Below are 55,709 nucleotides of genomic sequence, written 5' to 3'. Positions count from 1 at the left end.
GAGCACGCCCGGATGATGGTCGGCTCGAAGGCGATCGCCACGCTCTCCACCGGCTACCTCAACGCCCTCGAATACGCCAAGCAGCGGGTGCAGGGCTCCGACCTCACCCAGATGACCGACAAGTCGGCCCCCCGCGTGACGATCACCCACCACCCTGACGTGCGCCGGGAGCTGATGCTCCAGAAGTCGTACGCCGAGGGCATGCGGGCCCTGGTCATGCTCACCGCCACCTACCAGGACGACGTGCTGATCGCCGAGCACGAGGGCCGCAGGAACGAGCACGCCGAGGCGATGAACGACCTGCTGCTGCCGCTGGTCAAGGGCGTCGGCTCCGAGCGCTCGTACGAACTGCTGGCCCGCTCGCTGCAGACCCTGGGCGGCTCCGGCTACCTGCAGGACTACCCGATCGAGCAGTACATCAGGGACGCGAAGATCGACTCCCTCTACGAGGGCACCACCGCGATCCAGGGCCTGGACCTGTTCTTCCGCAAGGTCCTGCGCAACCAGGCGGTCGCCCTCGGCTCGCTGTACGGCGACGTGAAGGCCTTCGCCTCCTCCGAGGCGGGCAACGGGCGGCTGAAGGAGGGGCGCAAGCTCCTGGGTGAGGCCGCCGACGAGGTCAAGGCCATGGCCGACACCATGGCGGGCTGGGCGATCGGCTCGCTGGAGACCCCGCAGGAGGTCTACAAGGTCGGCCTGAACACCACCCGGTTCCTGCTCGCCCTGGGCGACGTGGTGATCGGCTGGCTGCTGCTGCGCCAGGCCGAGGTGGCCCTGGCCGCCCTGGGGACGGCCACCGAGGGTGCCGACCACGCCTTCTACACCGGCAAGGTCTCCGCGGCCTCGTTCTTCGCCCAGACCGTCCTGCCCCGCATCGCCGCCGAGCGCCGCACGCTCGACGCCACCGACCAGGACCTGATGGAACTGCCCGAAGAGGCCTTCTGACCTGAGCCTCGCGGCTTCAAGTCGACAGACCACCTGCTCCCGCGGCAGGCACGACGAGGGACCGGCTCCGTGACAACGGGGCCGGTCCCTCGTCCGTTTTCCGGCTTCTCGCATCGCGACAAGACCCGGCGGGCGTCCCGGCCCGGGAGCCCGAACGCCGATCGCCCCGAGTCCGGCCACCGGTGGCGACCGGATCACGGGAGGGGCGAAAAGGATGGATCACCGCGAAATCATTGACATCGACCCTCTGTTATTCTCATACTGAGATTGTCTCAAGCTGAGAAGGACATGTGATGGATGAAGCCGAGTTCCTCGCCGGGTACGACCCTCGGGCATATCCGGCGGTCGCGGTGACGGTCGACGTGGTGGCGCTCACCATTCGCGGGGGCGGGTTGCGCGTTCTGCTGATCAGGCGGGCCGAGCAACCCTATGCGGGGCTGTGGGCGCTGCCCGGGGGGTTCATCCGGCCGGGAGAGGATCTGCCGCAGGCCGCGGCGCGGGAGCTGGCCGAGGAGACGGGGCTGTCCGGGCCGGCCGGGCTGTCCGGGCCGTCGGGCCGGATCCACATCGAGCAGCTCGCCAGTTACGGGGCACCCGAGCGTGATCCTCGGATGAGGATCGTGTCGGTCTCCTATCTGGCGTTCGCCCCCGACCTGCCCGATCCCCAGGCGGGCTCGGACGCGGCCGACGCCTCCTGGCACCCGGTCGACAAGCTGCCGGAGCTCGCGTTCGACCACGACCGCATCCTGGCGCACGGGCTGGAGCGGGCCCGCGGCAAGCTGGAGTACACGCCGCTGGCCACCGCGTTCGCCGGTGAGAGGTTCACGATCTCCGAGTTGCGCGGCGTCTACGAGACGGTCTGGGGCGTGCCGCTGCACGCGGGCAACTTCCACCGCAAGATCCTGTCGGTGCCCGGCTTCGTGGAGAGCACCGGCGAGACCACCGAGAGCGGCGGGGCCAGGGGCGGGCCGCGCGCCAAGCTCTACCGGGCCGGCGACGCCCGGCTCCTGCACCCCGCCCTGCTGCGACCGGCCAGGGAGGAGCAGATCAGATGACCACCACGGCCGAGGCGATCGCGCTGGTGAGCGCCGCCCGCACGCCCGAGGACCTGTTCGGCGGGGACTTCCCGCACCGGACGTACCGGAGGCTGGCGAGGGTGCTCCATCCCGACCTCGCGCCGGGAGCGGAGGCCGCCGAGGCGTTCACCCGGCTGGCGGGGCTGTGGGCGGCCCGCGAGGGGGCCCTGACCGGAACCCCGGAGCGGGCCAAGGAGACGGTGATCACCACCAGGCGGGGCACCTACCGGGTCGGGGGCGTCTTCCGGCGGGGCGCCTCGGCCGTGCTCTACGAGAGCGGCCCCGACACGCTGCTCAAGCTCCCGCGCAGCCACGCGGACAACGACCTCATGCGGCGCGAGGCGGAGTCCCTGGGGACGATCGCGCGTGACGGCGACCCGCTGCTCCTGCCGTACGTCCCCCGGCTGGTGGAGTCGTTCCGGCACCGTTCGGAGGGGGTCGAGCGGCAGGCCAACGTGATCAGCCGGGTGCCGGACGGCTTCCTGAGCCTGGACGAGGTCAGGCGGCGGCGGCCGGTGCTCGACGTGCGGGACGCGGCGTGGATCTGGCGGCGGCTGCTGGTGGCCGTCGGCGCGGCCCACCGGGCGGGCATCGTGCACGGCGCGGTGTTCGGCCAGCACGTCCTCGTCCACCCGCTCGACCACGGCCTGGTGCTCGTCGACTGGAGCCATTCGGTCCCGGCCGGCACCCCGATCACCGCCCTCGTGGCCAGGCACCGCGACGACTACCCGGCCTCGGTCCTGGCCAGGAGGCCCGCGACCCCGGCCACCGACATCCACCTCGCCACCCGCTGCGTGGCCGCCCTGATGGGCGACCCCGTCCCCGCCCCGGTCAGGAACTTCGTCCGGGGCAGCCTGCTCAGCCCGCCGAACGACGCCTGGCGGCTCCTGGGAGAGCTCGACGACCTGCTCGACGACCTGTACGGGCCGAGGAAATACCGGCCGCTCCATCTCTGACCTTCACAAAGACCCATAGAACGTTCCACCCCTGATCCGAGGAGATCATCCGTGGGAAGCGGAAACTGGTCCACCGACGTCTACTCCGCCGCCGCGAGCTACCGCGCGGCCAAGGGTTCGAGCGCCTTCGCCTACAGCGACAGCGGCGCCCGCTCCGCTCACCCCGACCTCGACCCGCGCGGAGTGACACTCCGCGAGAGCCGTGACTCCGCCGAGCACCCCAACTCCCTGGCCGTGGCCGTCCTGTTCGACGTGACCGGCTCGATGGGCGGGGTGCCCCGCACCCTCCAGACCAAGCTGCCCGACCTGCTCGGGCTGCTGCTCCGCAAGGGGTACGCCTCCGACCCGCAGATCCTCTTCGGCGCGATCGGCGACGCCACCTGCGACCGGGCCCCGCTGCAGGTCGGCCAGTTCGAGTCCGACAACCGGATGGACGAGCACCTGGGCAAGATCCTGCTCGAGGGCGGGGGCGGCGGCCAGATGACCGAGTCGTACGAGCTGGCGATGTACTTCATGGCCAGGCACACCGCGATCGACTGTTTCGAGAAGCGGGGCCGGCGGGGCTACCTGTTCATCATCGGCGACGAGCTGCCCTACCCGTACGTCAAGCGGCGCGAGGTCGAGGCGGTCGTCGGCGAGCGGCCCAGGCAGGACATCCCGACCGAGGAGATGGTCGCCGAGCTGACCAGGATCTACGACGTCTACTACATCCTCCCCGCGGGGGCGAGCCACGCCGGGGACGGCCGGGTGCTGGCCGCCTGGCGCGAGCTGCTCGGCCAGAACGTGCTGGAGCTGGACGACCTGGACGCGGTCTGCGAGACCATCGCGCTCACCGTCGGCCTCGGCGAGGACGCCATCGACCTGAAGAAGGGGCTGGACGACCTCGACGAGCTCGGCTCGAACGCCGGGACCGCCGTGGGCAAGGCCCTCGCCAAGCTCGACCGGGGCACCCTCGTGGTGGCCGACGGGCTCGACCTGGGCGGCGACAGCGGTGTGATGCGGCTTTGAGACCTCCCCGCCGTGCGGCGGCCACCGCGAGAGCGGCGGGGAGTGCCACCACGAAAGGAGGAGGTCCCTCCCCGGCGGGAACGACACCCCGCCGGGGAGGGACCTCCGGTGAGAAGGAGAAGAGGAGGAGACGAGGGTGAACAGGTGGACGCATGCGTGAACACGTGATCGTGACCGACCTCGGGTACGGCGACGCGGGCAAAGGCACCGTCGTCGACTGGCTCTGCGCCCGCGAGCCCGTCCAGGCGGTCGTCAGGTTCAACGGGGGCGGGCAGGCGGGTCACAACGTCGTCCTGCCCGACGGGAGGCACCACACGTTCGCGCAGTTCGGGTCGGGCACGTTCAGGGGCGTGCCGACCCACCTGTCCAGGTTCATGGTCGTGGATCCGCTGTCGCTGGCCAGTGAGGCCGGCCACCTGGCGGAACTGGGCGTTCCCGACCCGTTCTGCCTGCTCACCGTGGACAGGGACGCCCTGCTCGCCACGCCGTACCACGTGGCGGCGGGGCGGGCCAGGGAGCTGGCGCGCGGCGCGGACCGGCACGGGTCGTGCGGGATGGGCGTCGGCGAGACCATGGCCTACGCGCTGGAGCACCCCGATCTGGCGCCGGTCGCGGGAGACTGCGCGGAGCCGGTCCGGCTCGCCCGCAAGCTGCGCGCGCTCCGCGAGGCCCTGGGGGTGACCGGGCCGCCCGTGGAGGACTGCGTCGACGCCTACCGGGCGTTCGCCGAGCGGGTGATCCTGGTCGGCTCCTCGTTCACGGCCGCGCTGCTGCGCAGGCGGCCCGTGGTCTTCGAGGGGGCGCAGGGGGTGCTGCTCGACGAGTGGCACGGTTTCCACCCGTACACCACCTGGAGCACGACGACCTTCGCCAACGCGCTGGAACTGCTCGACGGGGTGCCCGCCACGCGGCTGGGCGTGCTGCGGACCTACACCCCGCGGCACGGCCCGGGACCGCTGGTCACCGAGGACGCGGCGCTCTCGCCGCCCGAGGCCCACAACGGGACCGGTCCCTGGCAGGGGCCGTTCCGCACCGGCCACTTCGACGCGGTGGCCCACCGCTACGCGCTGGCGGTCTCCGGCGGGGCCGACGCCCTCGCGCTCACCCATCTGGACGCGCCGGTGTCGCGGATGTGCGTGTCGTACGACATCGGCGAGCTTCCGGTGGGCGCGGCGGGCGACCTCGACGGGCAGGCCGGGCTGACGGCACGGCTGGCGGGGGCCGGGCCGCGCTACGCCGACGGGATCGACGACTGGCCCGCGGCGGTGGCGGAGGCCCTCGGGGTGCCGGTGTGGCTGGGCTCCTCGGGGCCCACCGCCGCGGACAAGGTCCTTCTCAGTGGTGTGAGCGCGCCTGAGAGGGTATGACCAACTCCAGACTCTCTCTTTGCCTGGCGTACAGCCTTACCCGGAGGAACTCATGGGTGTCGGGGTCAGCATCTTCTTTCTCACGCTCGGCGCCATCCTCCGCTTCGCCATCGATCCCGACGTCCTCGGTGAGGCGGTGCACATCGACGTGATCGGCCTGATCTTCATGATCGTCGGTGCCGTCGGGGTCGTGCTGAGCATCGTGATGGCCCCCAAGCGCGGGCACACGTCCGAGGAGCGCCTGATGCACCGCGAGAACCACCCGCCGGACGCCTGACCCCGCCGCCGCCGTCCTAGACCTCGAACTGCGCCGCCGCCCGCGAGGCCACGATCGGCTTGATGTGATCGGCGATCGCCGCCTGGTGCAGCGGGTGGTCACGGTAGACGAGGAAGTCGTCGACACCGTCGAAGTCCGCGACGACGGCGAACTGGTGGTTGCCCGGGTTCACACCCGCGTCGGGGCCGAGGGTGTAGGCGCGGATCTCCGTGATGGCCCCGGGCAGCTTGGCGAGCTCCGTGGCGACCCTGGCCCGCTGCTCCTCCGTGGCCTCTTCCTTCCAGGTGAACAGCACGACGTGCCGGAACATGATCTTCCCTTCGTTCGGGTGCCCCAGGTCTCCTGAGTGCCCGGCAAGCGTACGGCCAGGCCCGTCGCCGCCCTCCCACCACCCCCGGCCGGCGCGGGAGGGCGCCGATCTCGTACGGGAACCCGCTCTCACGCCGGGCGCAGGGCGGACCCGCGGGGCCCCGCGGACTTGATCCTTATCCGGCTGGAGCGTCTCGGCACGGCTTCGAGCACGATCTTGTGGGCCGCCTCGGGGATGAACCGGAGGTCGTGGGTGATCAGGATGGTGGTCCGCCCGGCCATCAGCCGCTTGAGCGGTTCCATGATCCGTGCGGCGGTGGGCGCGTCGAGGCCCGTCATCGGCTCGTCGAGGACGAGCACGGGCGCGTCGCGCAGGATGGCCCTGGCGATGGCGATCCGCTGGCGCTGCCCGCCCGACATCAGCCGGCCGCGCTGCCCGATCGGCGTGTCGTACCCGAGGGGAAGGGCGGTGACGAAGTCGTGGACGTCGGCCATCACCGCGGCCCTGACGACGGCGTCCTCGTCCGCGCCGGGGCTTCCGTAGGCGATGTTCTCGCGCACGGTCCCGGAGAAGAGCAGGTTCTCCTGCTGCAGGATGGTGATGTTGTCACGCAGCGACTCACGTGACAGCTCCCGGACGTCCGTCCCGTCGAGAAGGACGTGTCCGGCCGTGGGGTCGTAGAAGCGCAGCAGGAGCTTCGCGATCGTGGACTTGCCCACGCCGCTGGGGCCGGTGCACACGACCAGCTCCCCCGGCTCGACGGCGAAGGACAGGTCCCGCAGCGTGGGCCTCCTCCTGTTCGGATAGGTGAAGCCGACCCCGCGGAACTCGATGCGGCCCTGCCCGCGCCCCAGGTGGACGGCGTCGTCGCGGTCGGTGACGGTCGGCCGGGTCCCCAGGATCTCGATGACGCGGTCGGAGCCCGCCGCAGCCTCGGAGACGGTGAGGGCGATCTGGCCCAGGTTCTGCACCGCCGGGTAGAGGTAGGCGAGGTAGGCGGCGAAGGCGAGCAGGCCGCCGATGGTGAGGCGTCCCGAGGAGATCTCCCACGCGCCGAACCCGAGGATGGTGATCAGGCAGATGGTCTCGATGACCTGCAGCACGGGCCCGTACAGGGAGGAGAGCCACGCCTGCGCCACGTTCGCCCGCATCCAGGTGCTTCCCTCTTCGTGCAGCCGCTCGGCCTCGACACCCTGGCGGTTGTAGGACTGGACGAGCGACTGGTTGGACAGGCCCTCCTCGATGACGCTGTTCATGATCCCGTTGCTGAGCCGCTCGCGCGCCGACACGGTCCTGAACCTGCCCGCGAAGACCTTGGCGACCAGCAGGAAGGCCGGGACCAGCAGGAACGTCAGCAGCGCCAGGTCCCACCTGATGTAGAAGGCGGCACCGGCGAAGAAGACGATGCTGACGAGCGTGGTGAAGAGCTTGACCAGGCCGGAGCCGATGAGTTCCTCGATGGCCTCGATGTCGTCGGTGAGCCTGGCCATCAGGTCGCCCAGGCGGCGGTTGTCGAAGAAGTCGGGCGTGAGCGTCTGGATGTGCTCGAACACCCTGTCGCGCAACCGCAGCAGGAAACGCTCGCCGCCGAGGGCGGTGACGTAGGAGCCCACGAAGGAGACCAGTCCCGCGATCGCCGCGAGGCCCAGCCAGGCGGCGGCGGGCAGCCAGAAGGCCCCCAGGTTCTGCTTGCTGAGGACCTCGTCCGTGATGTGGCCGAACAGGCCGATCGCGGCGACCTCGCAGACGGCCGCGACGATGGCGAGCACGCCACCGGCCACGAGCAGGTGGCGGATGCCCCGGGTGTACGGCCAGAACTCCCGGAAGGTCCTGCGGATGGTGACCGTCGGCGCCAGCGGGGGACGGCGCACCGCGGCCCTCACCCCGTGGGGCGAGAGCGACTTCGAGAATGAGAGCCGACGGTTGACCCGCCGGCTCTCATTTGTTTCAGCTAGCACCGGATCCGGCCTACCACCACCATCCGCCTCCGCCGCCGCATCCACAGCGGCGCCGACGACGGCAGCATCCCCAGTTCATGAGCCGGCTGGTCGGGAAGAGCTGCTTGAAAGTCATGGCTTCCCCCTTCGTGCTGAGGTTGTCGCGCTTACCAACCACGACACTAGCACCCATACCCTGACAAATCACCAAATGCAGCATGCATTAAAGATGTTTTAACAAGCCATTCGGAGAAGCCGTAAAACGTATGGGGGGTAAAGGCTGGAACAAGTTCCAAGTGTTGCCCCACAGCCTCGCCCCAGCTGGGGATACGCACCTTAAAGCTTGATCAACAGGAGACAAAGAGGGGTTTCCCATTACCGCCCGAGTGACGGCCTCGCACGGCGTCCCGGCGGCCGTACGGACCGCTCGAAGCCCTCGGCCGTTTTCCCGTCGCGGCAATTGGCGCAAAGACCGGGAAATGCCGGGAAGCCACTCCGAGGCATATCGGAACCCCTTTGACTCGTCCACCGGACCGCTCCGCAACCGCCGGCGGGCCCGTCCCCTCCTCTGAGGGGGCGGGCCCGCCGGTGTCGTGGGGTCAGCCCCAGGCGAGCATGCGGAGGGGGTCCTCAAGCATGGCGCCGACGTCGCGGAGGAACAGCGAGCCCAGCTCCCCGTCCACCACCCGGTGGTCGAACGAGAGGGCGAGCGTGCAGACCCTGCGCGGCACGACCTGCCCGTCCACCACCCACGGCATGTCCCTGACCTGGCCGAACGCCAGGATCGCCGACTCGCCCGGGTTGAGGATCGGGGTACCCGCGTCCACCCCGAAGACGCCCACGTTGGTGATCGTGATCGTGCCCCCCGCCATGTCGGCGGGCTGGGTGCGGCCCGCCCTGGCGGTCTCGGCGAGGCCTCCGAGGGCACCGGCCAGGTCGGGCAGCGACAGGCGGTGGGCGTCCTTGACGTTGGGAACGAGCAGGCCGCGGGGGGTGGCCGCGGCGATGCCCAGGTTGACGCGGTGCTTGACCACGATCTCCTGGCGGGCCTCGTCCCAGGCAGAGTTGATCATCGGGTACCGGCGGGCGGCGACGAGCACCGCCTTGGCGACCATGAGCAGCGGGGAGACCTTGACCCCGGCGAAGTCGGGCAGCCCGCGCAGGCGCTGGACCGCCTCCATGGTCGCCGTCACGTCCACCTGGAGGAACTCCGTCACGTGCGGCGCGGTGAACGCGGACGCCACCATGGCCTGCGCGGTCGCCTTGCGGACCCCCTTGACCGGGATCCGCTCCTCGTCCTCGCCCTCCCAGGTCGCGGCCCTGGGGGCGGGCGCCGCCCGGACGTCGTCCTCCCGGGCGGGGGCGGCGAGCGCGGCCTGGACGTCGTCCCTGGTGATCGACCCGTGCGGGCCGGTCCCCAGGAGGGAGCCCAGGTCGACCCCCAGGTCCTTGGCGAGCTTCCGCACCGGGGGCTTCGCCAGAACCGCGACCCGCCCCGGCGACGAGGCCGTGGACGAGACCGGGGAGGCGACCGGGGATCGGGGCGAGGCCGCGTCGGGACCGTTCACGCCGGGCGGCACCGCCTCGGGAGCCCGCGCCGCGGACGCCGTTCCCTCGGGGGCGCTTCCGGAAGGCGCACCGGGCGCGCTTCCCGGCGAGGAGGACGGTTTGCGGGGGCGGCGCCTGGCCGCGCCCGGCTTGACGCCGTAGCCCACCAGCACCGGCTGCCGTACCTCGGCCGGCGGGGTCGGCACCATGTCGTCGGCCAGGGCCTCCGTCCGATCAGCCGTCGGGGCCGCGGCGGGCGGGGGGCCGGAGCCGTCGTCCACCGCGATGATCGGCCTGCCGACGTCCACGACCTCGCCCTCGTCCGCCATCAGGGCGGCCACCACGCCCTCGAACGGGGAGGGGAGCTCGACGACGGCCTTGGCGGTCTCGATCTCCACGATGATCTGGTTGACCTTGACCGGGTCCCCGGTCTTCACGTGCCAGCGGACGATCTCCGCCTCGGTCAGGCCCTCTCCCACGTCGGGGAGCTTGAACTCCTTCATCTCCAGCCCTTCCTCAGAACGCGAACGCGCGGTCGACGGCGTGCAGGACCCGGTCCAGGTCGGGCAGGTAGTGGTCCTCCAGCCGCGAGGGGGGGTAGGGGGTGGAGGGTCCTCCGGCCCTCAGGACCGGGGCCTCCAGGTGATAGAAGCACTCCTCGGTGACGCGGGCGGCGACCTCGGCGCCGAAGCCGTTGAAGACCGGCGCCTCGTGCACCACGACGCAGCGCCCGGTCCGGCGCACCGACTCCACGATCCTCGCGGTGTCGAGCGGGTTGAGCGAGCGCAGGTCCACGACCTCCAGGGAGCGGCCGTCGTCCTCGGCCGCCTTCGCGGCCTCCAGGCAGGTCTTCACCATCGGCCCGTACGCGAGCAGGGTGAGGTCCGTCCCCGGCCGCACCACCCTGGCCTCGTCGAAGGGGGTCCAGCCGGAGGAGTCGACGTCCACCTCGGCCTTCTCCCAGTAGCGCCGCTTGGGCTCGAAGAAGATCACCGGGTCGTCGCAGCGGATCGCCTGCTGGATCATGGTGTAGGCGTCGGCCGGGTTGGAGCAGGCCACGACGCGCAGTCCCGCCGTGTGGGTGAAGTAGGTCTCGGGCGACTCGCTGTGGTGCTCCACCGCGCCGATGCCGCCGCCGCACGGGATCCGGACGACGACCGGCAGTTTCAGCTTGCCCAGCGAGCGCAGCGGCATCTTGGCGAGCTGCGTGATGATCTGGTCGGCCGCGGGGAAGACGAACCCGTCGAACTGGATCTCGCAGACCGGCCGGTAGCCGCGCAGCGCCAGGCCGATGGCCGTCCCGACGATGCCCGACTCGGCCAGGGGGGTGTCGATGACCCGCTGCTCGCCGAAGTCCTTCTGCAGGCCGTCCGTCACCCGGAACACGCCGCCGAGCTTGCCGACGTCCTCACCCATGACGAGGACCTTGGGGTCGTCCTCCATGGCCTTGCGCATGCCCTCGTTGAGCGCCTTGGCCATCGTGAGAATGCTCATGCCTCGAACCCCTCCAGGTAGGTGGCGAACTCGGCACGCTCGGCGTCGATCAGGGAGTGCCGCTCGGCGTAGACGTTGTCGAAGATGGCCAGCGGTTCGGGGTCGGGCAGTTCGAGGCAGCGCTTGCGGACGTCCCGTCCCAGCTCGTCGGCCTCGGCGTCGACCGCGTCGAAGAACTCCTGGTCGGCGATCTGGCTCTTGAACATGTAGGCCCTGACCCGCTCGATGGGGTCCTTGAGCTTCCACGCCTCCAGCTCGGCGGCCACCCGGTAGCGGGTCGGGTCGTCGGAGGTGGTGTGGGCGCCCATCCGGTAGGTGAAGGCCTCGATCAGCATGGGCCCCTGCCCGGACCTGGCGTCGGCCAGCGCCTTGCGGGTGACGGCCAGGCAGGCGAAGACGTCGTTGCCGTCGACCCGGACGCCGGGGAACCCGAACCCGCTGGCCCTGCGGTACAGCGGGATGCGCGACTGCTTCTCCAGCGGCTCGGAGATCGCCCACTGGTTGTTCTGGCAGAAGAACACCACCGGCGCGTTGAACACCGACGCCCAGATGAACGACTCGTTCACGTCGCCCTGGGAGGTGGCGCCGTCGCCGAAGTAGACGATGCTGGCGGCCTCGGCGCCGTCGCGCTGGATGCCCATGGCGTAGCCGACCGCGTGCAGGGTCTGGCTGCCGATCACGATGGTGTAGAGGTGGAAGTTGTGCTCGGCCGGGTCCCAGCCCCCGTGGTTGACGCCGCGGAACAGGCCGAGGAGGTTGACCGGGTCGACCCCTCTGCACCAGGCCACGCCGTGCTCGCGGTAGGTCGGGAACGCCATGTCGGCCTCGGTCAGCGCCCGGCCGGAGCCGATCTGCGCGGCCTCCTGCCCGAGCAGCGAGGCCCACAGGCCCAGCTCGCCCTGGCGTTGCAGGGCCACGGCCTCCAGGTCGACGCGGCGGACCATGACCAGGTCCCGGTAGAGCCCGCGGATCTCCTCGGGCGTCAGGTCTATGTCGTAGTCGGGATGCTCGACCCGTTCTCCCTCGGGGGTCAGCAGCTGGATGAGCTCCGGAGGTGCTTCCGCACCACGAGAGGCGTCGGCTGTCACGTGCCGCTCCTGTGTGCTCGGGGCCGTCTGGATGGGTTCTCCACCTTTGTCCGGCCGATTCGCGACGCGTTCGACCCGTCTGGTGGTGGTTCGTCCGCGCTTGTGGCCATCGTGGCAGAGGTCACAGGCATGTGCGCAAGACCTGCCTCGGCGTCCATATGCTCCCCGTTCCCCGCGCGTTCCCTTTCACCCGCCCGTTTCGGGCGTGTGGCGCGGAGCCGCCGGGTGTTCTCCCTCGCGTACGACGTGGATCCGGCCCCCGCACCTGAGCACGGCCGGGGCCCGTTACTCTTGAGGCGCCGGACCGTCCCCGTCGCAACCAGGAGGAACACCGTGGCGCGCGTCATCGTCGACGTCATGCTGAAGCCCGAGATTCTCGACGCGCAGGGGCAGGCGATCGCCCGCGCACTGCCGCGGCTCGGCTTCTCCGGTGTCTCAGCGGTACGGCAGGGCAAGCGGTTCGAGGTGGAGCTCGAAGGGCCCGCCGACGAGGCGGCACTTGCGGACGTCCGAAAAATGGCCGAGACCCTGCTCGCCAACACGGTGATCGAGGACTACACCGTCACCGTCGAGTCCTAGGGCGTCACCCCCCGCAGACCAACCGCCCAGATCCGCCTATATCCGGCTTTGTGGGCGGAGCAATCCCACGGCTTGACCACCAGTCAATAACATTACGGTTATTTTGCGGTTAGCCCGGATTCTGTAGGGAAGCCTTCACGAGGTGACATCTGACCCCGGGAGGGAACCGGTGGACATGGAGTTCTCGCTGGCTCTGCCACGACAGGCCGTCGGTATTCCGATGGTCCGCAGGGCACTCGGTGACTCCTTGCGCTCGCTCGGAGTCACCGAAGACTGCGTCGCCGACATCCTGCTGGCCGTGACCGAGGCGTGCGCCAACGCCGTGCGGCACGGGGGTCCGGCCACCCGCTACGAGGTCGAGACCGCCATCGACCACGGCCGCTGCGACGTCCGCATCATCGACCGGGGCCAGGGCCTCGTCCGGGTGCCGGAGCACTACCCGCCGACCGACGCCGAGAACGGCAGGGGCCTGCTCATCATGCAGGCCGTGGTCGACGAGATCTCCTTCGCCATCACCCCCGGCCGGGGCACCGTCGTGCACCTGCGCAAGCACCTCGACTGGGACGAGGACGCGATCCACCCCCGCGACCGGGTGCTCGCCGCCGTGTAAGCCCGGTGAATCCGGTGAATCCGGTGAATTTGGCCCTCTGAACCCGGCCCTCGCCCCCTTCGTCGTCCCCTGAGCTGTGCGATCGGACACTCCGCGCCTGACCGCTCGCCGGGAGCGGATAGCCTGGGAGCACCGCCGCAGACCGACGTCCGAGTGTGTGAGACGCCGGCGCGGCGCTCGTTTGTGGAGGGGAACGCTGTCATGAGTGCTGCCCGCGTGGGCGTGGTCACTTTTCCCGGAACTCTTGACGATCAGGACGCGGCTCGCGCCGTGCGCCACGCGGGCGGCGAGGCCGTCCCGCTGTGGCACGCGGACCCCGATCTCAAGGGGGTGGACGCGGTCTTCCTGCCGGGCGGGTTCTCCTACGGAGACTACCTGCGCTGCGGGGCCATCTCCAGGTTCGCGCCGCTGATGGAGGAGCTGATCCCCGCCGCCGGAGCCGGGTTGCCGGTGCTCGGCACCTGCAACGGCTTCCAGATCCTCTGCGAGGCCCACCTGCTGCCCGGGGCGCTGATGCGCAACGCCGGGCTGCACTACATCTGCCGCGACCAGGGCATCCGGGTCGAGAACACCGCCACCCCCTGGACCTCCGACTTCACCGAGGGCCAGGAGATCGTGCTGCCGGTCAAGCACGGCGAGGGCCGCTACGTCGCCGACGAGGCGACCCTGAGCGCGCTGGAGGCGGGCGGCCAGGTCGTCTTCCGGTACGCGGGCGGCAACCCCAACGGCTCCCTGAACGACATCGCGGGCATCCGCAACGAGGCCGGGAACGTCGTCGGCCTCATGCCGCACCCCGAGCACGCCGTCGAGGACCTCACCGGCGCCCCGAGCACGGACGGGCGCGCGTTCTTCTCCTCGATCCTGAAGAAGCTGGTGAACGCATGAGTCTCGACACCGTCAAGCGGGCCGAGGACACCCCCGACGAGCGCCAGCCGTACGCCGAGCTGGGCATGAAGATCGACGAGTACGAGCGGGTCCGCCAGATCCTCGGCCGCCGGCCCACCGGCTCCGAGCTGGCCATCTACAGCGTCATGTGGAGCGAGCACTGCTCCTACAAGTCCTCCAAGGTGCACCTGCGCCAGTTCGGCACCAAGGCCCCCAAGTCCGAGGCGCTGCTCGTCGGCATGGGCGAGAACGCCGGGGTCGTCGACATCGGCGACGGCTGGGCCGCCACCTTCAAGATCGAGTCGCACAACCACCCGTCCTACGTCGAGCCCCACCAGGGCGCGGCGACCGGCGTCGGCGGCATCGTCCGCGACATCATGTCGATGGGCGCCCGGCCGATCGCGGTGATGGACGCCCTCCGCTTCGGCGCGGCCGACGCCCACGACACCCGGCGGGTGCTGCCCGGCGTGGTCGAGGGCATCAGCCACTACGGCAACTGCCTGGGCCTGCCCAACATCGGCGGCGAGGTCGTCTTCGACCCCTGCTACATCGGCAACCCGCTGGTCAACGCCCTGTGCGTGGGCCTGCTGCGCAAGGACCAGATCAAGCTCGCGGTGGCCCCCGGGCCGGGCAACAAGGTCGTCCTGTTCGGCGCGCTGACCGGCCCCGACGGCATCGGCGGCGCGTCCGTGCTCGCCTCGGCCACCTTCGAGGACGAGTCGCAGGCCAAGCGCCCCAGCGTGCAGGTCGGCGACCCCTTCATGGAGAAGCTGCTGATCGAGTGCTGCCTGGAGCTCTACCAGGCTGACGTGGTCGTCGGCATCCAGGACCTCGGCGCCGCCGGCGTCTCCTGCGCGACCACCGAGCTCGCGGCCAAGGGCACCGGCGGCATGGACGTCAGGCTCGACCTCGTCCCGCTGCGCGATCCGTCGCTGCGGCCCGAGGAGATCCTGATGAGCGAGTCGCAGGAGCGCATGATGGCGGTCGTCACCCCCGACGACATCGACGCCTTCATGGCGATCTGCGCGAAGTGGGACATCCCCGCGACCGTGATCGGCGAGGTCACCGATACCGACCGCCTCGTGATGACCTGGCACGGCGAGACCATCGTCGACATCCCGCCGGGCACCGCGGCCGACGAGGGCCCGGTCTACGAGCGGCCGTTCCACGAGCCCGCCGGCCAGGTCGCGCTGAACGGCGACGATCCCGGCCGCCTCGACCGCCCCGCCGACCTGCGCGCGGCGCTGCTGGAGCTCCTCGGCTCGCCGAACCTGGCGTCCAAGGAGTGGGTCACCTCCCAGTACGACCGCTACGTCCGCGGCAACACCGTGCTGGCCCAGCCCGCCGACGCGGGCGTGCTGCGCGTCAGCGAGGCCATGCCCGGCGCCGAGGAGACGACCAGGGGAATCGCCCTGGCCACCGACGGCAACGGCCGCTACGCCCGCCTCGACCCCTACGCCGGGGCCCAGCTCGCCCTCGCCGAGGCGTACCGGAACGTGGCCGTGACCGGCGCCACGCCGCTGGCGGTGACCAACTGCCTCAACTTCGGCTCCCCCGAGGACCCCGAGGTCATGTGGCAGTTCGCCGAGGCCGTGCGCGGCCTGGCCGACGCCTGCAAGACCCTCGGCGTCCCGGTGACCGGCGGCAACGTCTCGTTCTACAACCAGACGGGATCCGTCCCGATCAACCCGACGCCGGTGGTCGGCGTGCTGGGGGTCATCGACGACGTGGCCGGGCGCGTGCGGACCGGCTTCACCGGCGACGGCGACAGGATCGTCCTGCTCGGCGAGACCGAGGAGGAGTTCGGCGGCTCGGAGTGGGCGCACGTGGCCCACGGCCACCTCGGCGGGCTGCCGCCCGTGGCACGGCTGGAGTCGGAGCGCGACCTGGCCCTCGTCCTGACCGAGGCCGCCTCGCGGGGGCTGCTGACCGGTTCCCACGACCTGTCGGACGGCGGGCTGGCCATCGCCCTCGCCGAGGCCTGCATCGCCCAGGGAGTCGGCTGCGAGATCTCCCTGACGGGCGAAGACGCGTTCGTCGACCTGTTCAGCGAGTCGTCGGCCCGCGCGCTGGTGACCGTCGCGCCGGAGTCGTTCGACGCCTTCGCGGAGCTGTGCGCGGCCCGCGAGGTGCCCTGCTACGGCCTGGGCACCACCGGCGGCGACTCCCTGAACGTGGCGGGCGTCCTGGACATCCCGATCACCGAGCTCAGGGAGACCCACACGGCCACCCTGCCGGGCATCTTCGGCTGATCGTTTCTCTTACGGGTCAGAGGCCGGGCCCCTCACCGTCATGTGACGGTGAGGGGCCCGGCCGATCTATGTGGATCACACGGTCGGCGCCGGGGGCGACGCGGTGAGGACGGCGTGTCCCCACCGCACCGCCCGCCCGTCGCGTTCCCGCGAGTGGGTCGGAGGATCGGGCGTCCGCGCGGATCGCGTACACGACGCCCCGGGTCCTGCCGTCGCCCCCGCCCCCGTGGCCGGTGGGAACGCCTTCCCGCGATCTCGTGTTCGGCGTTCCGCGCCCGGCCCGGGGCCGGGACTACATGCAGATCGCGTAGACGGAGCCGCTGGTGTTCTTGCCACTCACGGTCCAGCCGGTCGGCGGGTTGCCGGTGGGCGCGCTCGTGTGGATCTGACCGGAGGCGCCGCCGCCGCTGCTGAAGCCGCCGCCCGTGGCGACCTTGCCCGAACCGCAGCTCACGCTCTGGCTGCCCCCCTGGCCGCCGAAGTTGAACGACGTGGAGACGGTGGCGACGGTGGGGGTTCCGGAGCCGCCGCCCGACCCCGGCGTGCCGGGGTCGCCCTTGGGGCCCTTCAGCGACGCGATGAACTCCGCCTTGGACTTGCCCCTGTTGCCGGGCAGTTCGAGCCAGACCTCGTAGGCGCTCTTACCGTCGTCGCCGTCCCTGCCGTTGCGGCCGTCGTCGCCGTCCCTGCCGGGCTTGCCGTCGGCCCCCTTGAGACCGGGGGCACCCGGCTTGCCGTCGTCGCCCTTGGGACCGGCCGGGCCCGCAGGGCCCCTCTCGCCCTGGATGCCGTTCTTGCCGTCGTCGCCCTTGGGGCCCTGCGGGCCGGCGGGTCCCTGCTGGCCGTTGACACCCTTCTCCCCGTCGGCTCCCTTGGGGCCCTGCGGGCCGGTTTCGCCCTTGGGACCCTGCGGACCGGCCTCGCCCTTGACGCCCTGCGGGCCGGTGGCGCCCTTGAGGCCCCTGAAGCCCTGCGGACCCTGCGGGCCCTGCGGCCCGGCGTCACCCTTGAGGCCCTGCGCGCCCCGCGGGCCCTGCGGCCCGGCGGTGGCGATCCCCTGCTGGCCCTGGGTCGTCTGCCCCCACCTGACCCTGATCTCGGTCGGCCTGCACTTGGCCGTCGCGTTGACGATCCGGGTGTAGCGCGTCTGCTTGTGGACGCACGCGTGAACCTCCGCCGCCGCCGACGAGGCGACGGCGCTGCCGCTCGCGGTGAACAACGTTCCGACGAGCACGCCAACGGTCACTACGGCGAGCGTGCGTCCGCCCGGCAACGTGATAGCCACAGGGCTTCCTTTCTGCGACACCAGAGCATGGTGTGATTGGAGGGATACACGTAGTACACGTTTCAATCGTTCCAGCGGTTGGCAGCTGGAACATCACGCTTCGGTGTCGAAGCCCGGCGGACAACTCGCCCGCCGACACCTGCCCCGTACGGGATAATCGGACCGTTCGGGGGAACCCGCCCGCTGGGCGTGGACGAACAAGACCGGGAACCGACAGGGTTCTCCAGACGCGGAGGCCACCGTGCCGACCATCAACCCGACAGACGCGGTCGCGGAAGACCGGGCCCGACGGGAACCGTATTTGCCACCGGCGACCCAGCCGATCCGCACGGTGGTGTGGGTGCTGCATCTGGCGCTGCCGATGCTGGGGCTCTGGCTGCTGCTGGCCGAGCCCGATCTGAACCTCGTCCTGCATGACAACCTCAGCCACTTCTGGCTGATCATCACCATCGCCGGGATCAACCTGGTCCTGGGTCTCATGGTCGGCGAGGCGTCGGCCCGGCGGGCGGACGCCCGGCTGCTGCTGGTCTCCCTGGTCTTCCTGAGCGGCGCGGGATCGTTCCTGGTGCACGGGCTCACCACGCCGACGATCATCCTGGACAAGATCAGCTACGGCTTCGACCTCTCGCACCCGGTCGGTCTCCTCGTGGCCTCGGTGTTCGCGTTCGCGTCGGCGCTGCCCCTGGGCGAGCGGGCGGCCGAGGCCGTGCTGAGGAACCAGATGTGGCTGCGCGGCGGTCTCGCGCTCCTGATCACCCTGTGGGGGGTGGCCTGCCTGGTGCCGAAGCTGACCCCGCTCAGCGGCGCGCCCCCCGAGGAGGTGGGCCTGGGCGGCGTGGAGTGGATCGGGGTGGCCCTCTTCGCGGCGGCGTCGGCGATGATGTTCCAGCTGCACCGCAGGCGCCCGGCGGTCGTGCTGATCAGCCTGGTCACCGCGTACGCGCTGCTGGCCGAGGCGCTGATCGCCGGGTTGTCCCACCGCAACTGGCACCTGTCGTGGTGGCTGTGGCACGCGCTGCTGACCACGGCGTTCGTCTTCGTCGCCTACAGCGCCTACATGCAGTTCCGGCGGGAGGGCACGAGCGCGGGGCTGTTCGACTCGGTGGCGCTCTCGGCGACGGTCCGCAGGATCAGGGCCGACTACGAGGCCGCCCTGGAGGAGCTCGTCGGCCACCTGCGGCGCAGGGAGGAGAGCAGGGTCCCGATCGCGAACAGGCTGGCGGGCAAGTTCGGGCTCACCGACTCGCAGGTGGCGGTGCTCGACCGGGCGGGCGAGGCGCTGGCCAACGAACGGGAGCTGAGCGACCGGCTCGCGGCGCTGGTCGACATCGGCAGGCAGGCTCGCGTGGGCCTGCCGGAGAAGGAGATGCTGGCCCAGGGCCTCGACCGCGTGCGGCAGGCGTACGGGGACGTCCGGATCAAACTGGTCGACAACGGCCGGGTCACCGTCAACTCCAAGGAGTACGGCCAGCGTGACTTCCCCGAGGACCAGCCGATCCGGCTGGAGGGGAAGGTCCTGCACCCGCTGACGGTGAAGGGCAGGCTCGCCGGGGCGCTGGAGGTGCCGATCGGCAGGACCCCGCAGGACGAGGCGCTCGCCGCCACGCTGGCCGGGCAGATGTCCATCTCCCTGGAGAACGCCCGGCTCTACAGCGAGCTGGAGACCCTCTTCCGGCAGTACATGTCGCCGGACGTGGCCCAGTCGCTGCTGGCCGACCCGCAGACCGCGGCGCTGGGCGGCGAGCTGGTGGAGCTGACCGCGCTCTTCGCCGACCTCAAGGGCTTCACGAGCTTCTCCGAGCGCGTGGCTCCCGGCGAGATCGTCGAGATGCTGAACCGCTACCACACCGCGGCCGTGCCCATCGTGCTCGGCAACGGCGGCACGATCGTGCAGTTCGTGGGCGACGCGCTGCTCGCGCTGTTCAACGCCCCCGCCCGGCAGGAGGACCACGCCCTCGCCGCGGTGCGGGCGGGTCTGGCGATGCAGGAGGCGGCCGAGGAGATAGCGGCGGGAATGCCCGGATATCCTCGCTTCAGGATTGGCATCAACACAGGTGAGGCGCTTGTCGGAAACATCGGCAGTCCTGAGCTGCGCGGGTTCAACGCGATGGGCGACTGCGTCAACGTGGCCGCCCGGCTCGAGGGGATCGCGGATCCCGGCAGCGTCGTGATCGGCCAGACCACCCTCGACCTGATCGGCCCCCAGGCCGAGACCCGGTCCCTGGGCTGGCTCAACCTCAAGGGTAGGGAACAACCTGTCCATGCCTACGTGCTGTCTGGACTCTCGTAAAAGTACCTTTCGCCGCGAGAGCCGTACGAACACAATCGAGATCGCCAGGAGGTGGTTATGACTTCTTCCCCCGAACCGGGCGAATTCATTACATTGCTCACGGAAGACGAGGTAAAGGCCCTGTACGCCGTCGGGCGACCCCGGCGCTGGGACAGGGGCGCGACGATGTTCACCGAAGGTGACGTGAGCGACTGGGTGCTCATCCTCACCTCCGGTCGCGTCAAGGTGTCCTCGCACACCGCGGGCGGCAGCGAGGTGGTCCTCGCGGTGCGCGGGCCCGGGGCGCTGCTCGGCGAGTTCGCGGCGATCGACGGGCTGCCCAGGTCCGCCACGGTCACCGCGCTCGAACCCGTGGAAGGGATCACGGTCCGCGACTTCTCCTCGTACCTGCAGGCCAATGGGAGAGTCGCCGTACTGCTGATGCAGATGGTGACCGGCAAGATGCGCGACTCCGACCGCAAGCGCATCGAGTACGGCGCGTTCGACACCACGGGCCGCGTGGCCACCCGGCTGGTCGAGCTGGCCGAGCGGTACGGCGAGCCGGACAACGGCGGGGTGCGGGTGGCGCTGCCCCTCTCCCAGGACGAGCTGGCCGGCTGGACCGGGGCCTCCCGCGAGGCGGTCAGCAAGGCGCTGCGCTCCCTGCGCGACCGCGGGCTGATCGAGACGGGCCGGCGCCGCGTGATCATCCACGACATGGAGGGCCTGCGCAAACGGGCCCGCTGAGAGCGGGCCGCACGACCGGGCCACATGACCGGGCCGCACAACCGGGCCACATGACCGGGCCGCACGACCGGGTCATGCGCCCGAGCCGCACAAACGGGGCATATACCCGCGCCATATGACCTGGTCATACAAACCGTGCCGCATGGACCGACGGAGGGGCGTGCCTGCCCGCGGGGAAGGCACGCCCTCGGCACGCGGGGGCGGCCTCGGGGGCGGGACACGGCAGCGGAGCGTGCTTCGGGGTGGAACTGGATCACGGCCGACGCACAAAGCACGTCAGACTGGTATCCATGGTCGCAATCCCCCAAGACCTGCCCGGATCCCCCGAATACCTATCGAAACTCCGCTACGCATGGCGGGTCTGCTCGGTCACCAGCCTCGGGCTGGTCATGATCGGCATCTCCGGCAGCACCCTGAACGTGGCGCTTCCCACCGTGGTCAGGCACTTCCACGCGGACGCGTTCTCCGCGGGCTGGGTCCTGCTCGCCTTCCTGCTCGTCAACACCGCGACGCTGGTGTTCTTCGGCCGGGTGGCCGACCTGCTCGGCCGCCGGGAGATCTACCTGGCGGGGTTCGTCCTGTTCACCCTCGGATCGTTGCTGGCCGGGCTCTCGCCGGGCATCTGGTTCCTGATCGCGATGCGCGCGGTGCAGGCGGTCGGTGCCGCGATGATCCTCGCCAACGGAACCGTGATCATCACCGACGCCTTCCCTCCCGACCGGCTCAGCCAGGGCATGGGCGTCTACATCGGCACCCTCTCGGTCGCCCAGCTCGCCGGCCCCACCCTGGGCGGCCTCATCGCCGAGACCGCCGGCTGGCAGTGGATCTTCTGGATGAACGTGCCCGCGGGGGTGATCGCCCTCACCTGGGGCGCGTTCACGCTGCGCCGCGTCGCGCGGGGAGCGCGCCGGCCGGTGGACGCGCTCGGCAACCTGATCGTGTTCGCCGCCCTCTCCGCCGCCCTGATCGCGCTCTCCGAGGCGGGCTCGCGCGGCCTGTCGAGCCCCGTGGTGATCGTCGGCGCGGCGATCGCGGTGGCGCTGGTGCCGGTACTGGTCGTGGTGGAGCGCCGGGCCTCGCACCCCGTACTCGACCTGCGGCTGTTCGGCGAGCGCATGCTGGCCTTCGCCAATCTCGCCTCCTTCTGCAACGCGATGGCGCGTTCCGCGCTGATCCTGCTGGTCGCCCTCTACCTCCAGGCCGCCAGGGGCGTGGACGCCGTCACCGCGGCCCTGGGCGTGCTCCCCGTCCCGATCGGCATGGCCCTCGCCTCCCCGATCACCGGCGCCCTCGGCCGCCGCATCAGGCCGTACGCGCTGTCGGTGGGCGGCGCCCTGATGGGCACGACCGGCCTGGGCGTCCTGCTGCTGAACACCGACCCCGTCACGCCGTACTGGATCATCGCGGTGGGCCTGTTCCTGTGCGGCTGCGGCAGCGGCACCTTCCTGACCGGCAACACGACGCAGGTCATGTCCGCCCTGCCCGCCGGGAGCCTGGGCGTGGTGAACGGCTTCCGGCTCATGATCATGAACGTCGGGATCGTGCTGAGCGTCGCGCTCACGCTCAGCGTCCTGACCAGCTCGGTCAGCGCCGAACTGCGCGGGCAGGTGTACGCGGGCACGCTGTCACGCGTCTCCCCCGTCGCCGTCGAGCAGCTGATGACCGGTTTTCAGCGGACCTACGCCGTCCTGTTCGCCGTGGCGCTCGTCGGCGCCCTCGCGGCCGCCCTCGCCCGCCCCCGCCGCTCCGGGCGCGCGGGGCCGGCGCCCTCGTCAGCTCCCTCCTGAGCGGGCGGAGAGCGCCTCGATGCCGGCCATGAGGAGGTCGACGCCGAAGGTGTCGTAGAGGTCGGGAGCGCTGCCCTCGGAGAGGGGCACGGCCATCTCCACGATGTGCGGGTAGACGTCCGGCGGCAGCGACTGGAGCCTGAGCCGCTTGAGACGCGTCCGCTCGGCCGCCTCCTGCTCGGAGAGACCGGGAGGGCAGGGCTTCCTCGGAGCCGCCGCCAGCGCGATCGCGCCGCTGAGCAGGTACTGGGAGATCATGCAGCTCTCGTCGGAGGAGAACCCGCCGCGCTTGGCGAGACCGAGGGCCGTGTCCCAGACCTGTATGAAGGCGGGCACCTCGATGTGGTCCACCGCGTCCAGCACGTCCGCCGCGCACGGATGGCGCCGGAGCACCCTGACCAGGCCCGCGACGAGCTCGCGGAGCCCCTCCTGCCACGGGCCGGCGTAGCCCCCCTCGATCACGAAGCCCTCGATCAGGTGGCCCGCCATGCCGGCGGTCAGCTGCTCCTTGTTCTTGAAGTGCCAGTAGAGCGCCATCGGGGTGACACCCAGCTCCTGGGCGAGCCTCCGGATGGTCACCGCCGCCAGCCCCTCGGCGTCGCCGATCTCCAGCGCCTGCTCGACGACCGCCTCGCGGGTCAGTTTCCCCATCACGCTTGACAACTATACGCCGTACGGGTTCCACTGTGCACCGTACATGTACACCGTATAAGTACAACGTAGAGGACGGGGAATGACGGACACCCGCAGGTGGTGGGCGCTGGGAGCGATCTCGCTGGCCACCTTCATGACATATCTCGACAACAACGTGGTGAACGTGGCACTCCCCACGATCCAGCGGGACCTCGGGCTGAGCATCTCGGGGCTGGAATGGATCGTGAGCGGCTACATCCTGGTGTTCGCCGGGCTGATGCTCGTCGGCGGGCGCCTGGCCGACGTGTTCGGGCGGCGGCGCGTCTTCCTGATCGGCCTGGTCGTGTTCACCGCGGCGTCGTTCGCGGCCGGGATGGCCACCGACGGCGGCGTGCTGATCGCCACCCGGGCGGTGCAGGGCGTGGGGGCCGCGTTCCTCACCCCCACGGCGCTGGCCCTGCTCACCTCGACCTTCCCCGACACCAGGGAGCGCGCGACGGCGGTCGGCCTGTGGAGCGCGGTCGGCGCGCTCGCCCTCGCCCTCGGCCCGCTGACCGGCGGGTTGATCAGCGAGCGCTGGCACTGGGGCTGGATCTACCTGATCAACGTGCCGATCGGGATCGTGACGCTCGGCCTCGGGCTCTGGGCCATCAGGACCGCTCCCCAGGAGACGGCACGGCGCGGCCTCGACGTCCCGGGCCTGGTGACGTCGAGCCTGACGCTGTTCGCGCTGACGTACGCGCTCATTGAGGGCGCGGGGGCCGGCTGGACCTCCCCGGAGATCCTGGGCGCCTTCGGGATCGCGGCCGTGTCGGCGCTCGCCTTCGTCACGATCGAGCGCCGCGGCCGGGAGCCGATGATCGACCTGTCACTGTTCCGGTCGCGGGTGTTCAGCGGGGGCACGCTGTCGATGGGCCTGTGGTCCTTCGGGGTGTTCGGCATCTACTTCTTCACCGCGCTGTACCTGCAGAACGCGCTGGGCTTCTCGCCGATCGAGGCCGGGTCGGCGTTCGTGCCGATGGCGCTGGTGATGGCCGTCACCGCCACCCTCGCCCCGAGGCTGGACAGGTCCCTGGGCACCGCGCGGACCGTGGCGGCCGGGCTCCTGCTCATGGGCGTGTCGGTGTTCGGGATCTCGTTCGTCGGGGAGGGCGGGTCGTTCGGCGACCTGCTGCCGTGGTTCCTGGTCTACGGGGTGGGCGGCGGCATGCTGGTGCCGCTCACCACGGCGATCCTCGGCGCCCTTCCGGCGGGCAGGACGGGGGTCGCCTCGGGCGTGCTGAACGTCTCGCGCGAGGTCTTCGGCCTGCTCGGCATCACGGTCCTGGGGGCGATCCTCGGCGCGCGGCAGTCCTCGCTCCTGGCGGAGGGCGCCGGGCAGCTGACCGCCTTCCTGGACGCCTACCGGTACACGCTCGTCGTCGCCGCGGCCATCGTGCTGGTGGGCGTGCCGGTGAGCCTGCTGTCCCTGCGGGCCTCCCGGGCCGCCGCCCCACCGGCGGCCGCCGAGGAACGCCCCGCCGTACCGGTGGGCTAGTACCCCGAACGCGGAACGGCACCGGCCCGCGCCCCCTTGAGCGGGGCGCGGGCCGGTGCCGCTGTGGCGGACGCGGGCGGGGCCGGACCCGGCCCGCGTCCCCCTGGCGGGCGCGGGCCGTTCCGTGCGGACGGGGCCGACGGCCGGATCGGGAACCCGTGAACCGGGGCCGTGAACCGGAGGCCGGGTCAGGAGCCGATCTTGCCGCCCTTCGCGTGCCAGGCGACCACCACGGACGGGCGGGGCTGGGAGGAGCCGCCGTCGGGCCAGTGGCTGGTGGGCGCCTCGGGGGTGGCCCCCGTGGTCTCGCCGGGGTGCTGCACGGCCACGAAGACGCTGCGCTGGTCCGCGGTGACCAGCGGGCCGCAGGTCTCCGCGCCGACCGGCACGCTCAGGAACTGCTTCAGGTGACCCCGCTCGGGACCGCGGACCGGCATGGCGAACAGGCCGTCGTGGGCGCCGAGCTGGCTGCCGTCGGTGGAGATCCAGAGGTTGCCGTCGGCGTCGAAGGCGACGTTGTCCGGGCAGGAGATCGCCGAGACCTTGGTCTTGTCGAACCCGGCGAAGTAGGTCGCCGGGTCGTTCGGGTCGCCGCAGACCAGGGGCAGGGACCAGGCGAAGGTCGTGGCCCCGGCGTCGTCGCGCCGCTCGACGATCTCCAGGACGTGGCCGTGCTTGTTGGCCGGACGGGGGTTGGCCTCGTCCACCTGGGCCGGGGTCCGGTTGGTGTTGTTGGTCAGGGCCACGTAGACGCCGCCGGTGACGGGGTTGCGCTCCACGTCCTCGGGACGGTCCATCTTGGTCGCCCCGACCTTGTCGGCGGCCGTACGGGTGTAGACGAGCACCTCGGCGGCCGTCATCCCGGGAACGTGCGAGACCTTGCCGGTGACCAGCGGGATCCACTGGCCGGAACCGTCGAACTGCCCGTCGGAGGGGAGCTTGCCGGTGCCGTCGATCTCGGTGACCGGGCTGTCGCCGGTGAACTTCGCCACATACAGCGTGCCGTCGTCCAGCAGGGTCCGGTTGTGCCGGTCGAAGCCCCGGATGTAGCGCTCCCGGGAGACGAACTTGTAGACGTACTCGAACCGGGAGTCGTCGCCCATGTAGGCCACCACGCGGCCGTCGGCGGCCAGGGAGGTGGTGGCGCCCTCGTGGGCGAGCCTGCCCAGGGCGGTGCGCTTGATCGGGGTGGAGTCGGGGTCGAACGGGTCGATCTCCACGATCCAGCCGGTGCGGTTGATCTCGTTCGGGTGCTTGGCCAGGTCGAAACGCTCGTCGACCCGGTCGAACCTGCGGTTGCCGCTCGGGATGCCCGTGGTGGCGCTCACCCCGTAGCGGGTGAGGTACGGCTTCTGCGCCTCGGGCACGCCGTTGCCGTTGACGAAGTACTGGTTGAAGTTCTCCTCGCCGCTGAGCACCGTGCCCCACGGCGTGGTGCCGCCCGCGCAGTTGTTCAGCATGCCGACCGGCGTGGTGCCCTTGGGGTCGGCGGCGGTCCTCAGCAGGGCGCTGCCCGCGGCCGGGCCGGTGAACTTCATGGGGGTGTGCACGGTGATGCGGCGGTTGTAGCGACGGGAGCCCCGGGTGACCAGCTTCCACTGGCCGGACCCGCCCACCCGCTCGATCTCGACCACCGAGCCGCCGTGCGCGGCCATCCCGATCCTGATCTGCTCCTCGGTCGCGGCGGTGCCGTCCGTGTAGCCGCGGAACATCAGGTTCTCGTCGGTGTACTCGTGGTTGACCCAGAGCAGGCCCCGGTGCTGCCCCATCGGGAAGAGGGTGACGTAGTCGCAGTTGTAGCCGAACTGCTTGGCCTGCGCGGCCGCCGTCTGGTTCTCGAAGTCGAACGCGGGGGCGCCGGGCAGGACCGGGTCGCCCCAGCGCACCACGGCCGCCGACAGGTAGCCCGAGGGGACCGTCACCCTGTCGTCGGTGTTCGGCGCGATGGCGGTGAAGCGAAGGCCGCCCTTCTGGCCGTGCCCGTGCCCGTGCCCGTTGCCGTGCCCGTGGCCTCCGCCGAAGGTGGTCGCGTCCGTGTCCGGGTCGGCGAGGGCGGGGACTGCCGTGCCGATCCCGACCCCGGCGACGACGGCGCCCAGGGCGCCGGCGCGCAGGATGCCCCGGCGGGTCATCGCCTCGGCGACCACGTCGCCGAAGTAGCTGTTGTCGCTGGTGTTCGTCACATCGTGGGCGCACTGGTCACCGCAGCGGAACCGGCAGGTGAGCGCGCTGCGTCCACCCTTGTGAGGGCTCGTGAGCAGGGGGAGCAGTCGGCGCGGCGACATGTTCGCCACAGGGTCCTCCAAAAAGGGGCGAGGTCTTCCGGCCCGGAGGCTACGCCGACCGGCCGAACCCGGGGTGAACGACGTTTGCCCAGATGATGAACCGTTTGTTCGGATGTGCCACCCGGTGGCGCCGTCCCGGGACACGGCTCCGGCGGGCATCATGGAGGGCGTGCCACCTCACAAACCCGACGCGGCCAAGGTTCGCGCCGCCCTCGACACCCAGCTGAGCGCTCTCGGCGAGCCGCCCTACGACGGGCCCGGCGGGCTCGCGGCACTGCTCGGCGCCTGCGTGAGCGTGGTGCTGCGTGCCTTCGAGCGCGGGATCCGCCCGGAACGGGAGATCACTCGCTTCGCCGTACGGCACCTGCTGGACGAGCTGGCGACGGCCGCCCCGGGCCGGACCGTCGAGGTGCGGGTCCCGCCCTACGCGGCGGTGCAGTGCGTCGAGGGCCCCCGCCACACCCGGGGCACCCCTCCCAACGTGGTGGAGACCGACGCCCGCACCTGGCTGGAGCTCGCCACCGGTGCTCTGACCTGGTCCGAGGCGACGGCCGCCGGAAAGATCGCGGCGAGCGGCGCCCGCGCCGACCTGTCCGGCCACCTCCCTCTCCGATAGCGGCCCCGGACAGGTCGCGGGTCCCGTTACGGGGCGGCCGGCACCTGGACGCCGAACCTGTCCTCGATGCAGCGCCGCTGCAGCTCCGGGGGCAGGTTCACGCAGTCGCCGACCTTGCTGTAGAGCCAGCTCAGGAACACCGCGGCGATCACCAGGGTGAGCAGGCTCAGCGCGATCCCCACCCAGGCCCGGCCCGGCCTGGACTTCTTGGCGAGCGCGACGATGCCGACGATCAGGCCGACGATCGCCACCAGCACGCCGAGGCCGCAGACGACGAGCGACACGATCGCGACGATCCCGAGCACCAGCGCGGCGGTACCCAGCCCCCCGCCGGGCCTGCGCCCCTCGTCCGGGTACGCCGGATAGGGCGCGTGCGGATAGCCGGGCACGCCCGGGGGCGCCGGGTACGGTGTGCCGCCCTGGAGCGGCTGGGAGGAATCGCCCGGGTACGGTGTGCCGCCCTGGAGCGGCTGGGAGGAACCGCCCGGGGGTTCCTGCCGCACGCCGGGGCCGCCGTAGGGCTGCCCGGCCTGCTGCGCCTCCCCGTACGTGGGCCGCTCCCCGTGGCCCGGCCCTCCGTACGCCTGCTGACCCGTTCGCTGCGGATAGTCCTGCTGCGGGGCTCCCGGGGTGCCCGGCGCGGGCGGCCGGTCCGCCTGGAAGCCACCGGCGGCCCCGGCGGCCCCTGCTGCCCCGGCCGACGTGGCGGCCCCCGCGCCCTCGGAAGACCCCTGCGAAGCCGCCGGTTCCTCGGCGGACGCGGGCCGCTCGGCGGGCGCCGACTGCTCGTAACGCGAGGGCGGGGCGGGGGCGGCCGGCGTTCCGGGACGGTCCGTATCGGGACGGCCGGACCCGCCGGGGGTCTCCGAGGCGCTCTCCCAGCCGGGGTAGGCGAGCGGCGTGGTGCCCGGCACGGTGTGAGGCTGCCCCTCCGGCGCGGCGTGCGAGCCGCCCGCCTGGTCGGGCGGGGGCACCTCCGGCGCGGCCGGTGTGTCCGGATGCGGCGGAACCCGTGGTTCCGCGGGAATCGAGGACGGCGGCCAGGTCGAGGGCTCCTCGGGGTCGGGAGCGGGTGTCTCGGGATCCGGCTCCTTCCACGGCTCCGGGGTCGACGGCACCGGAGGCGTCGATCCCGACCCCCACACGGCCTCCCCGCCGGACTCCCGGCCCGATGGCTCGGCCCTGCCGGAGATCTCCGTCCACCCGGCCGACTCGGCGTGACCGGGAGACCCCGTACCCCCAGGCCCCGTACCGCCCGAGGGGTCGGTCCACCCGGCGGGCTCGCCCGCCGGGGTGGGGGGCTGGCGCCACGTGGGCGGCTCGTTCGAGGGAGGGACGGGCCAGGCGGCCGGTTCCGGGGTGGCGGGCTCGTGCTCGCCGGGGATCGTGGCCTCCTCCGGGGTGCCCGGTGGCTCCTCGGAGCCGGACCCCTCCTGGTCGGAGCGCCTGTCTCGCGGCACCCGCCGCGGGCCGGACTGGTTCGGGTCCACAGGTGTTGTCACGTCTCTTCTCCCGACGCTCGGGCATGCCGGATATCTCACACTCCCCTGTCAGCCATCGGCGAAACAGGCTGACACGGCAAAACACCGATGATCGTTCGGTCAGGGTGCGACATGCCACGGAACGGACCCTGGGTGCGAGCAGGGAAGAAGCCGACCTAGAATGAAGCATGTGCTGAAGGGCGACGGCCATCTGAGCCATGACCTTGACCCCCGCGACCGGCCTCCGAAGGACGCATGTGGCGTCTTCGGGGTGTGGGCCCCCGGGGAGGAAGTCTCCAAACTCACCTACTACGGGCTGTACGCGTTGCAGCACCGCGGTCAGGAATCCGCGGGCATCGCGGTCAGCGAGGGCAGCAGGATCCTCGTCTACAAGGACATGGGCCTGGTGGCCCAGGTCTTCGACGAGTCCGTGCTCGGGACCCTCCGCGGCCACCTGGCGATCGGCCACTGCCGCTACTCGACCACCGGATCGAGCGTCTGGGAGAACGCGCAGCCGACGCTCAGCTCGACCGAGTCCGGCGGGCTCGCGCTCGCCCACAACGGCAACCTGATCAACACCCCCGAGCTGTCCAGGCGCCTGGCCCCCGGTTCCACCCGGGCCACCACCGACACCGAGGTGCTGACGACGCTGCTGGCCCAGGATCGCGGCCAGTCCATCGACGACGCCGCCGCCGAGCTGCTTCCACAGGTCAGGGGCGCCTACTCGCTCGTCTTCATGGACGAGAAGACCCTCTACGCGGCCCGCGACCCGCAGGGCGTCCGCCCGCTGGTCCTGGGGCGCCTGGAGCGCGGCTGGGTGGTCGCCTCCGAGACCGCGGCCCTGGACATCGTGGGCGCCACCTTCGTCCGCGAGATCGAGCCGGGCGAGCTGATCACCATCGACGAGCGCGGCGTGCGCTCGCGCAGGTTCGCGCTCGCCGAGCCCAAGGGCTGCCTGTTCGAGTACGTCTACCTGGCCCGCCCCGACACCACGATCGCCGGCCGCGGCGTGCAGACCACGCGCGTCGAGGTCGGCCGCGTGCTGGCCCGCGAGCACCCGGTCGAGGCCGACCTGGTCATCCCGACCCCCGAGTCGGGCACCCCCGCCGCCGTCGGCTACGCCGAGGAGAGCGGGATCCCCTACGGTCAAGGTCTCGTCAAGAATTCCTACGTGGGCCGGACCTTCATCCAGCCGTCGCAGACGATCCGCCAGCTGGGCATCCGGCTGAAGCTCAACCCGCTGAAGGAGGTCGTCGCGGGCAAGCGCCTGGTGGTCGTGGACGACTCGATCGTGCGGGGCAACACGCAGCGGGCGATCGTCAAGATGCTGCGCGAGGCGGGCGCCCTGGAGGTGCACGTCCGGATCTCCTCACCGCCGGTCAGCTGGCCGTGCTTCTACGGCATCGACTTCGCCACCCGGGCCGAGCTGATCGCCGGTTCGCTCAGTGTGGAGGAGATCCGCGCCTCGCTCGGCGCCGACTCGCTCGGATACATCTCGCTGGAGGGCCTGACCGCGGCCACCACGATCCCCGCCGACCGGCTCTGCCGCGCCTGCTTCGACGGCGAGTACCCGATCCCGATCGACCAGGACAATGTGGGCAAGTACGTGCTGGAGGCCAAGCGTTGAGCGGGCCGGGCGCGCAGAGAGAGGCTTCATGACCAGCTACGCGGCCGCCGGAGTGGACATCGACGCGGGCGAGCGCGCCGTCGAGCTGATGAAGTCGAAGGTCGCGCGGGCGCGCAGGCCCGAGGTGGTGGACGACGCCAGCGGCTTCGCCGGGCTCTTCGACGCCTCGGCCCTGCTGTCGTACCGGCGTCCGCTGCTCACCACGTCGACCGACGGCGTCGGCACCAAGGTCATGCTGGCCCAGCGGCTCGACAAGCACGACACGATCGGGATCGACCTGGTCGGCATGGTCGTCGACGACCTGGTGGTCTGCGGCGCCGAGCCGCTGTTCATGACCGACTACATCGCCTGCGGCAAGGTGGTCCCCGAGCGGATCGCCGAGATCGTGGGCGGCGTCGCCGAGGGCTGCCGCCTGGCGGGCTGCGCTCTCGTCGGCGGGGAGACCGCCGAGCACCCCGGGGCCATGGAGGCCGGCGAGTACGACCTCGCGGGCGCCGCCACCGGGGTGGTGGAGGCCGACAGGATGCTCGGCCGCGACAGGGTCCGCGCGGGCGACGTGGTCCTGGCGCTGGCCTCCTCGGGCGTGCACTCCAACGGTTACTCGCTGGTCAGGCACATCATCGACCGGGCCGGGCTGTCCCTGGAGGCCGAGCTGCCCGAGCTGGGGCGGACACTGGGCGAGGAGCTGCTGGAACCGACCAGGATCTACTCCCTCGACTGCCTGGAGCTGGCCCGCGCGGTCGACGTCCACGCGTACGCCCACATCACGGGCGGCGGTCTGGCGGGCAACCTGTCCCGCTCGCTGCCTCCCGGCCTGGACGCGCTGCTCGACCGCTCGTCCTGGACCCCGCCCGCCGTCTTCGAGGTGCTCGCCGGGCACGGCGGGGTGGCCCAGGCCGACATGGACCGGACGTTCAACCTGGGCGTGGGCATGGCCGCGATCGTCCCCGCCGAGGCCGTGGGAGCGGCCCTGGCGCTGCTCGGGGAGCGCGGCCTTCCCGCCTGGGTGCTCGGCGAGATCGTCGAGGGCTCGGGCCAGGCGCGTTTCCGCTGATCCACCCGCCTTCCGCCGGAGGCGACCCCGTTCTGCCCTCTCCCTGCCGGGAGGGGACAGAACGGGGTTCACGATGGTGCGGCACCCGCCCGCGTACGGCGAAAAGCGCTCCGGACCACCGGAGCGCCGCATGTCGCCGACTCATAGCGAGAAGAACACCCGGCGGCTTGTGCTCACCGCCGGGTGCCCTGCTCACGTCAATCTGAAATCCGCCTAGCGGCGGCCGGATGTCCCGTCGTCGCGGTCATCTCCGGAGCCGAAGTCATCGGCGTAATCGGCGTACCGATCCGCCAGCTCGTCGTAGGCGTCGTTGGAGTCGTCATTGTGGTTGGAGTCGTCTCTGACTCCGAGCTCGTCGCGCAGACGCTCAAGATCAGTGCCACCGCTGTTGTACTTCAGCTGGCGAGCAACCTTGACCTGCTTGGCCTTTGCTCGGCCGCGCCCCATTGGCTCGACCCCCTCGTGTGGGGTCGTGCCCGACCCCTCGTCGCTAACGCACCACGCACTGACGCCACCTGACTTAGGCGTCAGCTCTCGTTCGCCTACAACCGTACCCGTTTTACGCCCGGCTCGGTACGTCGTATGGGCGTGTGGGGCTAGTGGCCCAGCCAAATGCCCCTAATTCGCCCGACTTCCGACATTCTGCGCTCAGCCAGCCTATCGGCTGCGACCGCCGGAGGGACGCCATCCTCCGCCGCACTGGAGAAGATCTTGAGAGTCGTGTCGTAGATCTGGGTGGCCTTTGCCTGGGCCCGCTCCATGTTGAATCCCTTGATCTCATCCGCGACCTGGATGACGCCGCCGGAATTGACCACGTAGTCGGGCGCGTAGAGGATCCCCCGGTCGGCGAGCTGCTTCTCCACGCCGGGGTGGGCCAGCTGGTTGTTGGCCCCGCCGCAGACGATCGTGGCGCGCAGGCGGGTCACCGTCTCGTCGTCCAGCGCCCCGCCGAGGGAGCACGGCGCGTAGACGTCGATGTCGGCGGCGGTGAGCTCCAGCCGGTCCGCGACGACCTCGATCCGCGGATGGATCCGCCGCAGCCGTTCCACGGCCCGCTCGCTCACGTCGCAGACCACGACCTCCGCGCCGTCCTCGATCAGGTGGCCGACCAGCCGGTGGCCGACCTTGCCCACGCCCTCGACGCCGACACGCCTGCCGCGCAGCGTCGGGGTCCCGTAGGCGTGCTCGGCGGCGGCGCGCATGCCCTGGAACACGCCGAGGGCGGTCAGGATCGACGAGTCGCCGGCCCCGCCGTTGGCCAGCGTGCGGCCGGTCACGTAGGAGCACTCGCGGGCCACGATGTCCATGTCCTCGCTGTAGGTGCCCACGTCGCACGCCGTGTAGTAGCGGCCCCCGAGCGACTGGACGAACCTGCCGTAGGCGCGCAGCAGCGCCTCGCTCTTGTCCTTCGCCGGGTCGCCGATGATGACGGCCTTGCCGCCACCGAGGTCGAGCCCCGCCAAGGCGTTCTTGTAGGCCATCGCCCGCGAGAGGTTGAGCACGTCGGCCAGCGCGGCCTGCTCGCTCTCGTAGGGATAGAACCTGGTGCCGCCCAGGCCGGGGCCCAGGACGGTGTTGTGGATGGCGATGATCGCGTGGAGACCGCTGCGCTCGTCGGAGCAGAAGACGACCTGCTCGTGTCTCGCCTGGCCGGTTGCCGGGCCCGCGTCCTTGTGGGACAGCCCGAAGACGTCGGTCACTGTGGTGACTCCCAGTCGTTCGTTACCGCCGCACCGTCGCGGCGGAGATCACCCTCAGCGTAACCACATGTCCGTAAAGGCACGACGTGCGGGAACGTCCCATCTCGGTGACCGAGACGAGGGTCACGGAAGCCGGTCCGCTACGGACAACGGCCGGTCCTTCGTGACACGATGCGGTCGTGCTGCCCTACGCCGCGTACCTCCGCGTCTACGAACCGCTGGCCGCGTTCGCCCCGGCGGAACGCGTCTCGTGGGCCGCCTACGCCGAGGCGACCGACCGACCGCGCCGAGCGAGCGCCCTCCACGCCGAGCACGGCGAGGCGGTGCGACGCCTCCTGGGGGTGCCACCGTCCCCGGCACCCGCCCAGGAGAGCCCCAACGCCTATCTGAGGCGCGTGGAAGAGGTCCTGTACGTCTGCCCGTGGCAGAGCAGGCTGAGGTCCTGGCTCGCCTTCTCGCGCTTTCGCGGGACGACCCCGCCCAAGCTGATGGAGCGCTTCGTCCCGCCCGCCGTCGCGGAGCGGACGGCCGACGACTTCGACCGGTTCAAGCGCCGCACCGACTCCGCCGCGCTGCGCACGCACATCCGGGGCTCCACCTGGCACGTTCCGACCTCGTGGTTCGTCCCCTTCGATGGCAACGAGCGCTGGCTGGTCATCGACGGCGCCGAGGGCAAGGGGGGCACGACCACCACGCGCAACCTGATCTACGTCACGTCCATGGCCCACGCCAGGCGGCGCAGCGCCCGCGCCCTGCAGATCATCAGGAGGCAGGTGGGCGAGGTCTCGGTCACCGCCGACGTCGAGGACGTGGCGCGCTGGCTGGAGGAGTTCCACCCCCATTCGCTGGTCGAGCTCGACTACGGCGGCATCGTCAACCTCATGGACGACGAGACGCTCCAGGCCGACGAGTCAGTGGCGGAGCTCGCGGCGGCGCTGACGGGTCTGGAAAGAGGCGAGGAAGAACTGGCGTTCGCCATGTACCAGCGCGTCATCCTCCGCTGGCGATCAATACAACTTCTCGAATCGGCAAACTGAGTCGCAAATCCTCCCTTCGACCTGCGTAAGTAGGTCCGTCGATGACCGGGGATGCACCTACGAACTGAGTAGTTTGCCGTTTTCACTGCGATACCACGAAACGTGTCGCTAGAATCACCGAGCGTGACAACAACACGTGCACAAGAGAGATGAGTCGCTCAAAGGCTCGCCAATCGCTCTACGTGGCTGTATGGTCACATCGGGTGATGCCGCATATGGCCCAAACAGCCGCACGCATGGGCCATAGGCGGACATCCGTGACAAGCGTCAAGTCGCAGGATCGCTGTCGCCGGTCCACATGGAGGAGAGGCCGCACAAATGTCAGCTCGTACACCCGAGGCAGAGCCGCTGCTCACCCCGGCGGAGGTCGCAACCATGTTCCGCGTCGATCCCAAGACCGTGACCCGGTGGGCGAAGGCGGGCAAGTTGACGTCCATCCGCACCCTGGGTGGACACCGCCGGTACCGGGAGACTGAGGTTCGCGCACTGCTCGCGGGGATTCCGCAGCAGCGCTCAGAGTAAGACGGGGGCCGTCACTGACCTAGGGGGATTGGTGCGCGCTCACCCTTTGAGCGTGTAGGCCACACGGGTTTGTGGGGAGCGGCGTCGCCCGCCCGGCGCCGCCCCAGCACGTGCCCCGCCCGTCTGCATGTGCTTCGAAAGATCGTGCACGTGCTCCCGAACGGCCCGGCGATGCCCCCCGGGGGCTCTCTCAGCCGTCCGCCCCGGACCCGTGCTGGTCCGGACGGCTCGCCCGGTCCCGGACCAGGTCGTCCAGCAACTCGGCGACCTGCGGGTCGTGCTCGGCCGCCACGCCGAGCAACGCCACCATCTGACCGACCAGCATTCGCTCCAGCGCCGGCCGCTCGATGTCGCGGCGCTCCAGCCAGTCGAGGCCCGCGGTCTCGACGGAGGCGATCCACGAGCGCAGCGTGACGCGGAGCACGGGACCCGGCTCCTCGACCCGCATCTGCTTCATGATCAGCTTGAGCAGCCGATGCCTGACCGCGTCGACGACCTCCCCGATCTCGCCGCTGCTGTTGGCGGGACCGCCCTTGAGCAGCGCGGCGAAGCCCGCCGCGTGTTCCTCGACGAAGTCGAAGTATCGGCTGAGGCCACCGGCCAGCTCGACCAGCGGGCCCCCGTCGCCCTGCGGCCGGAGCCTGGCCTCCAGCTGGGCCGCGGCGCTCTTCAGCGCGGCGACGTAAAGCTCCTGCTTGCCGCCGAAGTAGTGGTAGACCAGGGCCCGCGACGCGCCGGCCGCCGAGGCCACGTCGTCGATCGAGACGTATTCGGCGTCACGCCTGCTGAACAGCTCCAGGGCCGCCGCCATGAGCTCCTCGCGGCGCCGGTCGACGCTGAGTCTGCGCCGCGCCGGGCGAGCGCTCCCCGTAGCGGGCTTCGCCCGTTCGGCGGCTCCGGATGTCGACCCCACAGCGGGAAGCCTATCGGAGGCGATCCGCCCGGCGGCGGGGTCAAGATCGGAGTTCCCTTCCGCGCAAGCCGTACCCCATTCGGAACTCGATCGTTTTGTGTGACAGGTGCCCATCCACCATCGCGGGGGAGAGCCATGTCAGGACCGCCGGTCAACACCACCGTCACCCGAGCCCGCGGGTTCGCCGAACCCGTCCTGTCCGACGGGGGCGCCGGGCCACGCCCGAGACCCACGATCCGCAATGTGGCCGAAAGGGCCGGTGTCTCCAAATCACTGGTCTCGCTCGTCCTGCGCGGATCGCCCCACGTCAGTGAGCATCGCCGGCAGGCCGTGCTCCAGGCGGCCAGAGACCTCGGCTACCGGCCCAACGCGGTCGCGCGCAGCCTGGTCGAGGGCCGTACGCATCTGGTCGGCGCGCTCGTCGCCGACCTGCACAACCCGTTCTACGCGGAGTTCCTGGACGGCCTGCAGGAGAGCCTGCACGGCGACGGGCTGAGGCTTCTCATCGGCAACAGCCAGTGGGACCCCGCCTTCGAGGACGAGGCGGTCGAGGCGTTCCTCGAACTGCGCGTCGACGGGCTCGTCCTGCTCGGCATCGCCCCCACCAGCGGGACGCTCATCGAGGCCACCGGCTACACGCCGACCGTGGTGGTGGGCGAGCGCGACATTGACCTCGGCGGCGTGGACATCGTCGTCGACGACGACCAGCTCGGCGCCCGCCTGGCCATCGACCACCTCGTGGAGCTCGGCCACCGCAGGATCGCCCACATCGAGGCCGCGGGCATCTCCTCCGGGCGCTTCCGGTGCGAGGGCTACCTGGTCGCGATGCGCAGGCACTCCCTGGCGCCGTACATCATGGTCGAAGAGGGCGAGTCCAGTGAGGAGGGAGGCGCGCGTGCGGCCCGCAGCCTGCTCACGCGCGATCCCCGCCCCACAGCGATCTTCGCCGCCAACGACCTGGTCGCCATGGGCGTGCTGTCCGCGGCCGCCGAGCTGGGCCTGCGGGTTCCCGAGGACCTGTCCGTGGTGGGGTACGACAACATCCACCGCGCCGGGACCCAGCCGATCTCGCTGACCACCGTGGACCAGCCGCGCCGCGCCATGGGCCGCTCCGCCGCCGCGCTGCTGAACGACCGGATCGGCGACCCCGGCAAGGCCTCGCGCCTGCGCCAGGTCGCGCCGCAGCTGGTCGTGCGGAACAGCACGAGTTCCACCGAACGCTAAAGAGCCTGCCTGGAGCGTTACAGGACGCCCAGGCAGGCTCCATGACCTCCCCAAATCCGGGTCAACATCGTGAACGGCGGCGCGCCGCCGGTGTTGACTCCGACCGAGACGAGGGGGGTAACAATGCGTGATCCGGAACTGGTGTCATGCGCCCAGCGGGCCGCCGCCGAGCTTGAGCGGGCGTGGGCGCACTGGCGGGCCGCCCGGGGTCGCAACGGCGGCGACGCCGGGGCTGAGTCCGTGGCCAGCTACGTGGCCCATTCGATCGACCATCCGTGGGGGCGGCCGCGCGTGGTCCTCGGGCTGGACGCCGAGGACGCCAGGGAGCTCGCCTCGCTCCTGCAGAAGCTGGAGGTCGGCGAGCACGCCTGGTGACGGGCGCGCGCCGCGTCCCGCGCCCGTGACGGGGGAAAGCATCACGCCTCGTGACGGGCGGGCACATATCGCGACAACGGCCGTGTCACGCTCCCGGGCCACGTAAGTTGGGTGGTTGACGACTTCCTTGGGGGCGATGACGTGACCGGTAAAGCAATCGCGGCGACCCTTGTCCTGTGCGGGCTCGGCGTCGCCGCCTGCGGCGGAACCGCCGCGGGCGCGGACCTCGCGCGAGAGCGCGGGCCCGTCCCGGCAGCGGCGGGCACGGCCGCGGGCCCGGTGGCCGGTGGCGCGGCCGAGACCCCGGCCGGCCCGGCGACCGGGGCTGCGGGCGATCCCACCGCGACCCCCGCCACCGGGCGGAGCGGCGAGGGGCGCGCGCCGCTGAGCGGCAAGGTCGTGGTCATCGACCCCGGCCACAACGGGCAGAACTACCGCCACCCCGCGCAGGTCAACAAGAAGGTCAACGTCCTGACCCAGTGGAAGGCCTGCGACACCACGGGCACCGCCACCGCGAACGGCTACAGCGAGGCGGCCTTCACCTGGGACGTCTCCCAGCGGCTGGCCAAGATCCTCAAGAGCCGCGGCGCGACGGTGAAGCTGACCCGCGACAGCAACTCCGGCGTCGGGCCGTGCATCACCCAGCGGGCCGCGATCGGCAACAGGGCGAAGGCGGACGCGGCGATCTCGGTCCACGCCGACGGGGCGAGCGCCGCCGACCACGGCTTCCACGTGATCATGCCGGAGAAGATCGGCGGTCCGGTCGACCCGGTGGTCGCGGCCTCCAGGAAGCTCGGCCTGGACGTGCGGAACGCCTTCAAGCGCGGCACCGGCCTGCCGTACTCCACCTACATCGGCAAGAACGCCCTCGACTACCGCAACGATCTCGGCGGCCTGAACCTCTCGACGGTTCCCAAGATCTTCATCGAGTCCGGGAACATGCGGAACCCGGCCGAGGCGGCCAAGTTCCAGCAGCCGGCGTTCCGGCAGAGGATCGCGCTCGCCCTGGCGAACGGGCTGCAGCAGTATCTGGGGCGGTAGGAGCCCCGGGCCGTGACAGCACGTGTCAGCGCCTATCAGCGCCTATCAGCGGCCGTCAGCGGGCCGTCCAGGCCCAGGGGTCCGAGGTTGTCCCTGGCCGGATGGCGGCGCGCGGCCGGGCCCGCGGCGAAGGCCCGCAGGATGTTCACCGTGGCCCTGCGGACGAAGGCCCCGGCCCGCTTCGTGACGCCGTGGCCGCAGCGGGCGCCCCGCATGGCGCACACCCAGCGCATCGTGCCCGAGCTGAACACCGCGGCGCCGCTCGGCACGGTGTAGTAGGCGCTGTGCGCGACCGTGGCGCGGCCTCCGCAGTTCACCGGGGACACCGACAGGACCTCCATCGGGCGCGGCACGCCCGCGCCGACCCTGTCGGTCTCCACGCCCACCATCCCGGGGAAGGTGGTACCGCGCCGCACCCCGGTCCCCTTGAAGATCCAGTTGCCGGGACGCCGGACCACGTAGGCGGACTCGGAGGGGAAGCAGTCGTACATCGGGCCGGTCAGCGAGCTCTCCGGCCTGCCGGTGGCGCGCCACAGGATCGTCCCGGGCTCCTCCGCGGCGTCCTTGTGGCAGACGACCAGGCGGCGCGGGCCCAGGCGCGTCGCGGCGAGGCGGACCCGCCAGTAGACGGCGTTGGCGCCCAGGAAGGCGACGTTGGTGCCGTGGTCCCTGGCGGTCTCGACGGTGCGGCGCATGCCCGGCGACCAGTACTCGTCGTGTCCCAGTGACACCAGGCCCCTGGCCCCGTCGAGAACGCGCGGGTCGCGGTCCAGGTCCAGGCTCGTGAGGTAGGCGAGCGGCAGGCCCCGGCGCTCGGCGAGCTCGATGGCGTCGCGTTCCATGTCCAGGAAGAGCCGCGCCCCTGAGGCGTCGTACGGGCGGTCGAAGCTGACCGCCCGGGACCTGCCCCCGAAGCCGCCGGGGCCCAGGTAGAGGCTGCGGCCGCCCCAGCCGTTGTACGCCTGCCAGGTGGTGACCGCGTTGACGACGACCAGGCGTCCCCGGGTGGAGGCGGACCTGACGGTGAGGGGGACGTAGCGCCGTCCCCCGGTGGCGGCGTCCAGCCGGATCAGGTAGGAGCCCTCGGGCCAGCCCGAGGTGTCCACCTCGGGGCCGGGTCTCCAGTGGGCGGCCGTGACCGTCCCGGTGGCGGCGACCGTCCTGGGCGGCGCCTGCCTCGTGCCGGGCAGCCCGGAGGCCCGCCAGACCTGCCTGGCCCCCGCTCCGCCGTACCAGCCCATCCGGAAGGCCCTGGCGGTGTAGCGGGCGGCGGTGGTGGAGACGTACAGCCGGAAACTCTGTCCCGGCAGCACGCTCACCCGGTCGGCGAAGCCCTCGATCTCGTGCTCGGCGCCGCGCCCGCGCAGCCGCCAGCGGGGATCTCCCTCCCTGGCGTTCTCCGCCGCGGTGGCGCCGGCCCCCTCGGCGCTCCGTACCGGGGAGGAGGGCGCCGGGGTGGGAGTGGGCGGGGCGACGGGGTCCTCGACGGTGGCGGAACACCCGGCGGCAAGCATGATCGCCACCGGTATCGCCACCAGTGCCGCCAGCGGTGTGCGGGCCGGGTGCCTGGACGCTTGGAACATGAGCAGCAGCATGTCCGCGCGAGGGGCCTTCCCCGGCCCTCCCGCGCGGTACTTGGGTGGTTCTTGGTTCCCTGTCCGGGGTCGCCAGGGTAAAGGGCTTATTTCTCTGGCGATTTGGCATGATTCAAGCCATGACTGACCTCCTGCCGCTTCCCTCCGATCTCACCCCTGCCAGCGGTTTCCTCGGCCTGCCCGGCGAAGTCGTCGTCTCCGGTCCCGCCGAGCTGACCGACGCCGTACGCCTGGCGCTCGCCGTGCTCGACCCGCGTCCCGGCGAGGCGGGGACGATCACGGTGGAGCCCGACGCCTCGCTCGGCGCCGAGGCGTACGTCCTGGACGTGACGGACGGGGGCGTGCGGATCGCGGCCGGGGACCGGGCCGGGGCCTTCTACGCGGGCCAGACCCTGCGGCAGCTGCTGCCCGCGGCGGCGTTCCGCGCGGCGGCCGGCGCGGGGGCGAGCTGGAGCGTTCCCCTCGGCCGGGTGCGGGACGCGCCCCGGTTCCCCTGGCGCGGGGTGCACCTGGACGTGGCGCGGCACTTCATGCCCAAGCGCGAGGTGCTGAGGATGGTCGACATCATGGCGGCCCACAAGCTGAACCGCCTGCACCTGCACCTGGTGGACGACCAGGGGTGGCGGGTCGAGAGCCGCCGGCACCCTCGGCTGCACGAGGTGGGCGCGCACCGCCCGCGAACGATCACCAGTCACTACCGGGAGGAGCCGACCTTCGACGACGTGCCGCACGGCGGCTACTACACGCTGGAGGACCTCGCCGAGATCGGCACCTACGCGCGGGCCCGCGCCGTGACGGTCGTGCCCGAGATCGACGTGCCGGGACACGCCTCGGCGATCCTCGCCGCCTACCCCGAGTTCGACGCCCGCGCCACCGGCGGCCGACGGCCCGAGCCCTTCACCGTGCTGGACCGCTGGGGCATCTCCCCCGCGATCCTGTCCCCGCTGCCGGAGACGGTCGACTTCCTGACCGGCGTGATCGAGGAGATCACGGACGCGCTGGGCGAGGTCCCGTACGTCCACATCGGCGGGGACGAGTGCGTGCTCGACGACTGGGCCGCCTCCCCCGAGATCGTCGCGTTCCAGGCGGAGCTGGGGCTGGGGAGCGTGGGCGACCTGCACGCCTGGTTCCTGCGCCGGCTGGCGGACGCGCTGGCCGAGCGCGGCAGCAGGGCGGTGGTGTGGGACGAGGCGTTCGTCAGCGGCATGCTCAGGCCCGACACGATCGTGATGCCCTGGCGCGGGCAGGGGGTGGCCAGGCGCGCCGCCGCCGCCGGGCACGACGTGGTGCAGACGCCGGTCTTCCCGCTGTACTTCGACTACGCCGAGGCCTCCTCCGAGGAGGAGCCCGTGGCGATCGGCGACGCGATCACCGTCTCGGACGTCGCGGCCTTCGTCCCGGCGCCGGAGTCGTGGACGGCCGGGGAGCGCGAGCGCGTGCTCGGGGCGCAGTTCCAGCTGTGGAGCGAGCGGCTGCCCGACGGGCGCGCGGTGGACTACCGTGCCTGGCCCCGGGGATGCGCGCTGGCCGAGGTCGCCTGGTCGGGCTCGGCCGGGGCCGGGTTCGACGCCCGGCTGGAGGCGCACCTGGGCCGCCTCGACGCGCTCGGCGTCGAGTACCGGCCGCTGACCGGCCCGCGCCCCTGGCAGCTCGGCGGGACCGGCCACCGGCGCCACCGCCCGGGAGTCGTCAAGGTGGACGAGACCATGAAGCACCTGGAGGAGCTGACCCACGAGGCCGACTCGACCCGTCCCAGCATGTGACGGTCTCCTTCTCCCGCTTTTCGGGGAGCCCCGCCGGCGGGGGGCGGACGCGCGGTGTCCCGCGCCGCTCCCCGGCCGGGCGGGGACCTCGTCCCTCCGGGGCGGCCGGAGACCTCGCGTCCCCGGGCGGGCGGAGAGCTCGCGTCCCCGGTCAGGCGGAGACCTCGTACCCCGCCTCCTTGACGGCGGCGCGGACGGCCGCGTCGTCGAAGGAGTCCCCGGAGACCTCGACCCTGCCGGTCTGGAGATCGACGTCGACACCGGTGACACCCGGGACCTCGCCGACCTCCTCCTTGACCGAACTCACGCAGTGACCGCAGGTCATACCGGTGACGGTGTATGTGGCCGTGCTCATCGTGCCTCCCATGTCCTGAGATTACCCACCCAGGGTATAACGTCGGCGGCCTTCCGGCCCGATGAGGTGACGAATCGGGACCCGCCGCAAAGGTTCGGACCGCGATGATTCCGGCCGCGCCGCGACCGAATCAGGGTGAACCAGATCATGCTGGACCCGGTCGAGGGGCGACCGGGCCGAGGGGGCCGCATCGAAGTGCGGCCGGATCGAGTCGTGGCTCGATCCGGCCGTGGCCGGAGCGCCTCGCCTTCGTCGCGGCCGGAGCGGGAGTGATCGGACCGCGAGCCGGGCGGGCGTGAACCGGGCCGCGTACGAGCCGGATCACGGCGTGGCCGGGGCGGACGCGATCAGATCGCGTCGTGCCCCGGCCGGGCCGGAACGCCGCACCTTGGCCGGGGCAGGCAGGTCGCGGCGCCCCGGACGGGTCAGGGAGTGACGCCCCGGTCCGCCGTACGGCCGATGATCTGGCGGAGGTCGGCCACGCCGTGGCGGCGGAGGCGGCGGGAGAGGTCGCGGTTCACCCGGTGCGCCCACAGGGGGCCCTCGTAGATCAGCGCGCTGTAGCCCTGGACGAGCGTGGCCCCGGCGAGCAGGCGCTCCCAGACGTCGTCCACGTCCTCGACGCCGCCGACGGAGACGAGCACCAGGCGGTCGCCCACCCTGGCGCGCAGCCTGCGCAGGACCTCCAGGGACCTGGCCTTCAGCGGGCGCCCCGACAGGCCGCCGCTCTCGTGGCTGTGATCACGGCCCGCGGGCTCGTGGCCGGTCAGCGTCTGCCTGCCGATCGTGGTGTTGGTGGCGATGATGCCGTCGAGCCCGAGGTCCAGGGCCAGGTCGGCGACCGCGTCCACGTCGGCGTCCGCCAGGTCAGGGGCGATCTTGACCAGCAGCGGGGTGCGCTTGGGAGTGGCGTCGGCGACCTCCTTCACCGCCCGCAGCAGCGGTCCCAGCAGCTCCACGGCCTGGAGGTCGCGCAGGCCGGGGGTGTTGGGCGAGCTGACGTTGACGACCAGGTAGTCGGCCAGGGGGGCGAGCTCCCTGGCGCTGGCCACGTAGTCGGCGACGGCCCCCGACTCGGGCACGACCTTGGTCTTGCCGATGTTGACGCCGACGATCGCGGGGACGCCCCGGGGCCTGGCCAGCGACCGGGCGGCGGCGGAGGCGCCCGCGTTGTTGAAGCCCATCCGGTTGATGAGCGCCCGGTTCCCCACGAGGCGGAACATCCGGGGCCTGGCGTTGCCCGGCTGGGCGTGGGCGGTGATCGTGCCGACCTCCACGTGGCTGAAGCCGAGCGCGGAGATGGCCTCGACACAGCCGGCGTCCTTGTCGAAGCCGGCCGCCAGCCCGAACGGGCCGGGAAAGTGCACGCCGAAGGCCTGTACGCGCAGCGCGGGGTCGCGGGGCGCGAGGCGGCGGTGGACCAGCCGCCTGAGCACGGGCGTCGCCGAGAGGACGCGGAGGGCGCGCACCGCCATGTGGTGCGCGTCCTCGGAGTCGAGGCGGCTGAGGACCTGCGAGAAGACGAATCGATACATCACCGATCAGGTTAGTGCCCCGGTGGGGTGCGGCTCGCGCCGACCGCCTCTCCGGGGTGCCTGATCAGGAGGTAGCGGTCGAATTCCAGCAGCCGCAGCAACCGGAGCACCGGGCCCGACGGCCGCATGATGATCATTTCTTGGCCCAGGCCGCGCATGTGCTCGTCGGCCCGCAGCAGGGCCCGCGCGCCCGCGCAGTCGATGAAGGCCACCTGGGCCAGGTCGAGTTCGACCGTCGCCGTCCCGAGCTCGCCGAGGACGCGCCGCAGTTCGTCGCCCTTGACCGCGTCGAGATCACCGCGAACGGTGATCTCGACTCTGTCCTCGGCGGGCTCGGGCGACGTGAGCAGGATCACCGTATTTCGCCCGCCCCCTCACCGAGCACCTCGGCCGCCAGGTCGGCGACGCGGCGGCGGGTGTCTCGTGCCTGCTTGCGCAGGCCGGTGAAGGCCTGGGTGGCGGTCAGGTCGTGCTTGCCCATCAGGTAACCGATCGCCCGCTCGATGACCACGCGGTAGTCGAGGGCGTACTGGAGCTGGTCGGCCAGGGCGCTCTTCTCCTCGGCGGCCATCGCGGCGGTGAGCAGCTGCTCGATCACGTCCGCGTAGCCGTAGAGCGCCTGGACGTCCGACTCGTCCCACTCGTAGAAACCGGACTGGTAGACGTTCAGCGTGCCGACCGGCTCGCCTCCAAGACGCACCGGCACCCCGGCCACCGCCCGCACCTCCGGGTGGAGCCGGTCGGCCAGTTTCGGCCAGCGCGGGTCGACGCGCACGTCACTCGATGTCACCGCGCAATTCTCCTCGTACGCGGAAACGCACGGCCCCTGACCGAGATGGAGTTGTGCGCCCTCAAGGCTGCGCCCCCGTTCATCGGTGGCGACCAAATAGCGGAGATCTTTACCTTCCTCGGCAAACATCAGCCCCGCACCCGCATATCCGAACAGCGAGTTCACCACATCCACGGCACGCTCCAACTGATGAACTATGCCTGTGGTGGACGAGGTCGTCTGAAGCCTTCTCAGGCTCGCGACCAGCGCTTCCGGATCAATGTGAGTCATACGTGTGGCGCCTTTCAGCGTCGACCTGGTTACTGACGTGCACACTACGGCTTCCCTGAAAGGGGAGGTCTATGGGCCATGGTCTCGAGGACCATCACCATGAGCTCGCCGAGGCGTTCTCCTGTCCTGACTTTCGCCGGCTGCCATTCATGGCTCGTCCGGTCGTAGAAATTCAGGGTGCCGATCAATCGCTCCTCCGCCCGCAACGGCACGGAGAGCACCGCCCTGACCTCCGAGACCCGCGCGGCCACCCCGGGGAACCCGTGGGGTCTGGCCGCCCTCAGGTCGTCGATCACGACGTCCTCGCCCCGGTTCAGGGTCTCGATGGCCGGTCCGGCGCCGATCTGCTCCTGGATCAGCTCCAGCCGCCGGCCCTGCTCGTCGGACCCTGCGACCGCGCGCAACCGGTCGTGGTCGTCTATGAGCATGAGTGCGGCCCCGTCGGAGCCGAGGACGTCGGCGAGGGCGCTCAGGGTACGGTCGACGAGCCGGGAGAATTCAAGAACCTGGGTCATGGGCGGGCTTCCTCCATGTCGAGGTAGCTCCGCGGACACAAGGCGGAATGATCTGCGGAGCAGAGCCTAGTGCTGCCCGGCGACTCCGGCCAAGCTAATCCCCGGCTCGGTGCGACCCCCAAGGACAACCGTCACCAACCGTAAGGCCTGTGCTGGCGCGCGAAGACTCCCTCCCAACGGTACCTGCCACCGGCTCCCAGAGATAAATGTCACCTGTGAGGACTTCCCGGCGTTGCTGTCACCATGATCGGAGCGCATCACACGCGCAGGACCGGCCGAACCGCTGGGGCGCGGGGCCGTGCGACCGGCGGAGGCCCTGCCGGTCGACGCCTTCGCCGCCGAATCGGCGCCCTGATCTGCCTGGCCGGTGTCGCCGTGATCATGAACGTCCCGCGGGGACGAGCGAGCCGACCCGCTGCCCGCGGACGAAGACCTCCCGCATCGTAGGTAGCCGGCCGGTTCCGGATCGAGGGCCCGCGGGCCGCCCCGGCCGATGAGGTCCTCGACCTGCGGCTCGACCAGCTGGGGGAATCCTTCGGTGCCGACTGCGAGCCTGCCCGAATCTCGCGGCTTCTCGAAGGGGCCTGCGGAAAGAGGCCGTGTCAGCGCCGTTCAGCGGCTGCCGGACAGGTGCCCGGCCAGGGCGTCGTGCAGGCGGCCGTGGTGGATGATGCCGGCGCGGGTGGCCAGGCGCGCGACCTCGGCCAGCAGGTGGCTGGACAAGAACACCGTGACGCCGTGTCCGCGGGCCAGGCCGGCCGGCAGGGTACGGATCTCCACGACGCCGGCGGGGTCCAGGCCGTTGACGGGCTCGTCCAAAATGATCAGATCGGGCCGGCCGATGAGGGCCTTGGCCAGGGCCAGGCGCTGCAGGTTGCCCATGGACAGGGTGCGGGCGCGGCGGTCGGCGTAGGGGGTCAGGGCCAGACGGTCGATGACGTCGACAACGTCGCCGGCATGGCCGGGCAGGCGGCGCAGCCGGGCGACGACCTCCAGGTTCTCCCGGACGGTCAGTTCGGGATAGGCGGCGGGCGCCTCCACCAGGTAGCCGGTCCGAGCCCAGGCCGAGCGCTCGCCGAGGCCGACCGCGGCGCCCAGGACGTTCACCGTCCCGCCGGTGGGGGTGATCATGCCGAGCAGCATGCGGATCAGGGTCGTCTTGCCCGCGCCGTTGAGCCCCAGCAGGGCGTAGATCTCTGCCGGCTCGACCCGCAGGGAGACCTCGTCGACCGCGAGCACTCGGCCGTAGCGTTTGGTCAGACCGGCCGCCTCGATCGTGGGCACCGGCCCACCCCCTCTCGGATCGGCGATCATTTGTGGGGTCCGTCGCGGGTGAGCCGGGAAGCCTGGCCGGCAGCTCTGCCGCCGATCCCGGAAAGGGCTCTCATGCGTGCTCGTGACCTGCTCATCGACTGCCCCGCCGTCACCCCTCGACCACCCTCGACACCTCCGTCCCCGACACCTCCGTCCTGGACGCCGCCCGACCGCCGCCCGGCCAGGACTGGCCGGACTTGATCGTGGTGGGCTCCGGCGGGCTGCCGCTGAGCATCCTGGCCGGACCCCATCGGCGGACGTGGCAGATACTTCGGCCCCTGACATCGCCTGCGCACTTCAGCCCTCGGCCTTGCCAGGGGAATCGCTCGCGTAGACGTCCGGGACGCCGTCGTGGTCGAGGTCGGCCGTCTCGATCTCATGGACGCGCCGGTAGGTACGGTTGCGCAGCCGCAGGATCAGCGCCGCGATCAGCGCCGCGGCCAGGGAGCCGGCCAGCACCGCCACCTTGACGTGCTCATCGCCCCCGGCACCGAAGGCCAGCTCACCGATGAGCAGCGAGACGGTGAACCCGATCCCCGCCAGCACCGACAACCCCGCCACGTCCACCCAGGCCAGGTTCTCGTCCAGGTCGGCCCGGGTGAAGCGGGCCGTCAGCCAGGTCGCTGCCATGATCCCGATCGGTTTGCCCGCCACCAGGCCCACCACGACCCCCAGCACGATCGGGTCGCCGAAAGCACCCGTCAGGCCGTCCAGTCCGCCCAAGGCCACTCCGGCGGAGAAGAACGCGAACACCGGCACGGCCACCCCGGCCGAGATAGGGCGAAAACGGTGCTCGAAGTGCTCGGCCAGGCCGGGCCCGGCGTCCGGGCCGCCGGCCCGCTCGCTGCGGACGACCGGCACCGCGAACGCCAGCAGCACCCCGGCGACGGTGGCGTGCACCCCCGAGGCGTGCACCAGCGCCCAGACCACGACGGCCAGCGGCAGCAGCAGCCACCAGGCGCGCACCCGGCGCTGCACCAACGCGGCGAAGACCGCCAGCGACGCCAGCGCCGCGGCCAGCGGGAGCGGCGCCAGGTGGTCGGTGTAGAACAGCGCGATGATGACGATGGCCACCAGGTCGTCGACCACCGCCAGGGTGAGCAGGAAGGTGCGCAGAGCGGTCGGCAGGAACCGGCCGATGACCGCGAGCACGGCCAGCGCGAACGCGATGTCGGTGGCCGTCGGGATCGCCCACCCCTTGCCCGCGCCGGCCACGTCCCAGGTGATGAGCAGGTACAGCGCCGCAGGGACGATCACTCCGCCGAGCGCGGCCGCGATCGGGACCGCGGCCCGCCGCACATCGCGCAGGTCACCGGCGACGAACTCACGTTTGAGCTCCAGCCCGGCCACGAAGAAGAAGATCGCCAGCAGGCCGTCGCCGGCCCAACCGGCCAGGGAGAGGTTCAGATGCAGCGCCTCGGGCCCGACGCGCAGATCGCGCAGACTCTCGTAGGCGGCGGCCCACGGGGAGTTGGCCCAGATCATCGCCGCCACCGCGGCGGCCAGCAGCAGCGCCCCGCCGACGGTCTCCTTGCGCAGGATGCCGGCGACGCGGCGGGCCTCGCCCCATGATCCCCGACCCAGCAGGACGGGTCGGCGCGGCGGGACGGGGTGCGTCATGGAGTCTCCGGGTTTTGGGTACGGGTCCGACATTGCCGACCAGACTTCCCGGCGCACCATTGGTCACCCTATCCATCGATCGGTCGCCGTGCACCCGTCGAGCGGGTACACGGCCACCGCCTGGGGCTCGTTCACGACGGGTCCGGCCGAAGGACGCCTGGTGAGGCCAGACCGGTGATCACGACCTCGTCGGCGTCGACCAAGGGGTCGCGCACGGCGCCGGCCGCCGGGGGCACGGAGGGCGGGCAGGCGGTCGTCATGCGTGATGTGACATCGCGGCCCGGCGAGGTTGTAGAACTGCTGGCATGGCAGAGCAGCAGGATGTCGGCGGAGAGGACCTCGCGGCGGTCGTCTCCGCGGTGCTGACGGGGTCGCGACTGCTGGTCGCCATCGCCGCCCGTTCGCTGACCTCGGTCGGCGAGAGCGTCACGCTCCCGCAGTTCCGGATGCTCGTCGTGCTTGCCGGACGGGGCGAGGCCAAGCTCGTGACCCTGGCCGAAGCGCTGGGCGTGAACCCGTCCACCGCCATGCGCATGGCCGACCGGCTGGGAAACGCGAACCTCGTCGTCCGCGCCGTCAATCCCGACAACCGGCGCGAGAGCCTGATTCGCCTTACCGGCGAGGGACGGCGTGTCGTCGACGAGGTGACCGCGCGCCGGGCCGCCGAGATCGAGCGGATCGTGTCACGGCTGTCGCCGCAGCAGCGCCGGGCCCTGGTGGCCGCCATGGCGGCGTTCAACGAGGCGGGCGGGGAACCTGCCGTCGACGCCCACCCGCTGGGCTGGCCCGGGTACTGAGCCGACCGGTCAGGCCGGATCCCCCATCTTCAATTCGACGACTGCTTGCCCGACGGAGTCCCTGAACACGAACATGCCGGCCAGGCCTTGCCGCCGTATCTCCCATCGGACGGGGTCGTTGGTGCCCGCGAGTATCATCCTGCCACCCGTCTCCCGGACGTACTTGTCAGCGCCGATCAGGGCCGCCAGGCCGTCAGAGTCACACGAGCGCAGCTCGGTCAGGTCGATCACTAGGTGGGGCGGCTGTTGCAGGGCCAGCGCATGGATCAGGCCACGCTGCAGGGTGAGGCAGTTGGCGGCTGTGATGTCGCCTTCCACCCGGAGAACCACGGCGTATCCGATGATCACGAACTCGGAGACGGTCACGGCAAGGCGGTCGGACATCGAAAGGCTCCCGGGCGGTCGCTTAACAGACTCGCCGACCAGACTTCCCGGCACACCAGTGGTCACGATAACAGACCGATGCCTTATGCAATGTTTTCACGGTCAACCATTCACGGCACCTGTTACCTTTGAGGCGGTGCGCCGGGAAGTCTGGTCGGCAACGTCTCAGTCGTCGACTGGTGGAGGCCGCACCCATGGGATCTGTCATTCCCGCCTTCGTGGTGCTCCCGCTGCCGGCCCTCCTGGACTCCAGCCTCGTCAACCAGACGATCCCGTCGATCGCGGCCCTGTTCCCGCCGGCGGGTTTCCCGGTGGATGGTGGCGCCTTGGCCTGGTGCGTCTGCGACCGGATGATGAGATCGTCATCACGCTCTGCGAACTGGCCCTGTGCGTCGTTCTGTTCACCGTCGGCATGCGCGTGGGCCGGCATGGGCTGCGGGCGACGTGGCGGCTTCGCGTCCGGGTTCTCGACCCGCCTGGCCCGCCGGATCCGGGGCGAGCGCTCCGTGCGGCCGTGAACGAAAGCAGGGAGAACGACATGCCGAAGTCACAGACGGTCATGGGTATCTTGCCATTCGGCGTGATGCTGGTGGTCGCCGTGGTCGATGTCCTGGCCGGGCCCAGCCTGGGATTCCTGCCGCTGCTGACCTTGGGCCCGACCTTCGGCGCGGCGGCCGGAACCGTTCGGCGCACGGCGTTGACCGGCCTGGTCGCCCTCGCGATCTGCGTGCCCCTGGCCGCCTACAACGACCTGCTGTTCACTCGGCAAAACAACCTGACGATCGCCACCATCGCCGGGGTGAGCGGCGCCAGCATGCTGGTCAGCCGACTGCGGATCAAACGGGAGCGGGAGCTGGCGAACGTGCGGCTCGTGGCGGAGGTCGCTCAGCGGGTCCTGCTGCGCCCTGTGCCGCGACGGGCGGGCGACCTGCGCATCGCCCTGTCCTACACCTCCGCGGCCGCCGAGGCCCAGATCGGCGGTGACCTGTACGAAGTGGTCACCACCCCTCACGGCGTCCGGGTTCTGATCGGCGACGTCCAGGGCAAGGGACTGGAGTCGGTGGAGACCGCCGCCTGGGTCCTGGGCGCCTTCCGTGAGGCCGCCTACGAGGAGGACGACCTCACCCGGCTGTGCGAACGCGTCGAGGCCAGCCTGGCCAGGCACCCGAACGGCGAGAGCTTCGTCACCGCCATCATGGTCGAGGCGCACGACGGCGAGGTCTCCATCCTGAACTGCGGGCACCCCCCGCCCTTGATCATCCGTTCCGACGGATGCAGCGAAACGGTGGAACCCCCCGAAGACTGCCTCCCGCTGGGACTCGGCGACCTCGGGCTCCCCGGTCCGAAGGCACTGAGAGTGCCCTTCCACGACGGCGACCTGATGCTCCTCTACACCGACGGCGTGATCGAGGCCAGGGATCGCGACGGCGTGTTCTTCCCCCTCGGCGACAAGCTCGCGCTGCTGCGGCGAGATGACCCTCAGCTCGCGTTGGACGACCTGCGATCGGAGCTGCTGGCTCACGTCGGTGGCCCCCTCCCGGACGACGCCGCCATGCTGCTGGTCCGGCGCTGAGATGTCAGCGATCGGCGCGGCCGAAGTGGGCGAACGATACGGCGAGGTGATCGCCGTGAACGCGGTGTCCCAACGTGCTGCCGGGTGAGATTCACACGCTGCCGGGGCTCAACGGCGCCGGGAGGAGCGGATGTCCCTCTCAGCAGTCCCCGCGCGTGAGGAAGTCCTTGATCTTCGCGGCGATCGCGGGGTAGTCGGGGGCGAACCAGATCATGTGACCGTCGGCCCGGCTTTCGGCCAGCTCGGCCCCCGGGATGGCGGCGGCGAGGGATTCGGCGTGGGTGAAGGGGACCGAGCGGTCGGTGCGGCTGGCGATGACCAGGGTCGGCTGGGTGACCTGCCCGGCGCAGTCGGGGACGGCCAGCATGTCGTTGACGAAACCCTCCCCTGAGCGCATCAGGGTGAACAACGCGATCAACTCGGCCTGGTCGCGCTCACTCAGGCCGGCCATGACCTGGCTGATGGGCCGGGTCGACAGGTCACGCAGCAACAACCGCAACCCCGCCTGCGGCGCGGCGCGCATCAGCAGCCGTACCGCCGCCCAGGACGCGGCTTCGACGCGGACGTTGAACACCAGGCGGCCCCCCAGGCGGATGCGCCGATCCGGCCAGGGCTCGAAGGCAACCGCGCTTTGCAAGATCACCCGGTCCACCAAGTGCGGGTAGCGGGCGGCCATGGTCGCCGCGGTGCGCCCGCCCGCCGAGACGCCCACCACCGCGGCGACGCGCTCGATGCCCAGGCCGCGGCACAGATCCGCGGTGACGTCGGCGAAAGCGGCCGCCGTGGGGGCGATGGCCAAGGGCGTGCGGCCGTATCCCGGACGCGAGGGGACGAGCACCCGATGGCCGGAGGCGGTGAAGACCTCCTCACCCAGGGCCAGCCCGGCCCGCATGTGACCGCCGTGGAAGATCACGACCGTCTGCGGGCCGTCGCCCTCCAGCCGGTACTCCACCGCACCCACCGCCAGGCGGGTGATGATCGTCTCTCGCTCCATGACCGTCATGGACCGAAATGCTCGCATGCGCCCGACGGCCGGATAACCGCCCGTTGCCGCATTCTTACCGCCCCACCCCTTCCCTAAAAGGCTGAACATGCGTTCAGACCGTGAGCTCACCGCGCGGGCCCGGATCGGCACCGCGGCCCTGGAGCTGTTCGGCTCCGAGGGCGTCAACCGGGTGAGCATCCGGGCCATCGCCGCCAGGGCCGGCGTCTCGCCCGCCCTGGTAGTGCACCACTTCGGCTCCAAGGAGGGCCTGCGCGCGGCGTGCGACCAGTACGTGATCTCGCTGGTGCGCGGTGATCCCGACGACCCGGTCGACCTGGGCGACGCTTCGGGGCTGGCGGCCATGCTGGAGGAGGCAGAGCCGGTGCGGCGCCATCTGGCCCGCGCCTTCCTGGACGGCACCGAGCAGGCGGCCGCGCTGTTCGACGAGATCGTCGAGACCACCCAAGCGTGGCTGGAACAGGGCGGCGCCCAGGGATGGGTCCGCCCCACCGACGATGCCCGGGCCCGCGCCGCTTTGTATGTGACCTGGCTGTTGGCGCCGCTGGCCTTCGGCGAGCACCTGTCACGGGTACTGGACGCGGCCGACCTGCACCAAACCGACGCCACCTTGCGCTACTCGCGCACCTCCCTGGACATGCTCACCCACGCGGTGTTCACCGACGAGCACCTGCTCAACGCCTGGGACAGCGCCTCGGCGAAACGGAGAATGTGATGAAGGTGCTCATCCTCACCCACGGCACCCGCGGCGACGTCCAGCCGTACGCCGCCCTGGCCCTGGCCCTGGCCCTGGCCCTGGCCCTGGCTCTGGCCCTGCGACAAGCCGGCCACCACGCGGTGCCGGCCGCCCCGGCCGCCTCCCTCGCCGAACCGCACGGCCTGCCGTTCGCGCCGCCCAGACGGCGGAGCGGCCACCGTGCTGCACGGCTTCAGCCGCCGGGTGTCCAGCGGCTGGCCACGGCTTGATCGACCTGCTCGGTCAGTTCGGCCAGCCAGGCCCGTTCGGTGGCGTCGAAGTCCTGTGCGGCGATCGTGGTGCGCAGCCGGGCGAGCTGGCCGGCGACCGCCCGGCGATGCTCACGGCCCGCGCACCAGGCGAGTTCGCGCAGCAGCGATGACAGCCGGGCCAGCACGAAGGGGTCGCTCGCGCCGTAACGCCGGGGCTGGGCCACCGCGAGCTCCAGGAGATCACCCAGCTGCGGGCGGCACAGCACGACCCGGACCCGGCCCTGATCGTCGTGCAGCAGCCGAGGTGCGAGGTCACGGCCGGCCAGTTCACACAGCAGTGCCGAGGAGTGGCTCAGCGCGTGGACGGCGGTGGTCGGGTCGTTGATCCCGGGAGACAGGGCCTTGGTGGCCACATCGGTGAGCTGGCGCAGTCCGAAGCCGATGTCCTGGGCGCCGGTGCGTTCGAAACCGGTGGAGACCGCCGTGGCCACCCGTTGCTCGAGGTGGGCACGGACGTCGGGCGGAAAGGGGCGCGCGTCGTGTGGCCAGCCGAATCCGATCGGCGTGCCGGCGACCAGTGAGCTACCGGGGTGGCACTGGATGAGCACGATGGCGTCCGCCTCGACGGCGGCGGCCAGCAGCGACGCCTCGTCCACCCCGGTCAGGAAGCCCGAGGTGCCGGCGGGCAGGGGTATCGCGTCCGCGGGCGGTCTCGGTGGTGCGACTGCCCGCTCGCGGGGGGAGGGGTGCTCGGGCAGGAGCCGTCGGATGGTCTGGTCGGCGTTGGCATGGACGTTGCGGAGCATCGTCTCAACGCGGATCTCCTGTGCCAGGTGCGACAGGAACAGCACGAGGCTGAGCACACTGGCCACGGTGAGGAGAAAGGCCAACGTCACCGATGCCTGGGGGACGAACATCTCCTGTGCGCCGCCGGTGGCGCGCACGGTGCGCAGCACGGTGAGCGCGTAGGTGAACGTCGCCAGGAACAGCGCCAAGGTGGTCTGGACGAACCGGTCACGGGTGAAGGTGCGCAGCAGCCGGGGGGAGAACTGGCTGCTGGCCAGTTGCAGCGTCACCACGGTGAGGGAGAAGGTGAGCGCCGTGACGGTGATCAGTGAGCTGGCGATCGCGTCCAGCACCGTGCGGGCCGCCCCCGCCTCTCCGCCGAACAGATAGTCGCTCAACCATGGCGGCAGGTCGTCGTGGATCCGCGCGTCCAGCTGGGGCAGGCCCACTCCCAAGACGACGGCGAGTCCGACACCGAGGGTGGGCAGGGGCCACAGCTGGGTGCCCAGATGCTCGCCCAGAGCGTTCAGCCTGCCTCGCAAGCGTGAAAACCTCATCGGTACCCGGCACTCCCTGTACTCGGCGCCCACGACCTTCAGCGCACCACATCCACGCCGCCGCCGCCCGCCCGACACGCATCGGTGCGACCGGAAGTAGCAGCCGATCACCACCGGGACCGGAACGCAGCCCCCCAAGGACGGCCGGGGCGAGGCTGGGACGCCCCGTCAGGTTCGTTGCCGCGCGCGCCTCCGCCACCTCGTAACCGGGTGCGGACCCGGCGGACGACGGCCGTGCCAGGCGGGTGTTTCGCGCTCATCGTCGAACCAGCGGGCCGGCACCGGCAGTCCGATGGCCACCGCGTCGAGCGGTTCGTGGTGGCGGGAGGCCGAGAACCAGCGGGTGCGCTCCAGCATGATGGCCGCCCACGGCACCGCGACGCCGATCAGCATCCCCAGTCCCGCTCCCAGCCCTCAGCCCGCCACCCCGGACGATGGCTGCGACGGACTCTTCGATCTTCTCCCCGGGCTCGCGCTCCCGGTTCATCGTGGTCATGAACCATGGCGGACCAGCGAGCACCGGCGGATACCGCACGTCGCGCCTGCCGGGCGCCCAGGTTGCCGTACCGGAGCAAACGAGGCAGGTGCCTTCCAGCCGTCAGCGGGAATCATCCGTGAAGCGTCGTCCGCGCTGCCGGTCAGGCGCACCGCGCCTGACCGGCGCCCTCGTCACCACCTGGCTCAGAGCGCGAGCTCGGCGATGAGCTTCTCCACGCGGGTACGAATCTCGTCGCGGATCGGCCGGACGGCCTCGATGCCCTGGCCGGCCGGGTCGTCGAGCTTCCAGTCCTCATAGCGTTTGCCGGGGAAGAACGGGCAGGCGTCCCCGCAGCCCATGGTGATGACCACGTCGGAGTCCTGGACGGCCTCGGTGGTGAGCACCTTGGGCCGCTCGGCGGTGATGTCGATGCCGACCTCGGCCATCGCCGCCACGGCGGCCGGGTTGATCCGCTCGGCGGGCTCCGAGCCCGCGGAGCGGACCTCGATGCGACCGGCGGCCAGGTGGGTGAGCCAGCCGGCGGCCATCTGGGAGCGTCCGGCGTTGTGTACGCAGACGAACAACACGCTGGGTGTATCAGGCATGAACCGATCCCTCAGGGGTGGTGGGGGTGGTGAACAGGCGGCGGCCCCAGAGGCTGACGTAGACCAGGGCCACCAGGACGGGCACTTCGATGAGCGGGCCGACCACCCCGGCCAGGGCCTGGCCGGAGGTGACGCCGAACACGCCGACCGCGACCGCGATGGCCAGCTCGAAGTTGTTGCCCGCCGCGGTGAAGGCGAGCGTGGTGGTGCGCTCGTAGCTCAGGCCGATCGCCCGGCCGGCCAGGAAGGAGCCGCCCCACATGAGGGCGAAGTAGGCCAGCAGCGGCAGCGCGATCCGTGCCACGTCCCCGGGCTGGGAGGTGATCGTCTCGCCCTGCAGGGCGAACAGGATGACG

General features: G+C 71.2%; 53 protein-coding genes (1 of these 53 running past the window's edge). 27 read left to right on the top strand and 26 right to left on the bottom strand.

Features of this window, described 5'->3' with window-relative positions; translation table 11 throughout:
• The 6 genes from AC5L38_RS40240 to AC5L38_RS40215 form a co-directional block, all read left to right on the top strand.
• On the top strand, positions 1-945 hold the 3' portion of the coding sequence (locus tag AC5L38_RS40240; RefSeq protein WP_495248062.1) for an acyl-CoA dehydrogenase. The gene continues 885 nt to the left of window position 1, outside the view; 945 of the gene's 1,830 nt are visible here — the last part of the coding sequence; its start codon lies off the left edge, out of view; the stop codon is at positions 943-945.
• Positions 946-1,238: 293 nt separating this feature from the next.
• Entirely contained in the window at positions 1,239-2,000 is a 762-nt protein-coding gene (locus tag AC5L38_RS40235; RefSeq protein WP_495248061.1) for an NUDIX hydrolase, read from the top strand.
• A complete protein-coding gene (locus AC5L38_RS40230; RefSeq protein WP_495248060.1) occupies positions 1,997-2,977 on the top strand; it encodes a lipopolysaccharide kinase InaA family protein in 981 nt (326 codons plus the stop codon). The genes AC5L38_RS40235 and AC5L38_RS40230 overlap by 4 nt, the downstream gene beginning before the upstream one ends.
• Positions 2,978-3,028: 51 nt before the next feature.
• On the top strand, positions 3,029-3,985 hold the full coding sequence (locus AC5L38_RS40225) for a hypothetical protein (protein ID WP_495248059.1): 957 nt from the start codon (positions 3,029-3,031) through the stop codon (positions 3,983-3,985).
• Between the two features lie 152 nt (positions 3,986-4,137).
• Entirely contained in the window at positions 4,138-5,352 is a 1,215-nt protein-coding gene (locus tag AC5L38_RS40220) for an adenylosuccinate synthetase (protein WP_495248058.1), read from the top strand.
• Positions 5,353-5,404: 52 nt separating this feature from the next.
• Complete coding sequence (locus AC5L38_RS40215; RefSeq protein ID WP_495248057.1) at positions 5,405-5,629, top strand: DUF6458 family protein; 225 nt, start codon at positions 5,405-5,407, stop codon at positions 5,627-5,629.
• Between the two features lie 16 nt (positions 5,630-5,645).
• Here the strand turns inward: AC5L38_RS40215 and AC5L38_RS40210 are convergent, their stop codons facing one another.
• From AC5L38_RS40210 to pdhA, 5 genes are all read right to left on the bottom strand, one after another.
• A complete protein-coding gene (locus AC5L38_RS40210; RefSeq protein WP_495248056.1) occupies positions 5,646-5,939 on the bottom strand; it encodes a Dabb family protein in 294 nt (97 codons plus the stop codon).
• A 128-nt stretch (positions 5,940-6,067) separates the two neighbouring features.
• Entirely contained in the window at positions 6,068-7,810 is a 1,743-nt protein-coding gene (locus AC5L38_RS40205) for an ABC transporter ATP-binding protein (protein ID WP_495248055.1), read from the bottom strand.
• Positions 7,811-8,475: 665 nt separating this feature from the next.
• Positions 8,476-9,927, bottom strand: coding sequence for a dihydrolipoamide acetyltransferase family protein (locus AC5L38_RS40200; RefSeq protein WP_495248054.1), 1,452 nt, complete (start codon positions 9,925-9,927; stop codon positions 8,476-8,478).
• A 13-nt stretch (positions 9,928-9,940) separates the two neighbouring features.
• Positions 9,941-10,918 (bottom strand): alpha-ketoacid dehydrogenase subunit beta, encoded by a 978-nt coding sequence (locus tag AC5L38_RS40195; RefSeq protein ID WP_495248053.1) that lies wholly within the window; start codon positions 10,916-10,918, stop codon positions 9,941-9,943.
• Positions 10,915-12,006 (bottom strand): pyruvate dehydrogenase (acetyl-transferring) E1 component subunit alpha, encoded by a 1,092-nt coding sequence (gene pdhA / locus AC5L38_RS40190; protein WP_495248052.1) that lies wholly within the window; start codon positions 12,004-12,006, stop codon positions 10,915-10,917. The genes AC5L38_RS40195 and pdhA overlap by 4 nt, the downstream gene beginning before the upstream one ends.
• Positions 12,007-12,339: 333 nt before the next feature.
• Here pdhA and purS point away from each other — a divergent pair, with 333 nt between their 5' ends.
• From purS to purL, 4 genes are all read left to right on the top strand, one after another.
• Positions 12,340-12,585, top strand: coding sequence for a phosphoribosylformylglycinamidine synthase subunit PurS (gene purS, locus AC5L38_RS40185; protein ID WP_329087025.1), 246 nt, complete (start codon positions 12,340-12,342; stop codon positions 12,583-12,585).
• 142 nt (positions 12,586-12,727) lie between these two features.
• Entirely contained in the window at positions 12,728-13,195 is a 468-nt protein-coding gene (locus tag AC5L38_RS40180) for an ATP-binding protein (RefSeq protein ID WP_495248051.1), read from the top strand.
• Between the two features lie 201 nt (positions 13,196-13,396).
• On the top strand, positions 13,397-14,080 hold the full coding sequence (purQ, locus tag AC5L38_RS40175) for a phosphoribosylformylglycinamidine synthase subunit PurQ (protein WP_344747657.1): 684 nt from the start codon (positions 13,397-13,399) through the stop codon (positions 14,078-14,080).
• Positions 14,077-16,332, top strand: a complete 2,256-nt coding sequence (gene purL, locus AC5L38_RS40170) for a phosphoribosylformylglycinamidine synthase subunit PurL (protein ID WP_495248050.1) — start codon at positions 14,077-14,079, stop codon at positions 16,330-16,332. The genes purQ and purL overlap by 4 nt, the downstream gene beginning before the upstream one ends.
• Positions 16,333-16,624: 292 nt before the next feature.
• On the opposite strand, the gene AC5L38_RS40165 is transcribed toward purL, so the two are convergent.
• Positions 16,625-17,617, bottom strand: coding sequence for a collagen-like domain-containing protein (locus AC5L38_RS40165; protein WP_495248049.1), 993 nt, complete (start codon positions 17,615-17,617; stop codon positions 16,625-16,627).
• Positions 17,618-17,918: 301 nt separating this feature from the next.
• Here AC5L38_RS40165 and AC5L38_RS40160 point away from each other — a divergent pair, with 301 nt between their 5' ends.
• The 3 genes from AC5L38_RS40160 to AC5L38_RS40150 all read left to right on the top strand — a co-directional run bounded on the left by AC5L38_RS40160 (position 17,919) and on the right by AC5L38_RS40150 (position 22,420).
• The gene (locus tag AC5L38_RS40160; RefSeq protein WP_495248048.1) at positions 17,919-19,907 is read left to right on the top strand and encodes an adenylate/guanylate cyclase domain-containing protein; all 1,989 of its coding nucleotides are present in this window, start codon (positions 17,919-17,921) and stop codon (positions 19,905-19,907) included.
• A gap of 57 nt (positions 19,908-19,964) precedes the next feature.
• Positions 19,965-20,633, top strand: coding sequence for a Crp/Fnr family transcriptional regulator (locus AC5L38_RS40155; protein WP_389923555.1), 669 nt, complete (start codon positions 19,965-19,967; stop codon positions 20,631-20,633).
• 290 nt (positions 20,634-20,923) lie between these two features.
• The gene (locus AC5L38_RS40150) at positions 20,924-22,420 is read left to right on the top strand and encodes an MFS transporter (RefSeq protein WP_495248047.1); all 1,497 of its coding nucleotides are present in this window, start codon (positions 20,924-20,926) and stop codon (positions 22,418-22,420) included.
• Here AC5L38_RS40150 and AC5L38_RS40145 read toward each other — a convergent pair.
• Positions 22,406-23,071, bottom strand: a complete 666-nt coding sequence (locus tag AC5L38_RS40145; RefSeq protein WP_495248080.1) for a TetR/AcrR family transcriptional regulator — start codon at positions 23,069-23,071, stop codon at positions 22,406-22,408. The genes AC5L38_RS40150 and AC5L38_RS40145 overlap by 15 nt on opposite strands.
• Positions 23,072-23,153: 82 nt before the next feature.
• Here AC5L38_RS40145 and AC5L38_RS40140 point away from each other — a divergent pair, with 82 nt between their 5' ends.
• On the top strand, positions 23,154-24,590 hold the full coding sequence (locus AC5L38_RS40140; RefSeq protein WP_495248046.1) for an MFS transporter: 1,437 nt from the start codon (positions 23,154-23,156) through the stop codon (positions 24,588-24,590).
• Between the two features lie 188 nt (positions 24,591-24,778).
• Here the strand turns inward: AC5L38_RS40140 and AC5L38_RS40135 are convergent, their stop codons facing one another.
• Positions 24,779-26,875, bottom strand: a complete 2,097-nt coding sequence (locus AC5L38_RS40135; protein WP_495248079.1) for a PhoX family protein — start codon at positions 26,873-26,875, stop codon at positions 24,779-24,781.
• A gap of 160 nt (positions 26,876-27,035) precedes the next feature.
• Here AC5L38_RS40135 and AC5L38_RS40130 point away from each other — a divergent pair, with 160 nt between their 5' ends.
• Positions 27,036-27,491 carry a sterol carrier family protein gene (locus AC5L38_RS40130; protein ID WP_495248078.1) on the top strand — a complete coding sequence of 152 codons (456 nt, stop codon included), beginning with the start codon at positions 27,036-27,038 and terminating at the stop codon, positions 27,489-27,491.
• 26 nt (positions 27,492-27,517) lie between these two features.
• Here the strand turns inward: AC5L38_RS40130 and AC5L38_RS40125 are convergent, their stop codons facing one another.
• The gene (locus AC5L38_RS40125; protein ID WP_495248045.1) at positions 27,518-28,993 is read right to left on the bottom strand and encodes a DUF4190 domain-containing protein; all 1,476 of its coding nucleotides are present in this window, start codon (positions 28,991-28,993) and stop codon (positions 27,518-27,520) included.
• 160 nt (positions 28,994-29,153) lie between these two features.
• On the opposite strand from AC5L38_RS40125, the gene purF reads away from it, so the two are divergent.
• Both purF and purM read left to right on the top strand, forming a co-directional pair.
• The gene (purF, locus tag AC5L38_RS40120) at positions 29,154-30,599 is read left to right on the top strand and encodes an amidophosphoribosyltransferase (RefSeq protein WP_495248044.1); all 1,446 of its coding nucleotides are present in this window, start codon (positions 29,154-29,156) and stop codon (positions 30,597-30,599) included.
• A gap of 28 nt (positions 30,600-30,627) precedes the next feature.
• Positions 30,628-31,653 (top strand): phosphoribosylformylglycinamidine cyclo-ligase, encoded by a 1,026-nt coding sequence (gene purM, locus AC5L38_RS40115; protein ID WP_495248043.1) that lies wholly within the window; start codon positions 30,628-30,630, stop codon positions 31,651-31,653.
• A gap of 213 nt (positions 31,654-31,866) precedes the next feature.
• Here the strand turns inward: purM and AC5L38_RS40110 are convergent, their stop codons facing one another.
• Together AC5L38_RS40110 and AC5L38_RS40105 are read right to left on the bottom strand one after the other, a co-directional pair.
• Positions 31,867-32,100 (bottom strand): DUF3073 domain-containing protein, encoded by a 234-nt coding sequence (locus tag AC5L38_RS40110; protein ID WP_344747622.1) that lies wholly within the window; start codon positions 32,098-32,100, stop codon positions 31,867-31,869.
• A 149-nt stretch (positions 32,101-32,249) separates the two neighbouring features.
• The gene (locus AC5L38_RS40105; protein ID WP_495248042.1) at positions 32,250-33,353 is read right to left on the bottom strand and encodes a Leu/Phe/Val dehydrogenase; all 1,104 of its coding nucleotides are present in this window, start codon (positions 33,351-33,353) and stop codon (positions 32,250-32,252) included.
• A 179-nt stretch (positions 33,354-33,532) separates the two neighbouring features.
• Here AC5L38_RS40105 and AC5L38_RS40100 point away from each other — a divergent pair, with 179 nt between their 5' ends.
• Positions 33,533-34,390 (top strand): DUF8083 family protein, encoded by an 858-nt coding sequence (locus AC5L38_RS40100; RefSeq protein WP_495248041.1) that lies wholly within the window; start codon positions 33,533-33,535, stop codon positions 34,388-34,390.
• Between the two features lie 318 nt (positions 34,391-34,708).
• Positions 34,709-34,912, top strand: coding sequence for a developmental transcriptional regulator BldC (gene bldC, locus AC5L38_RS40095; RefSeq protein ID WP_013133571.1), 204 nt, complete (start codon positions 34,709-34,711; stop codon positions 34,910-34,912).
• 190 nt (positions 34,913-35,102) lie between these two features.
• Here bldC and AC5L38_RS40090 read toward each other — a convergent pair whose 3' ends face one another.
• Positions 35,103-35,825: a TetR/AcrR family transcriptional regulator gene (locus AC5L38_RS40090; RefSeq protein WP_495248040.1), complete on the bottom strand. Its 723-nt coding sequence runs from the start codon at positions 35,823-35,825 to the stop codon at positions 35,103-35,105.
• A gap of 135 nt (positions 35,826-35,960) precedes the next feature.
• On the opposite strand from AC5L38_RS40090, the gene AC5L38_RS40085 reads away from it, so the two are divergent.
• From AC5L38_RS40085 to AC5L38_RS40075, 3 genes are all read left to right on the top strand, one after another.
• Complete coding sequence (locus tag AC5L38_RS40085; RefSeq protein WP_495248039.1) at positions 35,961-37,049, top strand: LacI family DNA-binding transcriptional regulator; 1,089 nt, start codon at positions 35,961-35,963, stop codon at positions 37,047-37,049.
• A gap of 123 nt (positions 37,050-37,172) precedes the next feature.
• Entirely contained in the window at positions 37,173-37,424 is a 252-nt protein-coding gene (locus AC5L38_RS40080; RefSeq protein ID WP_495248038.1) for a hypothetical protein, read from the top strand.
• Positions 37,425-37,565: 141 nt separating this feature from the next.
• On the top strand, positions 37,566-38,465 hold the full coding sequence (locus AC5L38_RS40075) for an N-acetylmuramoyl-L-alanine amidase (protein WP_495248037.1): 900 nt from the start codon (positions 37,566-37,568) through the stop codon (positions 38,463-38,465).
• 35 nt (positions 38,466-38,500) lie between these two features.
• On the opposite strand, the gene AC5L38_RS40070 is transcribed toward AC5L38_RS40075, so the two are convergent.
• The gene (locus tag AC5L38_RS40070; protein ID WP_495248036.1) at positions 38,501-40,048 is read right to left on the bottom strand and encodes a N,N-dimethylformamidase beta subunit family domain-containing protein; all 1,548 of its coding nucleotides are present in this window, start codon (positions 40,046-40,048) and stop codon (positions 38,501-38,503) included.
• Between the two features lie 131 nt (positions 40,049-40,179).
• On the opposite strand from AC5L38_RS40070, the gene AC5L38_RS40065 reads away from it, so the two are divergent.
• Complete coding sequence (locus AC5L38_RS40065; RefSeq protein ID WP_495248035.1) at positions 40,180-41,823, top strand: beta-N-acetylhexosaminidase; 1,644 nt, start codon at positions 40,180-40,182, stop codon at positions 41,821-41,823.
• A gap of 151 nt (positions 41,824-41,974) precedes the next feature.
• On the opposite strand, the gene AC5L38_RS40060 is transcribed toward AC5L38_RS40065, so the two are convergent.
• From AC5L38_RS40060 to nhaA, 7 genes are all read right to left on the bottom strand, one after another.
• The gene (locus AC5L38_RS40060; protein WP_495248034.1) at positions 41,975-42,178 is read right to left on the bottom strand and encodes a heavy-metal-associated domain-containing protein; all 204 of its coding nucleotides are present in this window, start codon (positions 42,176-42,178) and stop codon (positions 41,975-41,977) included.
• A 425-nt stretch (positions 42,179-42,603) separates the two neighbouring features.
• A complete protein-coding gene (locus AC5L38_RS40055; protein WP_495248033.1) occupies positions 42,604-43,713 on the bottom strand; it encodes a quinone-dependent dihydroorotate dehydrogenase in 1,110 nt (369 codons plus the stop codon).
• A gap of 11 nt (positions 43,714-43,724) precedes the next feature.
• Positions 43,725-44,069 (bottom strand): STAS domain-containing protein, encoded by a 345-nt coding sequence (locus AC5L38_RS40050; protein ID WP_495248032.1) that lies wholly within the window; start codon positions 44,067-44,069, stop codon positions 43,725-43,727.
• Positions 44,066-44,773, bottom strand: a complete 708-nt coding sequence (locus tag AC5L38_RS40045; protein WP_495248031.1) for a GAF and ANTAR domain-containing protein — start codon at positions 44,771-44,773, stop codon at positions 44,066-44,068. Before AC5L38_RS40045 ends, AC5L38_RS40050 begins: the two co-directional genes overlap by 4 nt.
• Positions 44,774-44,817: 44 nt before the next feature.
• Positions 44,818-45,288 (bottom strand): GAF domain-containing protein, encoded by a 471-nt coding sequence (locus tag AC5L38_RS40040; RefSeq protein WP_495248030.1) that lies wholly within the window; start codon positions 45,286-45,288, stop codon positions 44,818-44,820.
• 612 nt (positions 45,289-45,900) lie between these two features.
• On the bottom strand, positions 45,901-46,572 hold the full coding sequence (locus AC5L38_RS40035; RefSeq protein ID WP_495248029.1) for an ABC transporter ATP-binding protein: 672 nt from the start codon (positions 46,570-46,572) through the stop codon (positions 45,901-45,903).
• Between the two features lie 327 nt (positions 46,573-46,899).
• A complete protein-coding gene (gene nhaA, locus AC5L38_RS40030) occupies positions 46,900-48,222 on the bottom strand; it encodes a Na+/H+ antiporter NhaA (protein ID WP_495248028.1) in 1,323 nt (440 codons plus the stop codon).
• Positions 48,223-48,527: 305 nt separating this feature from the next.
• On the opposite strand from nhaA, the gene AC5L38_RS40025 reads away from it, so the two are divergent.
• A complete protein-coding gene (locus AC5L38_RS40025) occupies positions 48,528-49,019 on the top strand; it encodes a MarR family winged helix-turn-helix transcriptional regulator (protein WP_495248027.1) in 492 nt (163 codons plus the stop codon).
• A 9-nt stretch (positions 49,020-49,028) separates the two neighbouring features.
• On the opposite strand, the gene AC5L38_RS40020 is transcribed toward AC5L38_RS40025, so the two are convergent.
• Entirely contained in the window at positions 49,029-49,403 is a 375-nt protein-coding gene (locus AC5L38_RS40020; protein ID WP_495248026.1) for an STAS domain-containing protein, read from the bottom strand.
• A gap of 538 nt (positions 49,404-49,941) precedes the next feature.
• Here AC5L38_RS40020 and AC5L38_RS40015 point away from each other — a divergent pair.
• Positions 49,942-50,976 (top strand): PP2C family protein-serine/threonine phosphatase, encoded by a 1,035-nt coding sequence (locus AC5L38_RS40015; RefSeq protein ID WP_495248025.1) that lies wholly within the window; start codon positions 49,942-49,944, stop codon positions 50,974-50,976.
• A 139-nt stretch (positions 50,977-51,115) separates the two neighbouring features.
• On the opposite strand, the gene AC5L38_RS40010 is transcribed toward AC5L38_RS40015, so the two are convergent.
• On the bottom strand, positions 51,116-51,979 hold the full coding sequence (locus tag AC5L38_RS40010) for an alpha/beta fold hydrolase (RefSeq protein ID WP_495248024.1): 864 nt from the start codon (positions 51,977-51,979) through the stop codon (positions 51,116-51,118).
• An 88-nt stretch (positions 51,980-52,067) separates the two neighbouring features.
• Between AC5L38_RS40010 and AC5L38_RS40005 the strand changes: the two genes are divergently transcribed.
• Positions 52,068-52,694, top strand: a complete 627-nt coding sequence (locus AC5L38_RS40005; RefSeq protein ID WP_495248023.1) for a TetR/AcrR family transcriptional regulator — start codon at positions 52,068-52,070, stop codon at positions 52,692-52,694.
• A complete protein-coding gene (locus AC5L38_RS40000) occupies positions 52,694-52,945 on the top strand; it encodes a hypothetical protein (RefSeq protein WP_495248022.1) in 252 nt (83 codons plus the stop codon). The genes AC5L38_RS40005 and AC5L38_RS40000 overlap by 1 nt, the downstream gene beginning before the upstream one ends.
• Here the strand turns inward: AC5L38_RS40000 and AC5L38_RS39995 are convergent.
• The 4 genes from AC5L38_RS39995 to AC5L38_RS39980 form a co-directional block, all read right to left on the bottom strand.
• Positions 52,909-54,255 carry a DUF2254 domain-containing protein gene (locus AC5L38_RS39995; protein ID WP_495248021.1) on the bottom strand — a complete coding sequence of 449 codons (1,347 nt, stop codon included), beginning with the start codon at positions 54,253-54,255 and terminating at the stop codon, positions 52,909-52,911. The genes AC5L38_RS40000 and AC5L38_RS39995 overlap by 37 nt on opposite strands.
• Positions 54,256-54,438: 183 nt before the next feature.
• Entirely contained in the window at positions 54,439-54,663 is a 225-nt protein-coding gene (locus AC5L38_RS39990; protein WP_495248020.1) for a hypothetical protein, read from the bottom strand.
• A 288-nt stretch (positions 54,664-54,951) separates the two neighbouring features.
• On the bottom strand, positions 54,952-55,353 hold the full coding sequence (locus tag AC5L38_RS39985) for an arsenate reductase ArsC (RefSeq protein WP_495248019.1): 402 nt from the start codon (positions 55,351-55,353) through the stop codon (positions 54,952-54,954).
• Positions 55,346-55,709 (bottom strand): arsenic resistance protein (locus tag AC5L38_RS39980; RefSeq protein WP_495248018.1); only part of this gene is annotated, 364 nt, incomplete at its 5' end. The genes AC5L38_RS39985 and AC5L38_RS39980, both read right to left, overlap by 8 nt.

It is taken from the genome of Streptosporangium nanhuense (genome assembly GCF_059358815.1).
The sequence above is the reverse complement of the archived record's forward strand: the minus strand, read 5'-3'. Positions and strand labels throughout refer to the sequence as shown.

What these genes read in the sequence shown, in the direction of transcription:
- bldC (WP_013133571.1), top strand. Translation starts at nt 34,709, where the DNA reads ATGTCAGCTCGTACACCCGAGGCAGAGCCGCTGCTCACCCCGGCGGAG.
- AC5L38_RS40195 (WP_495248053.1), bottom strand. Translation starts at nt 10,918, where the DNA reads ATGAGCATTCTCACGATGGCCAAGGCGCTCAACGAGGGCATGCGCAAG.
- purM (WP_495248043.1), top strand. Translation starts at nt 30,628, where the DNA reads ATGACCAGCTACGCGGCCGCCGGAGTGGACATCGACGCGGGCGAGCGC.
- AC5L38_RS40000 (WP_495248022.1), top strand. Translation starts at nt 52,694, where the DNA reads ATGAAGGTGCTCATCCTCACCCACGGCACCCGCGGCGACGTCCAGCCG.
- AC5L38_RS40210 (WP_495248056.1), bottom strand. Translation starts at nt 5,939, where the DNA reads ATGTTCCGGCACGTCGTGCTGTTCACCTGGAAGGAAGAGGCCACGGAG.
- nhaA (WP_495248028.1), bottom strand. Translation starts at nt 48,222, where the DNA reads ATGACGCACCCCGTCCCGCCGCGCCGACCCGTCCTGCTGGGTCGGGGA.
- AC5L38_RS40150 (WP_495248047.1), top strand. Translation starts at nt 20,924, where the DNA reads ATGGTCGCAATCCCCCAAGACCTGCCCGGATCCCCCGAATACCTATCG.
- AC5L38_RS39990 (WP_495248020.1), bottom strand. Translation starts at nt 54,663, where the DNA reads ATGCTGATCGGCGTCGCGGTGCCGTGGGCGGCCATCATGCTGGAGCGC.
- AC5L38_RS40085 (WP_495248039.1), top strand. Translation starts at nt 35,961, where the DNA reads ATGTCAGGACCGCCGGTCAACACCACCGTCACCCGAGCCCGCGGGTTC.
- AC5L38_RS40010 (WP_495248024.1), bottom strand. Translation starts at nt 51,979, where the DNA reads ATGACGGTCATGGAGCGAGAGACGATCATCACCCGCCTGGCGGTGGGT.
- purF (WP_495248044.1), top strand. Translation starts at nt 29,154, where the DNA reads ATGAAGCATGTGCTGAAGGGCGACGGCCATCTGAGCCATGACCTTGAC.
- AC5L38_RS40080 (WP_495248038.1), top strand. Translation starts at nt 37,173, where the DNA reads ATGCGTGATCCGGAACTGGTGTCATGCGCCCAGCGGGCCGCCGCCGAG.
- AC5L38_RS40215 (WP_495248057.1), top strand. Translation starts at nt 5,405, where the DNA reads ATGGGTGTCGGGGTCAGCATCTTCTTTCTCACGCTCGGCGCCATCCTC.
- AC5L38_RS40135 (WP_495248079.1), bottom strand. Translation starts at nt 26,875, where the DNA reads ATGTCGCCGCGCCGACTGCTCCCCCTGCTCACGAGCCCTCACAAGGGT.
- AC5L38_RS39985 (WP_495248019.1), bottom strand. Translation starts at nt 55,353, where the DNA reads ATGCCTGATACACCCAGCGTGTTGTTCGTCTGCGTACACAACGCCGGA.
- AC5L38_RS40155 (WP_389923555.1), top strand. Translation starts at nt 19,965, where the DNA reads ATGACTTCTTCCCCCGAACCGGGCGAATTCATTACATTGCTCACGGAA.
- AC5L38_RS40140 (WP_495248046.1), top strand. Translation starts at nt 23,154, where the DNA reads ATGACGGACACCCGCAGGTGGTGGGCGCTGGGAGCGATCTCGCTGGCC.
- AC5L38_RS40200 (WP_495248054.1), bottom strand. Translation starts at nt 9,927, where the DNA reads ATGAAGGAGTTCAAGCTCCCCGACGTGGGAGAGGGCCTGACCGAGGCG.
- AC5L38_RS40005 (WP_495248023.1), top strand. Translation starts at nt 52,068, where the DNA reads ATGCGTTCAGACCGTGAGCTCACCGCGCGGGCCCGGATCGGCACCGCG.
- purL (WP_495248050.1), top strand. Translation starts at nt 14,077, where the DNA reads ATGAGTCTCGACACCGTCAAGCGGGCCGAGGACACCCCCGACGAGCGC.
- AC5L38_RS40055 (WP_495248033.1), bottom strand. Translation starts at nt 43,713, where the DNA reads ATGTATCGATTCGTCTTCTCGCAGGTCCTCAGCCGCCTCGACTCCGAG.
- AC5L38_RS40020 (WP_495248026.1), bottom strand. Translation starts at nt 49,403, where the DNA reads ATGTCCGACCGCCTTGCCGTGACCGTCTCCGAGTTCGTGATCATCGGA.
- AC5L38_RS40230 (WP_495248060.1), top strand. Translation starts at nt 1,997, where the DNA reads ATGACCACCACGGCCGAGGCGATCGCGCTGGTGAGCGCCGCCCGCACG.
- AC5L38_RS40110 (WP_344747622.1), bottom strand. Translation starts at nt 32,100, where the DNA reads ATGGGGCGCGGCCGAGCAAAGGCCAAGCAGGTCAAGGTTGCTCGCCAG.
- AC5L38_RS40045 (WP_495248031.1), bottom strand. Translation starts at nt 44,773, where the DNA reads ATGACTCACATTGATCCGGAAGCGCTGGTCGCGAGCCTGAGAAGGCTT.
- AC5L38_RS40060 (WP_495248034.1), bottom strand. Translation starts at nt 42,178, where the DNA reads ATGAGCACGGCCACATACACCGTCACCGGTATGACCTGCGGTCACTGC.
- AC5L38_RS40015 (WP_495248025.1), top strand. Translation starts at nt 49,942, where the DNA reads ATGCCGAAGTCACAGACGGTCATGGGTATCTTGCCATTCGGCGTGATG.
- AC5L38_RS40040 (WP_495248030.1), bottom strand. Translation starts at nt 45,288, where the DNA reads ATGACCCAGGTTCTTGAATTCTCCCGGCTCGTCGACCGTACCCTGAGC.
- AC5L38_RS40220 (WP_495248058.1), top strand. Translation starts at nt 4,138, where the DNA reads ATGCGTGAACACGTGATCGTGACCGACCTCGGGTACGGCGACGCGGGC.
- AC5L38_RS40025 (WP_495248027.1), top strand. Translation starts at nt 48,528, where the DNA reads ATGGCAGAGCAGCAGGATGTCGGCGGAGAGGACCTCGCGGCGGTCGTC.
- AC5L38_RS40145 (WP_495248080.1), bottom strand. Translation starts at nt 23,071, where the DNA reads ATGGGGAAACTGACCCGCGAGGCGGTCGTCGAGCAGGCGCTGGAGATC.
- AC5L38_RS40070 (WP_495248036.1), bottom strand. Translation starts at nt 40,048, where the DNA reads ATGTTCCAAGCGTCCAGGCACCCGGCCCGCACACCGCTGGCGGCACTG.
- purQ (WP_344747657.1), top strand. Translation starts at nt 13,397, where the DNA reads ATGAGTGCTGCCCGCGTGGGCGTGGTCACTTTTCCCGGAACTCTTGAC.
- AC5L38_RS40130 (WP_495248078.1), top strand. Translation starts at nt 27,036, where the DNA reads ATGGAGGGCGTGCCACCTCACAAACCCGACGCGGCCAAGGTTCGCGCC.
- AC5L38_RS40065 (WP_495248035.1), top strand. Translation starts at nt 40,180, where the DNA reads ATGACTGACCTCCTGCCGCTTCCCTCCGATCTCACCCCTGCCAGCGGT.
- AC5L38_RS40235 (WP_495248061.1), top strand. Translation starts at nt 1,239, where the DNA reads ATGGATGAAGCCGAGTTCCTCGCCGGGTACGACCCTCGGGCATATCCG.